The sequence below is a fragment of the Novosphingobium sp. BL-S-20 genome (assembly GCF_055521635.1).
The window spans coordinates 62,501-118,610 of sequence record NZ_CM145493.1 but is presented as its reverse complement, the minus strand read 5'-3'; the positions used below and the strand labels follow the sequence as shown (position 1 = coordinate 118,610).

The window sequence follows — 56,110 nt, the reverse complement described above, 5'->3', positions numbered from 1 at the left end:
CCGGGGGTCGGGCAAGTCGATGGCGATCATCGTGCCGTGCGGTTCGCCGATCGGTTCGGTGGAGGAACTGGCGGGCAAGACCGTGATCGTGTCGAGCGCAAGGGGCAGCATCTCGCATTACCTGCTGCTGGAGGCCCTGCGCGAGAAGGGCATGCCGCCGTCCGCGGTAAAGATCGGCTATATGCTGCCCAACGACGCCGCCGCCGCCTTCGCGACCGGGCAGATCGCGGCGTGGGCCATCTTCGGCACCTATCAGGCGCGCGCCGAGGCGGACGGCGCCCGCATCCTGCGCGACGGCACCGGAATAGGTCCCGGCTATTCGGCGATCACCGTCTCCGAAAGCGCGCTCGCCGACCCAGGCAAGCGCGCGGCCATCGCGGACTTCCTCGCCCGCACCCGCGCCGCCAATGCCTGGTGCATCGCCAATCCGGAGGCCTATGCCAAGCTCTATGCCCGGCAGACCGGCATGGACATCGCGATCGCGCGGGTGATCGCCGCGCGCGAGAAACCCGGTCTTTCGCGGCCCGACGAGACCTTCATAGCGGCCCTGCAAGCGGCCTCCGATCGCTTCCACGCAACCTATAACGTGCTGCCCAGGCGTGTGGACGTGGCCAGCCTTGTCGTGCCGGATCTGCTCAGCGCCTGAGCGGCGCGAGCTATTGGTAAGCCGTACCGGTCAGCCTGCCCGCAGCGCGGAGAAGAGCGGCCTCGGCGACGAGAACGTCGGCTCTCGCCAGGGCGACGGCAAGCTGCGCGGCGCGGAAGCTCTGGTCGGCGACGAGAATGTCGACCGTCGAGCGCAGGCCGAAGCCATATTCGGCTCTGACGCCCTTGAGTGCGAGATCGGCGGCGGCAAGTCCCTCGATATTGGCACGCAGGCGGCTGCGGGCGGCATTCAGCATGGCCCATGCGGTGTCGGCACCGCGCAAGGCATTACGCTCGGCGGCATCGGCCAGGAACCGTTCGGCGCGGTTGTTCGCTTCCGCCTGCCGGACGCGCGAGGAGACGAGGCCGCCGGTCAGCAAGGGCACGCGCAGGGTCATCCCGACCGATCCGGCGCCTGCAAAATCGTGCAGGTTTCCGCCTGAAAGCCTTTCGCCGCGCCCATAGGCGCCGCCGAGGTCGAGCGAAGGCGCACCCTCGGCCCGCGCCCGGTCGATCCTTGCACCCGAGGCTTCGACGGCAAGGCGCTGCTGGAGCAGCTGTGGATTGGCCGTTTCCGCTGCCTGGCGCGCCTCGTCCCGGCTTGCCGGAAGCGCGGCAGGCGGTGGGACTTCGGCCGTGAGCGTACCGGCATCACGACCTACCGCTGCCCGGTAAGTCGCCGCCGCCGTGGCGAGCGCGCCTTCGGCATCGGCAAGGTTGGCGACGACGGTGGAGCGCTGTGCTTCGAGCTGCGCCACGTCGGTCCGGGTCGCCTGCCCGAGATCGTAGCGTGCGCGGGTTTCGGCCACTTGCGTATCGAGCCGCTCGATGCCGACCCGCGCCACTTCCACCGCCTGCTGGTTGTAGAGCAGTGCGGCGTAAGCGGAGACGACGCCTTGCAGGATCGCCGCTTCGGTGTCGCGCAGCCCCTCCTCTCCGGCAGCGACATCGCCATTGGCGGCGCGCACGGCCGAGGAGACCCGCCCGCCGGTCCAGATCGGCAGGGCGACATTCGCGGTCAGCGATGCTGCCTTGCCGTAGCCCTGACGGTCGTAACCGCCATCGCCGCCGACCGAGAGCGTGGGCCGCGCCAGCGCGCGCTCCTGTTCGGGCGTTTCGGCGAGGGCTTCCTGCCGCGCGCGGGCGGCGGCGAGCTGGGGGTTGCTCTCGTAAGCCGCCGCGATCGCCTCGCCGAGGGTTTCGGCGGAGGCCGGAGAGGCCAGCAGCAGGGTGGTCAACGCCCATGCCGCTCGCTTATTCAGCACCCGCCTATTCATGACGGAGCGCCCAGGCCGGAGCCGCACGGCTGGCGCGCAGCGATTGTCCGAGCACCGTCAGCACCGCAATCACCGTCGCCAGCAGGCTGCCGCCGATGAAGAAGAGCGGCGAAAGCGCAACGCGGTCGTCGAACCCGGCCAGCCATGTCCGCATCGCTACGAAGGCAAGCGGCCAGGCGAGCAGGTTGGCCAGCAGCACCGGGCGCAGGAACTGACCGACCAGCAGCCTGGCGATATCGCGGGAGGAGGCGCCGAGAGTCTTGCGGATGCCGATTTCCTTGATCCGCATCTGGGTGTTGTAGGAGGCAAGCCCCCACAGCCCGACGCAGCCGATCAGCACGGCCAGGCCTGCGCCGATGGCGAAGAGCCGGGTCGCGCGGTCGTCCGCCTCGTAGAACTTGCCGAGTTGGGTGTCGGCGGTTTCCGCCTCGAACGGCACTTGCGGCACCGTGCGCTGCCAGATCGCGCGCACGGCATCCATCGTCGCGCGGGGATTGCCGATGAAGCGGATCGAGGCGACGGCAGTAGTCGCCTGTTCCGGTTCACGGTAATAGATGTAGTAGCTGGCGCTGGTGGGTTCACGCGGGGAGAAGAAGCGCATGTCCTCGACCACGCCGATGATCGTGCGCGGACGATTACCGCCGATGGTCTTGCCGATGGCGTCCTCAGGCGAGCGGAAGCCGAGCGTGGACAGGGCACGGCGGTTGATGACGATATTGCGCCCCTGTTCGAGCTGGCGAGACAGTGCATCGTCGTCTCGGTGATTGTCGTCGAACACGCGCCCGGCCAACAGGCGGGTGCCGTAGACCTTGAAGAAGCCGGGGCCGGTGACGATCCAGCGCAGCGAAGGTCCATCGCCGGCAACGCCGGGCAAAGGCACGTTATCGGCATTGTTCTCACCGCTGCCGCCAACGGCATTGTTGCCGATCGCCACGGTGCGGACGGAGGGCAAATCGCGGATGGCGGAAACGACCGCGCGGGTCTGGGCGCTGGAGACAAGGCTGTCGCGGGTGGAGAGCAGCACCATCAGCCCATTGCGCTGGAAGCCGAGGTCGGATTGCCGGACGTGGCGGGTCTGCGCAACCAGCACGCCGGTGCCGACCATGAAGGCGATGGCAAGGCCGAACTGGAGCACGACCAGCCCTTCGCGAATGCGGGTACCGACGCGGCCGCCGCCGGGCGAGCGGGCAGAAGAAAGTACGCTGGCGGCCGGAAAGCGGGACAGCAGCAGCGCGGGATAGAAACCTGCCAGCATGCCGACGACCAGTGTCAGTACCACCAGCGCGGGCACCACCAGCGCATAGGGGATCGTCAGCGAAAGGCCGCCAGCGGCGTTCACCAGCGGCAGGCTCAATTCGGCGAGGATGAGTCCGATAAGGGCGGCAATGCCCACCGTGAACATCGCTTCGCCCAGGAATTGACGCACCAGTGCCGGCCGGTCCGCGCCCAGGACCTTGCGCATGGCGACTTCTCGGGCACGCAAGTTGGCGCGCGCCGTCGCGAGATTGACGTAGTTCACGATCGCCACCAGTAGCGTCAGCAATCCGACGATCCCGAGCGTGATGACCGTGATCTTCGCGCTGGCGCTGGCCGAACCGGCAGGTTCCAGATGCATCCGGGTGAGCGGCAGCAGCTTGAGCTGGTGAATCTTGGAAGCATCCTTGCCCATATCTGCAAGGGCGCGCCGGTCGACGAAGGACGGCAGCTTCTGCTCGAATGCGCGCGCGGCCTCTGGCGTATCGAACCGCAGGAGCGTCTGGAGCGAGGTGCTTCCCCAATGGAACCACTGCTCCGATAGAGGTGTGGCTGGCATCGGCACTAGCAGCGAAATGTTGTAATCGCTGTTCTTGGGCAGATCGCGGAAAATTCCGGCGACCCGGTAGTTGGTGGTCTTGTCAATCGCGATGGTCAGCGTCTGGCCGATCGGATCGCTTGTCCCGAAATACTGGCGCGCCAGCGTCTCGCTGATGAGTACATTGGCGGGTTGGCGCAGCGCCGTGCCGCTACCGCGCACCATCGGCAGGTCGAAGACATTGAAGAACTGCGGGTCCACTTGCGCGACATCGGCCGGTGCGGCAACGCCGCCGCGAATGACGGTACCGCCGTTCTTGCCGCCCCTTATGCGGGTGCCGACGGTACCGGGAAAGTCCTCGCGCATCTGATCGAGCAGGCCGCCCATCGTATAGGGATAGGCCCCATTGAACGGGCTTTCCGGCAGATTCCATGCCGTCTGCACCACATAGATGCGGTCATGGCGGGGCAGCCATTTCTCGTAGCTGGTCTCGAACCGGGCATAGAGGCCGAGGACGAGGAACACGGCGATCCCCACCGCGAGTCCGCCGACATTGAGCGCGGCATAGAGCTTGTGGCGGGTGAGCGAACGGTAAAGAGAAAGCAGGGCGAAGCGGTTCATCGGTTGCCCCTCAGATCGATCGCATGGCCGAGGCGACGATGCGCCCGTCGAGCATGTCGATGCGGCGCCTGGCCATGTCGGCATGGCTGGGCGAATGGGTGACCATGACGATGGTCGCGCCTTCGTCATTGAGGGCCTGGAGGATGTTCATCACCTGCTCGCCATTGGCGGTATCGAGGTTGCCGGTCGGTTCGTCCGCGAGGATCAGCTTTGGATCGCCGACGATGGCGCGGGCGATCGCCGCCCGCTGCTGTTGGCCGCCCGAAAGTTGGTGCGGGAAATGGCGGGCGCGGTGGGCGATGCCGACTTTGTCCATCGCCGCCGAAACCCGCGCGCGGCGGTCTCCGCCATTGGCACGATAGGCGAGGCCGAGGGCGACGTTTTCCTCGATGGTCAGTTCGTCGATCAGGTTGAAGCTCTGGAACACGAAGCCAAGCGTGGAGCCACGAAACTTCGCAAGGTCCTTCTCGCCCATCGCGGCCAGGTCCTGATCGCCGAACAGATAGCGGCCGCCGGTGGGCCGGTCGACCGTACCCAACGTGTTGAGCAGGGTGGACTTGCCGCAGCCCGAAGGCCCCATGATGGCGAGGAATTCGCCGGCGGAGACCTCAAGGTCGATATCGCGCAGCGCGGTCGTCTCCACTTCGTCGGATACGTAGCGGCGCTGGATATTTTCCAGACGGATCATGAGCATGGTTCCCTGTTAGCGGAGATTGAGGATGTCGCCGGTGACCGACGATGTGTTGGAGGTGACGATACGTTCGCCCGGCTGGAGGCCGGAAAGGATTTCGACCTGTTCGGGATTGCGGCGGCCGGTCTTCACGGCGCGGCGGCGGGCATGGGCGCCATCGGCGTCGAGCACGAAGACCGAGGTGCCGCCGCCCGCTTCCAGCCAGCCACCGACCGGGGCGACCAGCGCAGGCGCGGTACTGCCGAGGGTGATGCGGATATCGAGCGTCTGTCCGCGATTGAGTCCGGCAGGGGGCGCTCCCGCGAAGTCCAGCTCCGTGCGGAAACGGCCGTCCTTCACGGCGGGCAGAACTTTCGAAACGGTCAGGCGGGCACCGTCCACGGCAGCCTTCTGGCCCACCGCAACGCGGCGCAGGTAGTATTCGTCGACATCGGCGGTGAGTTTCCACGAGCCTTCGCTGTCGACTTGCCCGGCCGGATCGCCGGGTTTGAGCGCCTGTCCGGGCTGGATCGTGAAATTGGTGAGACGGCCGCCCATCGGCGCGCGGATCGTCAGTGCATCGAGGCTGGCGCGCACGGCGGCAAGGTTGCTTTCCAGCCTGCCGCGCGTGTCGTTGAGCCGGGCGCCCTGCGTGGCGGTGATGCCCGCCTCCCGCGCGCTACCCGACTGCAACTGGGCAAGCCGTTTCTGCTGGTAGGCCGCCTCTTCGGCATAGCTGCGCACCCCAGCGTCGGAGAGATAGCCCTGATCGTAAAGCTGCTGGCGGATCGCCAATTCGCGGCGCGCCTTGATGAGATCGTAATTGGCCTGCGCGACTTGTCCGGCGCGGTCGATGCTGTTGCGCTCGATGCCGAGGTTCTCGCCCGCCACGCTGCCGAGCTGGCTGGCGATCTGCGCCTCGCGGGTGAGCACGTCGAGCCGCAGTTCGGGATTGGCGAGCGTGGCCAGCGGCTGGCCCTCGGAGACCATCACACCGTCCTGCACAAGCAGTTTCTCGACCTGCCCGCCCGAGAGCACGCCGACCAGCGTGGTGACTTTCGGCGCGACCGTCGCGCGCACCGGCAGATAATCGGCGAAAGGCGCGCGGCTGACCGTGCCGGTTTCGATCTGGGCGGCGGCGATATCGGTCGATCCGCTGGCGGGTAGCAGGCGCCAGAGCAGGACGGCAGCCACCGCGCCCCCGGCAATCGCCAGAACCGCAGGCCGGCGCCATAGCGGCGCGCGGCGGCGTTCGACTTTGCGATCCATCTCCGCGCCGGGGGAAACGGTTGCATGTACGGGCTGTTCGGTCATCATGGGGACAGTGTCACTCATCTCCGCCGGAAAGCCTAAACGTCGATGAATGCTGGAGTTTTTGAAGATACCGGTTCCGGTGACCGTCCGGCGGTGGACACAGTGTCCGCAAATGGACAGTTGGGTAGCCTGTCAAGCGATGGTGCGATCCTGCTGGTCGATGACAACCCCGCCGTTGCCGGGGCCATGGAAATCGCTTTCCGCATGGCGGGACGACGGCTCGATACTGCCAGTGGACCGGAAGAGGCGCTCTCGCGTCTGGCCCGTCGGCGCTTCGATGCGATCCTGCTCGACATGAATTTCTCCCCCGGCCAGTCGAGCGGAGAGGAAGGCCTGGCCTTGCTCTCGCGCATTATCGCGGACGATCCGGCAGCCTGTGTCATCGTTATCACCGCGCACAGTGGCATCCGGATCGCGGTTGCGGCCATGCAGGCCGGGGCGCGGGACTTTGCGATGAAGCCGTGGCGGAACAGTGAACTCTTGGCCAAAGTGGAGGCCGCCATTGCGCGCGAGGCGCCAGTTGGCCCGGTTCCGGCTTCCGCCGCGGTCGATGCGGAACCTGTCCGCCTGCTGGGTGAAAGCACGGCGATGCAAGCCCTGCGCGAGCTTGTCCGCCGCGTTGCGCCGACGCCTGCCGGAGTGACGGTGACCGGGGTCTCCGGCAGCGGACGTATGCTGACGGCGATGGCGGTTCACGCCGCTTCGGGGCAAGGTGAGGGTGAGCCGCCGAGGATCGATCTGCGCGATGAGAGCGCATGGGCGCGTTTGCAGGACAGCACCGGCACCGTGATTCTGCGTCACCCTGACAAGCTGAGCGAAGTGGCGCAGGCGCGTTTGCTGGATCGCCTGTCGCCTGCAGTCCGCTGTATTGCGATTGCCGACGATCTTGCCGCCTTGACGCCGGCCTTGCGACGGCGGATCGCGACCGTCGAAATCGCGGTGCCGCCGCTGGCCCGGCGGGAGGGCGATGGTATCCTGCTCGCCCGGCACTTTGCACGCATGGCGGCGGAGCGCTTCGCTCGTCCGACGCCCCGGCTGACGGCCGCTGCCGAAGAGGCGATTCGTGTGACCGTGTGGGGTGATGAAGTGCGCGGTCTTGCTCTGGCGATCGAGCGCGCCGTGCTGCTGGCGGAAGACGGCACGATCGATGCGGCGGCGCTGGCATTGCCGGTGCCGCAGGTCGCCGCGGGAACGGTGGATGCCAGCTTCGACCTTACCGATGCCGAGAAGGCGATGATCGAGGCCGCCTTGCGCGAACATCGCCATAACGTGACGCATGCCGCCACCGCTCTGGGTCTCAGCCGGGGCGCGCTCTATCGCCGCATGGCGCGCTATGGGCTTTAGGTTAGGGGCGGTGCTGACCGGGATCGCGCTCGCGCTCAGTGGGGTGGTCGCGAGCGAGGCCTGGCATCGCGGCATGTGGGGCACGCTGACCGGGGCCGGGCTGGTGGCGGTCTGGATCGTGCTGCTTCACACGTGGCGTTCCGGCCTCGATAACGCTCCCGCTGCCAGGGTGGCTCCGGTACTGGCGGGGCAAATCGGTTCGCATCGTCTGCTGCTCGATGCCGCGCCGACGCCGATGCTCGCTCTCGAGGATGGCGCGGCGCGGGCGCTGAACCGGGCAGCGCGGCGGCTCTTCGCGACCGATGACAAAGTGCTGCCCCTGCCGCCCGCGCTGGCTGAGGGAGATGTCAGCCATTTCCGCCACGAAGGGCGTAGCTGGCGGATCGATCGGGTTCAGCTGGCGACCGAAAATCGCACCGTGGTCACCCTGATCGACATCGAGCAGGAAGAACGTGCGGCGGAGGCGCGGGCGACGGCCGAAATGATCCAGATTCTCGGGCACGAATTGCTGAACGGGCTGGCGCCGATCGTCTCGCTGGCGGACAGCGGCATGGCCGCAATCGACAGTCCTGCCCCCGATATGGCGTTGCTGCGCGAAATACTCGGCACATTGACCCGGCAAGGGGAAGGGCTTCAGCGTTTCGTGGAGGCCTACCGCACTTTGGCCCGCTTGCCGGCTCCCCAACTTCGCTCGATATCTGTCGCCCAGCTTGTTGAGGACCTTACACGCCTTTTTGCGGGCCGTTGGCCGCAAGTCGCGATTTCGGTCGACCTTGGCGAGGCATCTTCCTGGCCGATGGACCGTGACCAGATCAGTCAGGCACTATGGGCATTGCTTCAAAACGCGGCGGAAGCGGCAACCGCAGATCGCGGCGCGGACGCCCGGATCGAGATAGCAGCCTGTCATCGCGATCGGGGATTGGCCTTTGAAATCCGCGATAACGGCAAAGGGATGGCGCCTGAGAGCGAAGCACTTGTGTTCCGGGCGTTTCACACGACAAAGCCCGAAGGTACCGGAATAGGCCTCAGCCTTGCTCGCCAGATCGCCCATTCCCACGGCGGGACGCTTTCCACGTATCGTACCGATCAGACAATATTTCGCCTGTTTCTGCCGGAACGAAATTGACGTTGATCCTCGTGCCTTGAGTAGCGCCCCCCTGCGACCGAGAACTCCACGCAAACATTGGCGCAGTGCGATGTTTCGAGGTGCCCAGTTATAGGCGCTCAGGTACGAGCAGCGTCCCGTTCTTCCAAACCCCTTGGTAAATTGAAACGACCCAAAGGGCGGATGGCTATCGAACCAGTCCGGGTAGTTCTTGAGCGAAAAATCCTTCTTGCCACAGCGGCTGAAATCCATCTGTGCAAGTTCAAAAAGCACCTTTTGCGAATATCATTGCCGGAATTGTTTTAGCTATCAGGTATGTATCCAAAAGCATGTTCTTCTTCTTGACGTATAAAACATCCATCGCCACGCGCTTTTTGTAGGACGTGTTGCTGCGGCCGCTGATTTGCCAAACGCCGGTCATGCCGGGGCGGACGTGGCAATAATATTCGAAATTCGTTCCGTACCTGCTGATCTCATTTTCTACTATAGGGCGGGGTCCCACAAGTGACATATCGCCGCGCAGAACGTTAAGTAGCTGCGGTATTTCATCTATACTCAACTTTCGAATCACGGATCCGATCCTGGTGACGCGGGGGTCGTGCCGTAATTTCTGCGTGTGCTGCCATTCTGTTTTTGCGGCAGGAAATTTTTGGAAGTGTTCTTCCAGAATTGCATCCCCGTTTACTTTCATGGTTCGAAATTTCACACAGGAGAAAGGTCGCCCACGACGGCCCACACGCTTGTGGAGATAGAATATAGGCCCTCGATCGGAAGCTGCCATGAGGATGAAGATGATCGCGATGAATGGCATGAGGGCGATTATGATGGAGAGTGATCCTATGATATCGAACACTCTTTCGAGCATGATAAAGTTTTTTGAAAAAGTTCTCCAGGGGTGTCCGGCATATTCGTGGCTTATATTCTTGATATCCTGCATGTTAATTCTCCCAGCAAAAGTTGGAGGAATTATTTCTTAATCAATTTAATTTATATCATTGCAACCATCTCGGTCACAACAGAATCCTCCACCATTTTGGACCGCTCCACCGTTGCATTCCTGGTGCCCAGCCGAAGCGAGCCGATTGGCCACCGGGCCGCCGGCTTTACGGGAACTTCCGCCCTGCTCCCCCTTTGCGCCACTTGACGGATTTTTGGAGCGGTGCGAAGGGCCGCGCCAGCAGCGACCCAAGGCAAAACATGAAATTCCTGCACCGAGTGGATGCCCTAGAAAATAGAATCATGCGTGTCGAAACGGATCTGGTTCGCTTGCGAAAGGCCAGCTTCCTGGATGGGCGAGAGCCGTTTTGGACCGAGCAATTGATTGAGGACGGTACATCGTTCCGCGCATCGAATGCGAACGTGCGGGCTTGCAAGGTCGGCTGGATTTTTCACGTCGGCTTTTGCGGCTCAACCTTACTGACGCGTTTGCTGGACAGTTCGCACGACACGCTTTCGCTGCGAGAGCCGCAATGCCTGGTCGATCTTTCCGATCAGCAGGCCCAGGCGCGTGGTGCGGGCAAGATTGGTGACATCGAGCGTTGGTTGCGTGCAAGTGCCGGGCATTTTTCCGGATTATCCGCCGAACATGGCAAGATCATCGTGAAGCCGTCCAATTGGGCCAATCCGCTTTTGCCCATGCTCGAAGCGCAGGGCGCGATCAGAGATGTCATCTTCGTCACGATGGAGCGGAAAGCCTGGCTTCGTGCTTGTTTGAGGGGCGGGCGCGATCGCCTGGAATATGTAGCGCGTTGCGCCGATCACGCGGCAAGGGCGACGGGTTTGGATACGGCTATCGTACATTCGGCGATCAGCGGGACTTCCGATCCGATCGCTCAGGCCGTCCGTCTTGCGGCATTATTGCACAAAGTGCAAAATCTCTGTTTCGACCATGCCGATCCGACGTTTTCGCGCAGGGTGGATTACCAAGAGATCATTTCATCTCCCCTCGAAGTGGCGAACAGGGCTCGGGAACTGTTGGGTCTCGATCCGAATCCGGCGCTGGAAATTCAGCTCGATCGGCATGCGAAAGATCCGGACCGTCGTTTTGATCGTGCTATCCGGGAAGATGAGGATAGGGCTGTCGAAACCGAACATGCAGGGCGTATAAAATCGGCGGCAGATTGGATTGAGGACCAGCCGATCGAAATCTAGATTCTCCCGGAAGAGGCCGAGTAATGCGGATCTGGGGCATTCGATGCTCCCTATCCGCTGGGATAGGGAGCATCGATGGAAAGCCGGCCGGCGAAGGGTCAGTGGCGGGTGAATTCCTCCAGATCGGCATTGAGCCTGTCGCGGTGGGTTACAGGGAAGCCGTGGGCGGCGCCTTCGTAGACTTTTAGCGTGGCGTTCGGCAGAATCTCGGCTGCGCGTTTGGCGGTCGTCTCCAGCGGCACGATGTAGTCGCCGCTGCCATGGACGATCAGGACGGGTAGCGAGATCGCCTGCATTTCCTCACGGAAATCGGTGCCCCAGAACTGCTCGATAGAGGCATATTGGGCATGGAGAGCACCCGACATGCCCTGCTGCCAGAAGGCCATGCGCCAGCCTTCGTTCTTGACTGCGCCTTCCTGATCCATGCCGAAGAAGGCGTCGGGGAAGTCGAGGAACAATTGCGAGCGGTTGTCCATAACCGCCTTGCGCACACCGTCGGCCACTTCGATCGGCACGCCGTCGACATTACCTGCGGTAGCGCCCATCAGCGGGGTGATGGCGCCGAGCAGGACGAGCTTGGACACGCGCCCGGTGCCGTGGCGGGTGATGTAACGCACGACCTCGCCGCCGCCCATGGAATGGCCGACGAGGATCGCATCTTCCAGTTCGAGGGCGTCGATGACCGCGGCCAGGTCGTCGGCGAAGGTGTCCATGTCGTAGCCGGTCGCGGGCTGGTCCGAGCGCCCATGACCGCGCCGGTCATGGGCGATGACGCGGAAGCCCGCGTTTGCCAGGAATTGCATCTGCCCGTCCCAGGCATCGGCATTGAGCGGCCAGCCATGCGAGAAGACGATGGGGCGGCCCTTGCCGAAGTCGCGGTAGTAGATTTGGGTGCCATCCTTGGCGGCGACGAAATTGGTCATATGAGGCCTCCATTCAAGATGCATTTATGCGACCGAGAGGCGGTGGCCCTCGCTGCGGATTTCAGGGTTTCGGGTGAAGTCAGCGGTTGAGCGTGTAGTTTGCCGGTACCCAAGCGTAGGCGTTGCGGCCCTTGGCGGCGATGTGGCCGATGCCGGGGAACGAGATGTGCGCACCCGCGACCCACCAGCCGTTCTTCACCGCTTCGGCGAGGAGCCTGTCGCGGCTGGCGATGGCGCCGGGAACCTTCCAGTCGTACTTGATGGCGATATGCGGATCGTCGAACTGCACGCCGGCGACGTGAACGGTGTCGCCCCAGAACAGCATCGCGTCCTTGCCGTCATGGAGCAGGTACGTCGTGTGGCCCGGGGTATGTCCGGGGGCGGCGATAGGGCGCAGGCCGGGGATCAGGTCCGCTTCGCCCTCGCCGAAAGGAACCACGCGCCCGGCGGCGATGTAAGGGCGCAGCACGCCCTGTACCGCAGGGAAGAAGGGTTTCAGCAGGGCGCCGACTTCGGCCTGATGGCTATCGTCGGTCCAGAAGTCATAATCGCGTTTCGATATGTGGACGGTGGCATTGGGGAAGACCATCCGGCCATCCTTGACCAGTCCGCCGACGTGATCCTCATGCAGATGGGTGATGAAGATATCGTCGATCTGTTCCGGCGAATATCCGGATGCACGCAGTGCTGCAGAGAGCCCACCGGCTTCCTTGCCGTAGAGGTCACCCGCGCCGGTATCGATCAGGATCAGGCGATTGCCGGTATTGACGAGGAAAGCGTTGATCATGCCCTCGACGGGAGAGGCAAGATAGCGCTGCGCCAGCAGCTTGTCGGTTTCGCCCGGTTTCGCTCCGACTGCCAGTTGGTCGACCGGGAAGGGGTGTGTCCCGTCGAGTATCGCGGTCACTTCGAACCGGCCCACGTGCATCCGGTAGAAGCCGGGCGCCTGCCGCTGCGATGCCATCGGCGCCGCGGCTTGGGATGTCGCCGGAACCAGCATCACGGCTATCGAAGGCAGCAGCGCCGCCATGAGTGCGGATTTGAGGGTCATTGCTCGCCTCCCGAAACCGATGTTTCCCAGCCCACGATCCGCTGTTCCTGCACGCCAAGGCCATCGATGCCGAGCTTCACGACATCTCCCGCCTTGAGGAACTGCGGCGGCTTGAGGCCGAGGCCGACGCCAGCGGGAGTGCCGGTTGCAATCACGTCGCCCGGTTCCAGTTCGAAGAAGCGCGAGAGATAGCTGATGACTTGCCGCACACCGAACACGAGGTTGCGCGTGGTGCCATCCTGATGGCGAACGCCGTTGACTTCCAGCCAGATGCCGAGATCGCCCGCATCGCCGAGTTCATCCGTTGTCACCAGCCATGGGCCGAGCGGAGCGAAGCCGGGAAAGCTCTTGCCCTTGGTCCACTGGCCGCCGCGTTCCATCTGGTACGAACGCTCGGAAACGTCGTGGAACAGGGCGTAGCCGGCGACGTGGTCGAGGGCGTCGTCTTCCTCGATATAGAGCCCGCCTTTGCCGATCACGATGGCCAGTTCGACTTCCCAGTCGCCCTTTTCGGCGCCCTTGGGCAGGCGGACCGGATCACCCGGACCGCTGGTGCGGCAGCCCTTCATGAAGACGGTCGGCTCGGTGGGAACCGGCAGGCCGACTTCGGCGGCATGGTCGGTGTAGTTGAGGCCGATGCAGATGATCTTGCCGGTCTGCGCGACGGGCGGGCCGTAGCGGACGGGGGCTTCGACAAGCGGAAGATCGTCGATGTCGAGGGCCTTCAGGCGTTCGACATCGCCATCCGACAAGGTGGCGGGGCCGATGTCGGAGACATGCGCGGAGAGGTCGCGAAGCCTTCCTTCGCTGTCGAGGATGGCGGGGCGTTCCTGGCCGGGTTGGCCGATGCGGGCTAGTTTCACGGGGATTTCCCTTCGGTGATGAAGCGGTTGTCAATCAGGCCCAGTTGGCCTTCTTCGAGGTATGACCGATGCCGGGGTTGAGGCTGTTGGTGGGATCGAGGTCCCGGTAATGCCGCTCAAGCGCAGGCTTGGCCGGGTAGAGGTGGCCGACGTTGTGCTCGGCCGGATATTCGGCGCCGCGCGCGTCCAGCAGCGCCAGCATGGCATGTTCGAACGCCAGGGGATCGCGGCCTTTCTTCAGCAGGTAGTCGCGGTGGAAGACATGGCAGAAGAAGTGCCCGCAATAGCTGACGCCGACGATCTGGTCGGCAAGGTCGGCGGGCAGCTTTTCGTCCCAGTCCGCGTCGTTGCGGCGGTGCGCCACATCGAGTGCCACGAAATCCTCGATCGTGTCGCGATGCAGGGCGCGATAGCGGATCGAGGCTCCGGCGACGGCGAAGCGGTGCAGGAAGGCGCGTTCGCCTTCGTCGGCCGTGCATTCGAAGAAATCGCCGCGCGCGGTAGGGAAGAAGCCTGACAGGAACGCCCGTGCCTCGTCGATGCCGGTGCCGCCCATCTTGAGGATGAGGTGATGCTCAAAGCGCGTATCGTAGTCCCGCATCCGGGCGGGGAGATGCTGCGGGAAAAGGCCCGCGGCGAATTGCATGACCCGGTCGGACAAGTCGCGCGGTGCCCATGGCAGGCGCGAGACCATGCTGTCGAAACGGCCTTTCAACGCAAACATCTTCGGCAGGTGTTTCGCACCGAGATGACGCACAGCGAGGAACGTGTCCTTCCCGTAGCGCGCGGTCAGGCGGAAGGCGGAGCGGTGGATATACTCGCCCTGGATCGGCAGGGACTGGAACCGGCTCAGGATATGCCTGCGGATCGCGGTCAGTTCGGCCGGATCGTTGGTGCCCACATAGAAGTCGGCGATACGCTCCTCGCGCTCGAAAGTGTCGAGCCGGACGGCGAAGACCACGACGTGGCCGCCGCTTCCCGAAGCCTCGAAATGATGGCGGGGATCGTTGTTGAAGCGCGCAGGCGTATCGGCGTCGATCTCGCGAACATGGTCCTGATAGTGCGGATCGGAGCCAAGCGCGGCAGGATCGTCGATCACGTCGCTTTCCGAAAATGCCCCGGCATCGAGGCGGGAAAGCACGGTTTCGGGATCGCCACCCAGCGTGACGCCAAGGTGGTTGACGAGCTGGACGGTGCCGTCGCTTTCGATCCGGGCATAGAGCGCCATCTGCGTATAGGCCGGTCCGCGGTGGATCAGGGCACCGCCCGAATTGTTGCAGATACCGCCGATGATCGAGGCGCCGATGCAGGACGAACCGATCCGCGAATGCGGCTCGCGGCCCACTTCGGCGACTTTGTCCTCCAGCTCGAACAGGCGCGATCCTGGCAGGCAGATCACCTGCCTGCCGCCGCGCACGAGGTGGATGCCGTCGAGCCGGGTGGTGCTGACGATCACCACATCGCGGTCATAGTCGTAGCCATCGGGCGTGGAGCCGCCGGTCAGGCCAGTGTTGGCCGCCTGCATGATGACGATGACGCCCGCGCGCGCGCAGGCATTCACCACCTGCCAGAGTTCGAGCAGACTGCCGGGGCGAACCACCGCGAGCGCCTTGCCCGAACCGAAGCGGAAGCCCGTGCGATAGCGCCGCGTCCGGCTTTCCCCGACCAGCAGGCCGCGTTTGCCGACGATGGTGCCGAGTTCGGAGAGAAGCGCGCTCATGATCAGCCTTTCCAGCCTTCGAGGAAGTCCAGCAGCAGGGCGTTGACGGCTTCGGGCCGCTCTTCATGCGGCAGGTGCCCGCAGCGCTCGATGGCAACGGCGCGCAGATCTTCGGCCATTTCCGCCCACACCTTGGGCATGTCGAACATCTTGCCGACCGCGCCGAAATCCGCGCCCCACAGCGCCAGCGTAGGGCAGGCGATCTTGATATGGGCGTCCTCGCGGTCCTGCGCGACATCTTCGGCATTGGCGCGGTAGTCGGCCATCGCACCGCGCACGGCGCCGGGGGCGCGATAGGCGCGAACGTAAGTGTCGAAAGCCTCGCCGGAGATTGTGGCGGGATCGTAGGCCCAGTCCGAGAAGAACCAGCGCAGCCATTGCTCCTCCTTGCCCGCGATCAGCGTTTCCGGAAGGTCGGGCACGAGGTGGAACAGGAAGAACCAGTAGGCCTTGGCGATCTCGGCATTGATTTCGCGGGCGACGATGCGGGTGGGAACGTTGTCCATCACCACCAGCCGGTCGACCCGTTCGGGGTAGTCCTTGGCGAAGCGGGTGGCGACACGCGCGCCGCGATCGTGGCCGACCAGCGCGATCCTGCCGATGCCCAGTTCATCGAGCAGGGCGGCGAGGTCTTTCGCCATGGTGCGCTTGTCATAGCCGCTCGCGGGCTTGTCGGTCTCGCCGTAGCCGCGCAGATCGGGCGCGATCAGACGGTAGCGTTCGCCGAGCACGGGGATCTGGTGGCGCCAGGCGTAATTGGTTTCGGGAAAGCCGTGGAGCAGCACGACGGGCGCGCCTTGTCCGGCATCGATATAGTTCTGGCGGATGCCGTTCGCGCGCAGGGTATGGTTGACGATCGGGATCATCATCGAATTCCTTGTTCAGGCATAGAGTAAGGAAAAGCCGGAGGCTCAGCGCCGATGCAGGACCGCGCGCAGCTGGACGAGCGTGGCGACCATGGCGAGCGAGATGCCGAGGATCGCGACCGCGCTCCAGCCACCTGAGTTCCACGCGGCGGTCGCCGCGGCGGCTCCGGCGGCACCGCCCAGGAACATCGATCCCATGAAGATCGTGTTGAGGCGGGCGCGGGCCTCGGGGCGCAGCGCGTAGACGATGTGCTGGTTGGAAACGAGCACGCTCTGGACCGCGAAGTCGAGCAGGATACAGCCGATCACCAGTCCTGCGATCGATCCCCAGAGACCGAAGATCGCCCAGGAAACGACCGTCAGCACGGTGCCGCCAAGGATCGCCATGTGCGGGCCGCGGCGGTCGGCAATGCGGCCGGCGATCGGCGCGGCAAGGATGCCGACGGCGCCGACCACGCCGAACAGACCGGCGATTTCCGAACCGAGCCCGAAGCGCGGCTCCTGCAGATGCAGAGCGAGGATCGTCCAGAAGGCGGTGAAGGCGCCGAACAGCAGGGCCTGTGTATAGGCGGCGATGCGCAGCTCGCGGAATTCGCGCCAGAGGTGGACGAGCGAGACCAGCAGGCCGGCATAAGTGCTGCGTCCTTCGGGAAGGCTGCGCGGCAGGGCTGCGGCCATCAGTCCGCCTGCGCCCAGGGCCAGCGGCACGCCCAGCCAGAACATCGCCCGCCAGCCCTCATGCGCGGCCACGAAACCGGACAGGGTTCGGCTGAGCAGGATACCGCAGAGCACGCCTGACATGACGGTGCCGACTACCGCGCCGCGCCGCTCGGGCGGGGCAAGGTGCGCGGCGAAGGGCACGATCTGCTGCGCAACCGTCGAGGCCACGCCGAGCAGCAACGAGGCGATCAGCAACATCGCTGCCGATGGCGCCAGCGCGGCGCCGACGAGGGCGAGCGCCAGCACGGCGAATTGCGCGACGATCAGGCGGCGGCGCTCGACCAGATCGCCCAGCGGCACCAGCGCAAACAGGCCGATAGCGTATCCGAACTGGGTTGCAGTGGGCACCAGTCCGGTCAGGCCGCCGGGAAAGTCGCGCTCGATGACGCCGAGCATCGGCTGGTTGTAATAGATGTTCGCCACCGCCAGTCCGGACGAGACGGCCATTGCGAACGTGAGGGCCGTGCCGATCTGCGTTGTAGCGGGCGCCTCGGACGGGAATGCGGATACCTTGCTCATGGTCTTGCCTCTGCGACAATGCCCTGATGCCGGCTCCGAAATGCGATCCGGGTGAGGGGCGTGATTGCACAGCAAGTATGAGTGTGTATCAGGTTTAGGTGTAGATATACGATCGGTTACGTCGGCCTAACGGAAAGCGTGGTAATGAATTTCGATGATCTCGAGGTCTTCGTCGAGGCGGTTCGGGTCGGCAGTCTGGCCGGGGCCGCACGGCGGCTCGGGATGAGCCCGATGGCGGCGTCGCGCAGCCTTGGCAATCTGGAGACCGAACTCGGTGCACGCCTGATCCACCGGACGACACGTTCGCTCTCGCCGACCGGCGATGGCGAGATTTTCCTGCCGCATGCACGGGCCTTGCTGGAAGGCCGCGCGAATGCCCTGACCGACTTGCGACCGGATGGAAGAGACCTGACGGGCCACCTGCGGATCACCGCGTCGGCGGCTTTCGGGCGCAAGATCGTCGCGCCGATGCTGCCGTCCTTCATGTCGGCGCATCCGGCGCTGCAAGTCGATCTGCTGACGACCGACGACCAGGTGGACATCGTGGCGCAGGGTATCGACGTCGCCATCCGCATTGCCCCGCTCCGCGACAACCGGCTCGTGGCGAAGCGGTTGGCCGACAATCCCAGGGTCCTGTGCGCGTCGTCGGCCTATCTGGATGCCCGCGGCAGGCCGCAGAGGCTGGCCGACCTCGCCGGGCATGAGTGCCTGCTCGCGACGGGCGGTTCGCACTGGGCGTTCGTTCGTGACGGGAAGGTGGTGAGGCAGAAAGTTTCGGGCCGGTTTTCGGCGAGTTCGATCGAGGCGGTCTATGAGGCCTGCCGGGGCGGCCTCGGCATTGCCAACCTTTCGGGGTGGTACGTCGACCCCGCTTGCGACAGGGGCGAGATCGAACGGATCGTGCTGGAAGATGCCGAACCCGAACCATTGGCGATCTGGGCCGTCTATCCCAGCTCCCACATGGTGCCGCCCAAAGTCCGCCTGTTCGTCGGCGCGCTTGCCGCAGTGCTCAGGGTGCCCGGCGATCCGACTGCAGCGTGATCCCGGTGCCGGTCAGGAGGTGCCGGGGCGGTTCATATGGAATTCGCTGTCGGCACTGATCCCGAAGTAGCTGGAAGGGCCGCCACCCCTGAGGATCGGTTCCGCTGCCACGGTATCGTAGATGCCGTCCGGAATCAGGGACCGGGCGATGTGGACGCCGATGACTTCGCCCAGCACCAGCCAGGCGCCCGCGGCCTCGCCGTCCCTGCCCTGAAGCGGGACGATCTGCGTGAGCGCGCATTCGAACGCCACCGGGCTTTCCGCGACGCGGGCGGGCCTGACGAGGCGGCTTGGCGCGGCTTGCAATCCGGCGAATTCGAACTCGTTCGTTTCCGGCGGCAGCGAGGCGCTGGTCAGGTTCATGCGCACCGCCAGCGGGCGCGTCGCGAGGTTCCAGACGAACTGCCGCGTCGCCTCGATATTGGCCACGGTGTCCTTCCAACTGGTTGAAGAGAACCCGATGATCGGCGGGCGGTAGTTGAAGGCGTTGAAGAAACTATAGGGCGCCAGGTTCGGTGTCCCATCGGCGGAGACCGAGGAAATCCAGCCGATGGGGCGCGGACCGACGATGGCGTTGAACGGATCGTGCGCAAGGCCGTGCCCGCCCTGCGGTTCGTAGAAGTGCCAATCCATGGAATTCAACTTACTGGTCCTGCTGCAGAATCTTGCCGGTCTGCGATCGGCCTGATGCGCTTTGCCGGATCAGAAGCGATAGCGCAATTCGGCCGTGCCGCCGGGCGGCAATGTCACGGACCAGGTGGCCAGACCGTCCACGCGCTCCAGCGTTCGGCCCTCCACCTTGATCTCCTGACCGGCGGAACCGATCGGCATGTCGATCGAGGCGGCAAAGGGATTGGCGTTGGTAACGCTCAGCGCCGCTTCCTTTTGCGACAATTGGCGCTGCGACACGAGCACTTGGGTGCTGGTTCCCGCCGAGAGACGGAACATCTCGCCCTCGGCGCGGTCGGTGAGGGTGCCGAGACCCAGCAATTGCCTGCTGCCTTCCGACCCGGCGGCATAGAGCGCGGTGCTGCCGGAGGGTAGCGCGAGACCCAGCCCGGCCTCGCTCTTGTTGCGCAGGACGAGCACGACGGCGCTGGGGGCATTATCGAGCGTCTGTCCGGGATAGACCGCGCGCCGGTAGCGCCGCTCGAAGGGCACTGCGGTTTTCGCGAGCAGTGCGACCTGCTTCTGGCCACGGGGGGTTACCGTCACACGTTCGGGCACGCGATAGAGCTTCAGATCGCCGAGGTTTTCCGGCGGTGGGGGAGGGGGCGGTGGTGGTGGTGGTGGTGGTGGTGGGGCAGGGGCGATTGCCAAGGGTGGCGGCGCGCGCAAGACCCGGTTGCCGGTCAGCACGATCTCGGCGGCGGGAGCAAACTCCCGCACCCGCAAGTCCGAAGTCGTGGTCCCGAGCGGATAGCAGTTTAGGCGAAGCTGCGAGACCGCAGCGCGCAAGCCGGGCGTGGCGATCCGGTTGAGCCGTCCGGCCACGGCGTTGACTTCGGCATTGGCGAAGGCCTCTGGATTGCCGTTGGCCAGGGTCAGCCAGGCGAAGAGATCGAGCGAGCGACCGTCGGGCGCCTGGGTGGCGACATAGCTGGCGCGCCAGTCGAAGCCGGAGGCGATATAGCTGAGCCGCACGGTGACGGTGCGCGCCGCCGGGCTTTCGGTAACGACGCTGAGCACTGGCTTGCTCGACAGCCCGGCGGGTACGCTGCCGAAGCGGAGTTTCTCGGGCAGGCCGGAGCAGCGAAGGGTCTCGAACCCGCTTTTCGTCTGGAGCACGACGCCCGAGGATGGCCCGGCGACGATGCTGGCCTCCTCGCTGACTGTGCGGCCGGTGGCCTTGTCGGTTCGCGTCACCGTGACCTGCCGCCCCAGCGTGCCGTCTACCAGCGAGGCGGGCGAGAGCAGTCGGGCGTCGCGGTTCTTCTCGATCGTGCCGCCGGGCAGGCCCTCGATCACGGCGCTGACGGGGATGATCCCTTCCGCCACGCCTTCGAAGCGCAGCACGGCGCGGCCGCGCGGCAGGTGGATCTTGCGGACCTCCGTCACCATCGCGAAGCCGCCGAGATAGCGCAAGTTCAGCGGTCCCCGGCCATAAGGCGCACGGTAGACGGTGAGCGCCACTTTGTCCGGCGACGGCGACGTGACGACGCGCTCTTCTCCGGCAGCACCCAAGGGCCCGGGGAGCGGCGCGGCCAGCAAAGCCGTTAGGCAGAGCCGCCGCAGCATCAGTAGCGCGTGTCGAAAGTGGCGGTGACGACCGCCTCTCCATTGGCCGGGACCGGCACCTGCCAGACCGCCGAACCGGCATCGCGCCGCTCACTCTTGCGGTTTTCCTCGGTCACGCGGGTATCGCTCCAGTCGAGGCCTCCCTGCACCAGTTCGACGGTGACGGCGCGGCTGCGGGCATTGGTCAGGCGGTAGCGCATCTGGGTGCGCCAGCGCTGGTCGCCGAGCTTGGTGCGGGCGACCACGGTGGGCTGCACTTTCACATCGAAGGCATCGCCGGTCGGCAGAGCGATCCCCGAACCTTGCGGGGTGTGCTCGATCCGGTTCTCGCCGGTGAACTGCGGCTGGCCGCGCGCGTCGCGGATATAGACGCGCACGGTGCCTGCCGGAAGCGCGTCGCCCAGCCCGGCGGCGCCGGAATTGGCGAAGCGCAGCACGCTCTGGGCGCTGCGGCTGTCGCCGGAACTGCCGAGCCAGCCGTTCTCGAAACGATAGCCGGTGCTGGCCGAGACGCCCTTGGCATCGAGGAAGCTGACCTGCTTGGTCTGCTTGTCGGCGATCGTCGTGCGTTCGGCGAGGGGGTAGAGGTAGAAGTCCCCAAGCTGTTCGCGGCCTGCGGTCTCGGTGCCCGGCGTCATGCGCGTGCCTCGGCGCGGGCTGGGCATGTAGGAATTTCCGTCGTCGGCGCTGCCCACGTCCCCGGCGACAAGCAGGGTGCGGGCATTGGTGAAAGTCGTGCCGCTGGTATTGGTCAGGGTGATCCAGCCCTGAACGTCCAGCTTGTCGCTCTTGTCGTCGAACAGGGCGACATAGTCCGCGCTCCAGCCGAGGCCGCTGCTGAGGTAGGAGAGCGTCGCCGGGCGCGTGCCCGCGCGGGTGCTGGCCAGCGTGACCGAAAGGGTCGGACGGGCGCGCAGCGATTCCGGCACTTTGTCGAATACTGCGCGGACGGGGAGGCCGTCGTCGCGCAGCACTTCGATGCGGCCGCCGATATCCAGCACGACGCCGCCGTTCACCGCCAGCACCTTTGCCCGCTCACGGGTTTCGGCGCCGGTAGCCGGATTGGTGCGGATAAGGGTGATCGTCTCTCCCACTGCCTTTTCCATCAGGCTGGAGGGGCTGAGCAGGTCGAAATCGAAATTCTGCTCGACGATGGCGGCATCGGGAACGGTGAGCGAGACCGTCTCGGGCCGGATACGGGCGCTGACGTCGGGGAAGCTCTGGCGCACGCGGCCATTGGCCAGATCGAGTTGCCGGACATCCTGCACGAGGGCGACGTCGCCGTTGTAGATCGTGACGGAGAGATCGCCCTGCGCGCTCGGCGCCGTGGGGGAGATCGGGGCTTCCTGCGCACTCGCGGCAATCGGCATCACGCCAAAGGGAACTGCAAGAGCCAGACAGCCCACGAGAATCTTCCGCATCGCATTCCCCTCTGCCAGAGTCCTGCCTTCATGCCCGTCGCGGCGCGGTCGATCAACGTACACTTGCTGTAAGTTTTTACGAAAACGGACCTTTTGGCGCCTCGATCTTTCGTCCTAGCCATAGTCGCAGGTGAGATCGCGGGCAGGGGCGTACCATAAGAGGCCGATAACAGCAGGCCGGTCTTCGAAAACCGGCGGCGGAGAGGCAGGACATGGGCGAGCCGCAAGCGGCGACAGATTTCGATATCGTGGCCGAACTGCGCGATCTGGCGGCGCGGCGCGACATCGCCGAGGCCGCACATCGCTACATGCGCGGGCTGGACCGGCTCGATCCTGCGCTCCAGCGCCGGGCTTTCCATGCCGATGCCGTGGTGGACTGTGGGCTGATGAAGGGCACGGCGGACGAATTCGTCGCCTTCTGCCAGGATTTCCTCGGCACGATGCCGGCGACGCATCACTTGCTCGGCCAGCACCGCATCGAAATTACCGGAGATACCGCGCGCGGCGAGGCCTATTTCCAGGCCTGGCACGGCGTGGCCAATGAGGCGGGCGGGGTGCGGGACCTGTTCATCGCCGGACGCTATCTCGACGAATATGCCTGCCGGGACGGCGAATGGCGCATCACCTCGCGCCTGCTCGTGACCGACTGGGTCAAGGACGATCCCGGCTCGCTCGATTTCTTTGCCGCCAATCCCGGCGTCGTGCGCGGCGGTCGACTTGGTGCGGACCCCAGCCAGATAGGAGCACGTTCATGAACCTCCAGAGCAAGGTTTCCCGCTACTCGCAGGAATTCGATCCGCCGGTGCGCGGCGATCCGATCACGGCGGATCGCTACATCTCCAAGGAGTGGATGGCGGGCGAGATGAAGAACCTCTGGCCCAAGGTCTGGCACCTCGGCGGGGTGCTGGCCGATCTGGAGGAGCCGGGCGACGTGATCCGGCACAATTTCGCCAAGGAATCGGTCATCATGGTGCGGCAGGAGGACGATTCCATCCGCGCCTTCTACAATTCCTGTCCGCACCGCGGAAACCGGCTGATCCTGGCCGACGTGACCAGCGTGCCGCGCATCACCTGCGGCTATCACAACTGGACTTACGATCTGGACGGTACTCTCATCAAGGTGCAGGACCCGGACGACTTTGAGGGCGGCAACCCCTGCGGCAAAGTCCACCTGTCGGAACTGCGCTGCGAGACCTGGGGGCCGTTCGTGTTCTGGTGCATGGACGACGACGTCGCCCCGCTGCACGAATGGCTCTCGCCCTTCCCGGAGCGTCTGGCCGGTTACGGCATCGACAACTGGGTGCGGGTGCTCAACCTCTCGGCCGACTGCGAATTCAACTGGAAGATCATCCGCGACAATTTCAACGAGAGCTACCACCTGCCGACGATCCATCCGGAACTGGCGACTTTCATCAACGACGGTCTGCCGGACACCCTGTTCGAGATGTACCCCTCGGGCCATAACTCGATGTGGATGAAAGGCCATCAGGCCACCACCCGCGTCGATTATCACACGACCGAAGTGCCTGCGCCGCTCGACCAGATCGCGCGGGCCTGGGGCATCGATCCGGCTGATTATGCGGGCCATACCGGGGACCTTCGCGCCGCGGTGATCGAGGCGAAGCGGCGGCTGGGGCCGGAGCGGGGCTTCGCCAACTACGCGGAGATGAGCGACCAGCAACTGGTGGACTACTTCCACTGCACGCTGTTCCCGAACCTCACCTTGACGATGAGTCCGGAGCAGTTGCAGGTCCTGCGCACCGAACCGCACCCCACCGATCCCGAGAAATGCGTGTTCCAGCACTGGTGCCTCTATCCGCCGATCGCGGGGATGCGCGAGGTGGAAACGCCGCTCGGCACCGTGCCACTGCGTCACGATGCGATTGCGCGCCACTCGGTCTATGGAGACGGTGTTTCGGTGGGCTTCGTGGCGGATCAGGACCTCTCGATCGGCACCAGCCAGCAGCAGGGACTCAATTCGCGCGGGTTCAAGGGCTGTATCCTGCCGGGTCAGGAAAAGCGGGTGCAGCGGTTCCATGAGCTGCTCAACGACAAGGTGCTGGGGTGAATTCCTGCCCCGTCGAGGATCGGCTGGCGATCGAGGACCTGCTGGTGGCTTATGCCCATGGGCTGGACGGTCTCCACGATGTCGACGGGTTGCTGGCGCTTTTCGTGGAGGATGCGGTCTTCGACCTTTCCGGCATCGGGTTTGCGAAGCTGGAGGGCCATGCTGCGATCCGCCGCTTCTTCGAGGATACGTTCGCGGCGATGGCGGCTCAGGCGCATTATCTGAGCAACTTCGCGGTCACCGCCTATGCGGGCGACCGCGCCTCGGTTCGTGCTTATGTAACCGGGATGGCCCGGTACAAGGCGGGAGGCGGGGTGACGGTTCACGGGCGCTATTATTTCGATGTCGTGCGGACGGCGGCGGGCTGGAAAGCGGCGCGTTTCACGATGGACTTGCTCCTTCCGCCGGAAGGGTGAGAGCGCATTTTTCTGCCACTCCACCTCGTCGCCCCCGCGAAGGCGGGGGCCCCGCTTGCCTTCGCGGGGATGACGAGGATTTTTAGGGGAGGGTGGGGGTTACAGCGTCACCCCGAAGATTTCCCGCCGCGCCTGACCCTGCTCGTCATAGACCGGCTCGATCCCGGCGACGGAATAGACCTGCACCGCGAAGCCCGTCAGTTCGTAGCGGCCAAGATGATCGCGCATCGCCCCGTAGGAGGAATGCGCGAAGTGGCTGAGCAGCGCCCGTTCGCTGTCCCATTCCTCGTAGACATGGATCACGCCGGGATCGAGCGGATCGACCGCCCAGTTGTAGGCGGTGCAGCCCTCTTCCTCCCGGCTGGAGGCGATGTGCGCCGCGCCGCCCTGGATGATTTCCGAGCAAAGGGCATCGTCTCCGGCAAAGCGGAGGGTTCCCGCCACGATGATGCGCATGAGTAAGGTCCTTTCAGATGATCGGCCGGATCAGCGGTGTCTCGTGGATTTCGAGGATTTCGAAGACATTGCCGAAGAAATCCCGGCAATAGGTGCCCGCATAGCCGTGCTTCATGCCGTCCGCGTCGGTGGTGATTGTCGCCAGTTCGGGCGGGGCGTGGACGGGCAGGCCTGCCGCCACGATCCGCTCGTGAACGGCGGCGAGGTCCTGCACTTGCAGGGCGATATGCGTGTAGCCGTATTCGTTGACGCCCCGGCGCGGGTCCTGCGGCTGCTTCTGCTTCGGCGCGGTATATTCGAAGCACTCGATCTGCACATTGCCCAGACAGCAGAAGAACTGTTCCGCCGCGCTGCCTTCCAGTCCGACGATCGCGTCGATGAAGGGATTGTCCGCCCAGCGGAGCGGCTCCACTTCCTCCACCGCGCCCAGGATATCGAGGTAGAAGTGCCGCGCCTTGGCCAGATCGGGTACCGAAACGCCGATGTGGTGGACGCCGATCACGCCGGGGAGGGGGCCGCTCATGCCGCTACCGTGCTTTCCGCGCCGACATTGCGCTGCGCCGCGTGCCGGCCGGCGAGGTAGCCGAAGACCATGCCCGGCCCGAGCGTGCCGCCGCCGCCGCCGTAGGTCATGCCCATCATCGATCCCATGGCATTGCCTGCCGCATAGAGGCCCTCGATCGGCTTCAGGTCCACGTCCAGCACGCGGCCGAGCGTGTCGGTTTTCGGCCCGCCCTTGGTGCCCAGCGCACCGGACTTGACCTCTGCCGCGTAGTAGGGCCCACCCTCGATCTTGCCGAGCGTGGCTTCCTTGCGGCCCTTGGCGTCGGGATCGCCCCAATAGAGGTCGTAATAGCTGTCGCCCCGGCCGAAATCCGTGTCCCTGCCCGCCTCGACCATCTCGTTCCAGCGTTCGACCGTGGCTTCGAGCGCGCCTTCCGGAATGCCTAGCTTGTCCGTGAGTTCGGCCAGGGTATCGCCGCGCGCGATCCAGTCGGCAGGTTCGCGCTTATGCTCGCCGTCTCCCACGCCGATCAACTGCGTGTCGAGGAAGCCCCACTTGTCGTAGAACGACTGGTTGAACAGGCACCAGGCCGGAAGATTGGCCCAGGAGCAGGAATTCAGGTCCTGCACATGGAACGCCGCGCCGAAGGCGTTGTAGTTCGCTGCCTCGTTGGTGAAGCGCTTGCCCGTGCGGTTGACCATGATCGTGCCGGGCAGGGTGCGCTCCCCGGTGAACAGCATCCGGCCCATTTCGTTGAGCGGGGCCTCCACCACCGGCATCCACCACGCTTCCCGCATGGAGGAGAGCATGGCACCGGCCTTCATCGCCATGCGCAGCCCGTCGCCGGTATTGGTGCGGATCGAGACGGGGGAGGTCAGCGGACCGCGCAGGAAGGCGGCCTTGAACGCTTCGTTATGTTCGAAGCCGCCGGTCGCCAGCAGGACGTTGGGCGCGTCGATCAGGGTGCCGTTGTCCAGTTCCACGCCTTTGGTGACGCCCCGTTCGATCCGCAGTTCCTTGCCGCCGGAGCCCAGCAGGAATTCCACGCCCCGGTCCAGACAACCGCGCAGCAGGCGGCCGACAAGGGCGTGGCCCAGCCCGCGCTCGTCATTGTCGGCCCGGCGCTTGGCCTCGGCAGGGTCCAGCGGATCGGGTACCGCCTGCGCCAGCGAGGTTTCGCCCACGGTGAAATAGACGTGCGGCCAGTAATAGGGAGAGACCTCCACCCGGTCCCGCCATTCGCCAAGGTCGCCATAGGGATAGACGGCGCATTCCAGCGTGCGCCCCCCGCGCGATGCGGCGCCGGGCTGTTCGGGGTGGTAGTCCGGAAAATCGGGTACCACCATGAACTTCACCGGCGTGCGGTCCTCAAGGAAGGCCACCATCTCGACCCCGCCGTCGATATAGGCCTCTGCCATCTGCGGCTCGATCAGCCCGTTGGACATGGAGGCGAGGTAGGTCAGCGCCTTTTCGCGGCTGTCCTCTTTGCCGAAGGCCTGCTGGTGCGGGTTGCAGGGTATCCAGATCTGCCCGCCGGACCAGGCCGAAGTGCCGCCCAGCTTCTGCCCCTTTTCGACCACGAGAACTTTCGCGCCATGTTCGGCTGCCGTCAGCGCAGCCGTCAGCCCCGCCGCGCCCGAACCGAGCACGACGAGATCGTATGCCTTGTTGCTCATTGTCTCTCTCCCGATGGCCTCTTCAGGGCCTCATGAAATCAGACCTGACTAAAGCCTCCGTCCATCACGAGTTCGTCGCAGGTCATGAAGCTGGATGCCTCGCTGGCAAGGAAGACCACGCCGCCCGCCATTTCTTCCGGTCGGCCGAGGCGGCCGATGGGGTGCGTGGTGTTCATCGCCGCCAGCGAAGCCTCGCGCGAAGGCGAGGCGCCGAGTTCGACGTAGCGGTCCATGATGGATGCCAGCATTGGCGTTTCGATTCCGCCGGGGTGCACCGAATTGACGCGGATGTTGTACTTCAGCGCCGCGAATTCGGCGCCCAGGCACTTGGACAGCATCTTGATCGCCGCCTTGCTGACGCAATAGGCCGCGTTGAACGCCGCACCGCGCAGGCCGCCGACGCTGGAGAAGTTGATCACCGAAGCGCCCCCCTTGCGTGCCTTGCCGCCTTCCTTGAGCAGGTCGAGCAGGACCTGCGTGCCGATGATGGCGGAATCGACGTTGATCGCGTTTATGCGGTGGAATTCGGAAAGCGGCGTATCCTCGAACTTGGTGACGATCGAGAAGCCGGCATTGTTCACCAGCACGTCCAGCCTTCCGTAGTTTTCCCGCACCAGCGCCTCCACCGCGCACCAGTCTGCCTCGCTGGTGACGTCGTGCTTCAGATAGCGGTCGGCGCCTTCGATCGCGGCACTGTCCTTGAGGTCGGTGGCGATGACGGTGGCGCCGGCGGCCTTCATGGCCTTCACGATCTCGCGCCCGATGCCGCCTGCGGCTCCGGTAACGACGGCAATGGTGTCGGGAAGGGCGCCGGGTGAGGTGGGGGTCATGCTTTGTGTTCCTCTATGTCGTCGGTTGCGCCCTGCGCGCAGGGGGCTTCGACAAGCTCAGCCTGAGCGGGAATGAGGGCAAGTCTGCGGGATTAGGGTATGGAACATCCCACCGAATGGGGCTGGGCGCATTAAACAAACCCCGCTCACCCTGAGCTTGTCGAAGGGTCACGCCGGACCTGTGGCCCTCAGCAAACAGGGTGCCAAGCATCATCACTGCGCAGTCCAGCCGCCGTCGACTATCAGTTCCGCGCCGGTCATGTAGGAACTGTCGCTGGATGCGAGGAAGAACACCGCGCTGGCCAGTTCGGACGGTTCGGCCAGCCGTCCCATCGGCGTCTTGCCGGACATCAGATCCACCAGGTCCTGCGGCTTTTCCGCGACGCCCTTGTCCACCCAGCGCTGGAAGCCTTCCTTCAGCAGCGGGGTCATCACGAAGCCGGGATGCAGCGAATTGGCGCGGATCGGCATCTGCTTTCCGGCGAATTCCAGCGCGATGGACTTGGTGAACAGCCGCACCGCGCCCTTGCTGGCGTTGTAGCCGGAAACCTCGCTCATGCCGACGAGGCCCATGATCGAACTGACGTTGATGATCGAGGCGCCGCCCGGCATCTCCGCGCCGCTTGCGGCCATCAGCGGCACGAACGTGCGCACGCCCAGGAACACGCCGTCGACATTGATGCTCATGATCCGCCGCCAGCCTTCCAGAGAGGTTTCGGCGACCGGGCCGGTCAGGTCTATGCCCGCGTTGTTGACCAGGATGTGCAGCTTGCCGTGCCGCTGGGTCACGGCATCCAGCACCGCCGTCCAGTCATCCTCGCTGGTGACGTTGGCCTGCACATAGCTGGCCGCCTGACCCAGTCGGCCGAGCGTATCGCCGACAAGCGCGCTGTCCTGCGCCTCCAGATCGGTCAGCACCACTTCCGCGCCTTCGGCCAGAAAGCGCTCCACGCAGGCCAGCCCGATGCCGCGCAGCCCGCCCGAAACCAGCGCCACGCGGCCGTTCAGCCGCTGCGAACCCAGATCGCTCATACGCCCATCATCCCTGCCGTGGTTGCCCCGTCGATCACGTATTCGCTGCCGGAGACGAACTGCGATTCGTCCGATGCGAACCACGCCACCAGTCCGGCGATCTCATCCACTTGCGCCATGCGGCCCAGCGGCGACATGCCTTCGTAGGCGGCGCGGGTGGCCGCCGGATCGCCGGAAGTTTCGATCAGGTTGCGGATCATCGCGGTCTCCACCACGCCGGGCAGGATCGCGTTCACGCGAATGCGGTACTTGCGGTTGCCCGCGTGGACCGCCGCCGATTTCACCAGCGCGACGACCGCCGCCTTGGACACCGAATAGGCCACGAAATTGCCCATCGCCCGGTGCGCGTTCATGGAGGAGTTGACCAGGATTGATCCCGCCGCCCCGTCCGGGTTTTTGGCCATCAGCCGCATCGCGTGCTGCACGGTCAGCATCGCCCCGGTCTGGTTGACGCCGATGACGTTTTCCCAGCCATCCAGCGTGATATCTTCCACGCTGCCGTCGCCGTGCTCGGTCCCGGCATTGGCGAAGGCGAAGTCCAGCCGGCCGTAGTCGGCGGCGATCCGGGTGGAAAGCGCGTCCCACGCGGCGCCGTCACGCACGTTGTGGCTGACGAATTCGGCCCCGGTCGCGGCGCAGACTTCGTCCGCGGCGCTGCGGTTGGATCCGGTGAATATAACACGCGCGCCTTCCGCGCAGAGCCGCCGCACCGCACCTGCACCGATGCCGGACGTGCCTCCGGTGACCAGCGCCACCTTGCCTTCAAGCCGCTTCACGGCATTCTCCCGTCTTATTCGTTGTTTTCGAACATGGCCGATCTACGCCGGGGGGCAACCTATGATTAGAGCAAGGTGACTTCACCTTCCCATCGGTCCAGACATGCCCCAAACAGGGAAAAATGAAACAGGTTGGGAGACCTTGGACCGATGGCCGAACGTGACCCCGAATTGGGCTCTACGCTGGGAGAAGACCGCAGCGAGGGTATCAGCTGGGCCGAACTCATGGCGCAGGATTCGCGGGCGGCCCCCGCGATCCTGACGCAGGAGAGCTACACTTATCGCGGGTCAGACCCGATCCCCGCCACCCGCTACACCAGCGCCGAATTCGCCAAGCTGGAGCGGGAACGGATGTGGCCCTACGTCTGGCAGTTCGTCGCGCGCGAGGAAGACCTGCCGGAGCCCGGCGACTTCATCGTCTATGAAAACGCCGGCCGGTCCTACCTCGTCAGCCGGCAGGACGATGGATCGATACGCGCCATGCACAACGTCTGCCTCCATCGCGGCCGCAAGCTGCGCACGGAGGAAGGCCATGCCGAGAAGTTCGTCTGCCCGTTCCACGGCTTCGCCTGGAAGAAGGACGGCAGCTTCGATTCCATGCCGTGCCAGTGGGATTTCCCGCATCTGGCCGAACAGAACCTTGATCTGCCAGAGGCCGAAGTAGGGCGCTGGGCGGGTTATGTCTTCATCCGCGAGGAAAAGGGCGGCCCCAGCCTGGAGGAATTCCTGGCCCCGCTGCCCGAGCATTTCAAGCGCTGGCGGCATGAGGAATGCGCGAGTGTCATGCGCGTGGCAAAGGAAGTGCCGGCCAACTGGAAAGTGGTGATGGAGGCCTTCATGGAGGCCTGGCACACCATCGTCACTCACCCGCAACTGCTGCCGTTCACCGGCGATTCCAACGCCGCGTACTGGACCTGGGGCGATAATGTGAACGTCAACCTCGTCCCCTTCGGCGTGATGAGCCCGCACATCGAGCAGGGACAGGGCGAACAGTGGATCGTCGACGAGTTCATCAAGTACAACGGCCGTTCCGGCGACAATTACGAGGGTGAGGCTTCGGCCAATCCCATGGCGATCCGGGTGCCCGAAGGCGTCACCGCCCGCGCCGCGCTGGGTGCGGCGATGCGCGCCGCCTATACCGAGAGCACTGGCTACGACCATGCCGAGGCGACCGACGCCGAGCTGCTGGACGCGCTGGTCTACAACGTCTTCCCCAACTTCGCGCCCTGGGGCGGGTACATGCCCAACATCGTCTACAACTGGCTGCCGGGTAAGACGCCGGACACTTGCGTGATGGAAGTGCGCATTCTGGCGCGCATTCCCAAGGGCCAGCCGATCCCGCGCGGCGCCGCGCTGAAGATGCTGCGGCTGGACCAGAAATGGACCGAGGCACCGGAACTGGGCATTCTGGGCGATGTGTTCGAACAGGACATGGACAACCTGCCCTTCGTTCAGGAGGGGCTCCACGCCTCCAAGACGGGCAAGGTGAACCTCGGCAACTACCAGGAAATCCGCATCCGCCAGTTCCAGGATACGCTGATGAAGTACATCGACGGCGAACTGGGCCCGACCACGCCGGAAGGGATGGCCTGACCGCATGAGCGAAACCGCTGAAAGCCGTCCGCCGCGCATCGACTGCGTGCTGATCTGCGGCGGGGTCTGGCACGACATGGACTTTGCCCGGCTGGAACTGCTGAAGCTGCTGGCCGAGGATCCTTCGGTGCGCACCCGCGTGTTCGAGGATTACGAGAACCACGACGCCATCCGCTCCGCCTCCGTGCTGATCACTTATACCTGCGACGTCACGCCATCGCTGGCGGCGCAGGAGGTGCTGCGCGACTGGCTCGCGGCAGGTGGGCGCTGGTACGCGCTTCACGGCACCAATTCTGTGCTGCGCCTGCTGGAGAATGGGCTCTGGGATGCGCCGCGCTGGGCGCCGCTGTTCATGGATCTGCTGGGCAGCCAGTTCGTCAGCCACCCGCCGATCGCGCCCTATACGGTGACGGTGGCCGATCCCGGCCATCCGCTGGTGGAGGGGATCGAACCGTTCGAAACGACGGACGAACTCTACCACATGGAGTGCCACGGCGAGTTGCAGGTGCTGCTGGAAACCGAATGTAGCGAGGAAGGGACAGGCTTCGTGGAGGCGGCTGACGCCATCGGCACGCATCCGGTGATGTACATCAAGCAACACGGCAAAGGTGCAGTGCTCTACAACACGCTCGGCCATTGCCGGGGGCATTACGACCTTCAACCGATGCTGGACTGGTGGCCGACGGTGGACCGTTGTGCCTGGGACTTGCCGGTGTTTTATGAACTGCTGCGCCGAGGGATCGGCTGGATCAAACAGCGGGAGGGGTGAGGGTGTAGAAAGGAAGCGGGTCCCCGCCTTCGCGGGGGCGAAAGATGTTTTGGCGGGGCGGATTCCAACATCGAGGCAATTGCGCGGTTGGATACAGCACACCCGATCAAAAACCGCTTCGTCGCCCCCGCGAAGGCGGGGGGCCGCTTGTTCTTCTTCAATTCAACAACCGCGCATAGCGATCCAGCGCCGCCTCCGGCCCCTCCGGCCAGCGGGAAAGCACCAGCAACCGCTTGTGGCCGGCACCGATGGCCAGTTCGTCGGTCACGCCCATGCCGCCGTGGAACTGCACCATCTCATGCGCCAGCACGATCGAAGCCTCGCTGATCCAGGCCCTTGCGCCGCTCACCGCTTCGGCAAAACGGTCGCCGCCCCAGGAGACCAGCGCCAGGTTCAGCAGCGCTCGGCTCTGCTCGATGGCAGCATATTGCGCCACCATGCGGTGCTGGATCGCCTGGAACGAGCCTAGCGCCGCGCCGAACTGGTCGCGCGTGCGCAAATAGTCCAGCGTGTCGTGGAACAGGCGCTCCATGATGCCCAGCGCTTCGGCGCAGCGGGCCAGTGCGGCGACCTGTTGCGCCTCCTCGATCGCGGCAAGGCCGCCATCCAGCCGGTAACTTTCGGGTACGGAGACGCCCTGCAGAATCAGTGAGGCGGCAATCGACCCGTCCGCCAGCGGCCACTCGCGTCGGCACAGGCCGGGGGTATCGGCGGGGACGAGGAACAGCGCCGCGCCCTCCGCATCGGCAGGCGCGCCGGACAGGCGGGCGGAGACGAGATAGCCGTCCGCCCCACCACCCGCGATGCAGTAGGGCTTCACCCCGTCCAGCCGATAGCCGCCGTTATCGGGCACGGCAGAGGTTTCCACCCAGGTCAGCCCGTCCCGCGCTTTCGCTTCGGCATGGGCGAGGGCGAGGCGTTTTCCGCCGGTGAGCAGCGCCTCCAGCCATTCGCCCTGCAGTGCCTCGGGCGCGGTCAGCGCGAAAAGGCGCCCCGCCAGCACCGATGCCTCGGCCAGCGGCTCCACCACCATGCCCCGGCCCAGCGCCTCGAACACGGTGGCGATGCCGGTGGCGTCGAGGCTGAGGCCGCCCAGTTCCTCCGGGAACGGCGCGGCGATCAGGCCCAGTTCGCCCAGCAAGGCCCAGTTCTTGCCCGAAAACCCGCTCGATTCCGCCAGAAACGCGCGGCGTGTGGTGTGATCGTAAGTGTTGGTGACGAAGCGCTCGGTCAGCGCCTTGAGCATTTCCTCGTCTTCGCTGAGATCGAAATTCACAGGCCTCTCCCGTCTGTCACACGGGTGTAGCACCTGCCGTGGGACCATCTCCGCTGGGCAAAAGGCTAGGATGGGCGCACCGTTTTTCGGCTTTCGGGCAATTGTGCACCCCGGCGGGACACGTTACGCTCCCTGGCAAGAGAGGAAAAACATGTCGCTGTTGTCACAGGAAAACATAGACGCCGTGCGCGTCTCGTCGCCGGCCGGTATCCGCGCGGCGGCGGAGGCGCTGCACAGGATCGCCATGGACCTCGGCTACCGGGCCGCGCCCGCGCACGACATTGCCGACAAGCGCACCCCCGTCGACGGCGAGGGCAAGGTGCTGGCGATCGAAGTGTTCGGCTGGGACGATGACGAGCGGGTCTGGTGGCGCAATTCACGCATCGCGCTCGATTCCCCGCTGACTACCGCCTGCCGCTTCGAAGGCCAGCCGTTCTGGGCCAATGCGCAAGGGTTCCGCACGCGCGAGCCGAATGCCTACCTGCAATCCATCGACATCGCCAATTTCGAACAGCGTGCCATGACCCGTGCCTGCATTGCGGTGCCGGTGCACCTGCCGTTCGGGCAGATCGGCGCGGTGAGCTTCAACCCGCTGGACAAGGACCGGACTGACCTTTCCGACGATTTCCTGCGCCTGTCGGATGCGCTCGGCCTCTATGCCCGCACGTTCGTCGCCACTTATGTGCAGGTGATGGGTTCCACCCAGGCCCTGCCGCCGGAATCACGCCTATCCAAGCGCGAAGTGGAGTGCCTGCGCTGGGCGGCGATCGGCAAGACCGATCTGGAGATCAGCATGATCATGTCCCGCAGCCGCGCCACCGTGCGGTTCCACATCCACAATGCGGCGACCAAGCTGAACGCGGTGAACCGCAGCCAGACCGTCTTCAAGGCGGCCCAGCTGGGTTACATCTCGCTTCACAATTAGTGTCTGCTCGGAGACGGCGTGGATGGCAGTTTTCGGGATTTTCGTTTGGAGTGGACGTTCCGTACAAACCAACAAAGCTGACGTTGACTTCGAAAGGTGCGGCTAGCTAGCTAAAGCGTTGGCAGGCGGTCTAAACTCGAAGCGCAAGAAACGAACCATCAAAGGAACGGTCAATATCGATGATCTCGTTCTCCATTGGGCTCTCACGAGCGAACCCCAATGGAGTAACAGCGGAGACGGCTACAAGGGCCTTTGCCTTTCGGTAAAAGTCGCAAGCGAAGCGCGGCGCGAACTCATTATTGAATACCCATATCCAAAAGGGCGAGATGGACGGCTGTTGCCAGTACCGCAACGCCCACCTGTGTCAGCAAAGCTCGTGGAAGCTGATATACGGCAGGCTTTGGCGGAGGGTTGGGACCCTGCTTCGCGAGGAAAAGCATATACCTACTATGTACCCGAAGTCCGGTAACCCCGACAAAGCTGTCTCTCACCGCATTGATACACAGGTCGAAAGCCGACGGTCGTTCGCTGTCCAGATTTGGCCATGCCGCCAGAGAATTGCTTAAAACGTAATCCGGTCCTCCAGCATCAGCTTCGCGCCGCGCAGGCCTAGCGCCATGGCGGGGGCATTGGTGTTGCCGGTCACATGGCCCGGCATCACCGAACAGTCCGCCACCCGCACGCCGGTCACGCCATTTACCCGCAGGCGCGGATCAACCACCGCTGTAGGATCGCTGCCCATGCGGCAGGAGCGGATGGCGTGGAGGCCGCAACTGGACAGGCGGCGGAAGGCGGCGAGGATGGCCGCATCGCTGTCGATTTCCGCGCCGGGCACCAGTTCCGCGCCCACCATCTGCCCTAGCGGCGCCTCCGCCATGAAAGCGCGCATCTTGCGCACCAGCGCGACGGCGGAGTAGCGGTCGTGCTCGGTCGTCAGGAAATTGTGGCGAATGTTGGCTGGATCGCTGCTTTTCGGACCCGTCGCCCGCACCGCGCTTTCGCTGGTGAGGCGCAGCAACTGGCCGTAGATGGTGACGCCGGGGCGCGGATCGATCTTGTCGAGTGGGACCGGGTCCTTGTCGTCGCCGACCTTGAAAGTGTAGCCGCCCAGATAGAACTGCGCGTCCGTTCGCCCGTCGGGATGGGCGACATTGCAGAAGGCGCCGACCTCGAAAGGCCCGGTTGCCAGTACGCCGTCATGCCGCAGCAGATAGCGCAGCATGGCCATGGCCGCGCCCACGCCGAAGAAGCTGCGGTTGGTGCCGCGCCCGTGCTCCAGTCGATAGGGGATAGAGATCGACAAGTGCTCGATCATCCGCTCCCCCACGTCGGGCGAATGGACGAGCGGGGCGATCCCCGCTGCCTTCAGCCTTTCGGCATCGCCGATTCCGGAGCGCTGGAGCAGTAGCGGGCTTTCCATCGCGCCCGCGCTCACCACGATCTCCCCGCAACATGCGAAGTGTTGCGGTGCGCCGTTCACCACCGCATCGATCCCCGTGGCGCGGGTGCCGTCGAACACGATCCGCTCCGCTAGGGCGCCCGTCACCACCGTCAGGTTCGGCCGCCCGCGCGCCGCCGCCAAATAAGTCCGTGCCGAGGATTCGCGGCGGCCATTTCGGATGTTGTGGCTGTAATAGCCGACGCGTGGGCCGGCCGCCGCGTTGAGGTCGTCCACGCGGCGCAGCCCTAGCGCTTCGCCGGATTCGATCATCCGCTCTGCCAGTGGGTAAGTGTAGCAGGCGGGATCGACATGGACGAGGCCGCCGCTGCTGCGCATCGGTGAGGCGCCCGCCGCGTGGTCTTCCAGTTCGAGGAAGGCGGCGGTCATGCTCGCGCCGTTCCAGCCGGTGGCGCCCGCGTCGCTTTCCCAGGCGTCGTAGTCCGCCGGTTCACCCCGGCTCCAGATCATGCCGTTGATCGAGGATGAGCCGCCAAGGCCCTTGCCCCGGATCCAGACTTCGCCGCCCGCCTCGTTGGCGCCTTCCTCGCGCGGCTGGCTGACCGGATAGGCCCACATGTGTTCGGGCTTCTTCACCAGCTTGGCCACGCCCTTGGGCAAAGTGACCCAGAAGCTGTCGTTGGCGCCGCCTGCCTCCAGCAGCAGCACTTGCGCGCGGCCGTCTGCGCTCAGCCGTTCCGCCATGACGCAGCCGGCCGAACCGGCGCCGACGATGATGTAGTCCCAGCTCTTTGCCATGGCTTCGTTCTCCCGCCCCACTGCGTCGCACGAACTGGCACATTGGCTACCCTAGCGTTTTGGTGAGTCACAAAGCCGGGGCGGGCACGCTTAAACCATTCACATCAACGGACTCGAAAGCCGAGAGATGGGGAGAACGATGCGCGCCATTGCCGAAGGCCTGTTCACGGAAGAGACGCCGCCCCGGTTGTTGGGCGGCCGCGAACTGCAAACGGGGCGCGTAGTCTTTCCTTGCCCGGCCGGCGACGCCTGCGACCCCGTGCCGCTGGCGCGCGAGGGCCGCCTCTGGTCCTACACCGTGCAGCGCTATCGCCCCAAGACGCCGCCCTATGCCGGGCCAGAGGCCTTTGCGCCTTGGATCGTCGCCTATGTCGAATTGCCGGGCGAAGTGATCGTGGAGGCGCGGCTGGTGGATGTGGCGTTCGATGCGGTGGAGATCGGCATGCCGGTGCGCCTCGTTCCTTTGGCGCTCGATCCCGAGGCGGCCGAGCCGCTGGCCATTCCGGCCTTCGCGCCGATCGAGGGAGGCCGCGCATGAGCGACGTCTGCATCGTCGGCATCGGCATCCATCCTTTCGGGCGCACCGATGGCCTGTCCGGCGTCGATCAGGGCGTCTTCGCGGTGCGGCAGGCGCTGGCCGATGCGGGCGTGGACTGGCCGCAAATCCAGTTCGCCTATGGCAGTTCGGACGCGGCCGGAAATCCCGATACCATGGTGGACCGGCTGGGGCTGACCGGGGTGCAGTTCATCAATGTGCGCAACGGCTGCGCGGCGGGCGGATCGGCGCTGTTTTCCGCGCAGATGGCGATCAAGTCGGGCGAGTTCGAGCTTGGCCTTGCAGTCGGGTTCGACAAGCATCCGCGCGGTGCCTTCAATGCCCTGCCCAGCGAATACAACCTGCCGGACTGGTATGGGGAGGCGGGCTACATGGTCACCACCCAGTTCTTCGCGGCGAAGATCATGCGCTACATGCACATGTTCGGTATCTCCCACCAGACGCTGGCCCGCGTGGCGGAAAAGGCCTTTCGCAACGGTGCCCACGCGCCGCACGCCTGGCGGCGCCAGCCGGTGCCGATCGAGGAGATCCTGGCCGCGCCGCTCGTATCGGATCCCTACACCAAATACATGTTCTGCTCCCCGGCCGAGGGCGGTGTCGCGCTCGTGCTGGCCAGCGAGAAGAAGGCGCGCGAACTGGGTAAGCCGCTGGTGCGCCTGAAGGCCGCGACCATGCGCACCCGCCCGCCGCACAGTTTCGAGGTTTTCGCGCCCAGCGTGGATGTCGTGGCGGACGACAGCGCGCCGCGCGGCACCGCCACGCGCATCGCCTCGGCCGATGCGTTCCGTCTGGCCGGGATTGGTCCGGGCGACATCGACGTGGCGCAGATTCAGGATACCGAAGCGGGAGCGGAGATCATGCACATGGCGGAGAACCGTTTCTGCGCCGATGGCGATCAGGAACGCTGGCTGGCCGAAGGGTGGACCGAGATCGGCGGCACCCTGCCGGTCAATACCGATGGCGGCTGCCTTGCCTGCGGAGAGCCGATCGGCGCTTCGGGGCTGCGGCAGGTCTACGAAAACGTGGTGCAACTGCGCGGGGACGGCGGCGGCCGTCAGGTGCCCGGCCATAGGCGGGGCGGCCCCAAGACGGCCTACAGCCACGTCTACGGCGCGCCGGGCGTCTCCGCGGTGACGATTCTGGAACGATAGAACGGATGGACATCGAACTCTCCCCCGCCGACGAAGCCTTCCGCGAGGATGTGCGCGCCTTTCTGCGCGATCATCTGCCCGATGCGGTGAAGGCCGGCGCCGCCGCCACGCCTTCGGTTTTCGTCGAGCCGGACATCGGGCAGGCCTGGAACGCGGTGCTCGCCGCCAAGGGCTGGCTCGGCTATCAATGGCCGGTCGAACATGGCGGCACCGGCTGGACGCCGCTTCAGCGCTACCTGTTCGAGAAGGAATGCGCCGCAGCCGGTGCACCGAACCTGACCGTGCTGGGCCTGAAGCTGCTGGCCCCGGTGCTCTGGACTTTCGGGAGCGCGACGCAGAAGGCCCGCTATCTGCCGCGCATCCTTTCTGGCGAGGATTACTGGTGCCAGGGTTTTTCGGAGCCGGGCGCGGGGTCCGACCTTGCCAGCCTGAAGACCCGCGCGGTGCGAGAGGGCGATCACTACGTGGTGAACGGATCGAAGATCTGGACTACCCATGCCCACCACGCCAACGGCATGTTCACGCTGGTGCGCACCGATCCGGAGGTGAAGAAGCAGGCGGGCATCTCGTTCCTGCTGATCGACCTTGCCAGCCCCGGCGTTTCGGTGCGGCCGATCCTGACGACGGCGGGCGACCATGAGGTCAACCAGGTGTTCCTCGAAGACGTGCGCGTGCCCGCAGAGAACCTGGTGGGCGAGGAAGGGCAGGGCTGGACCATCGCCAAGTTCCTCCTCGAAAACGAGCGCGGCGGATCGTGCCATGCGCCGAAACTCGGCTACGACCTCGCCCAGATCGAGGCGGCGGCGAAAGTGGAAAGCGACGGGAACGGCGGCTGTCTGGCAGGCAGCGCGGACTGGCGCCGCCGCATGGCAAAGGCCCGGCTCGGCGTGGAAGCGCTGGAGATGATCGAGCTGAAGATCATCTCCGAAATCGCCAAGGGCCGGAAACCGGGGCCGCAGACCTCGCTCACCAAGCTGCTGGCATCGAACCTGCGGCAGGAGATCGATCTGCTCGCGGTGGACCTGTTCGGCATCGCCGGGCTCCAGCTGGAAACCTCACGCCCGCTCTATGGCGACAATGCGCCGGAGCCGGTTCACTCACGCGCCGCGCAAGTCGCCGCCGCCCGCTATCTCAACAGCCGGGCCTGGACGATTTTCGGGGGGACAAACGAGGTGCAGAGCACCATCATCGCCAAATCCGTACTTGGTCTCTGAAGAGGAACCGTGACAGCATGCGGACGACAACGGGAGAGGAAACCGGGATGCAACTGAACCGCGAGGCGCTGACGCGCGCCTATCGGCAGATGAAGCTGATCCGCGAATTCGAGGAACGCCTTCACGAGGAGATCCAGACCGGGGAAATCGCCGGTTTCACGCACCTCTACTGCGGGCAGGAAGCCGTGGCGGTGGGCGTGTGCGAACATCTGTCGGAGCGGGACAAGATCGTCTCCACCCATCGCGGCCATGGCCACTGCCTGGCCAAGGGTTGCGACGTTACCGGCATGATGAAGGAGATCTGGGGCAGCCAGGAAGGCCTGTGCAACGGCAAGGGCGGCTCCATGCACATCGCCGATATCGACAAGGGCATGCTGGGCGCCAACGGCATCGTCGGCGCGGGCGCGCCGATCGCGGTGGGCGCGGCGCTTTCGAACAAGATCGACGGGCCGGACGAGAACGGCAAGCTGGCCGTCTCCATCGCCTTTTCGGGCGACGGTGCGTGCAATCAGGGCACCACGTTCGAGGCGATGAACCTGGCCGTCGTCACCAAGGCCCCGGCGATCTTCGTCTTCGAAAACAACCACTATTCGGAACATACCGGCGATGCCTATGCCGTGGGCACCGCGCAGGACATCGCCAGCCGTGCCGAGGCTTTCGGCATGAAAGTCTGGCGGGCAGACGGGACGGACTTCTTCTCGGTCTACGACACTTTCGGCGAAGTGCTGGAATTCGTCCGCACCCCCGGCAACGGCCCGGCAGCGGTGGAATTCGATACCGAGCGCTTCTTCGGCCACTTTGAAGGCGATCCCCAGCGCTATCGCGGGGAGGGGGAACTGGACCGGCTGCGCGCCACGCGCGACTGCCTGCGCAAGTTCCGCGAGAAGGTGACCGGGGCGAAACTGCTGACCGATGCCGATCTGGACGCGGTGGATAGCGATGCCCTCGGCACCATCGAGCAGGCCGTCACGGCCTCTCGCGCGGCTGCGCGTCCGAGCCCTGAGAACGTCCTCGAAAACGTTTACATCAGCTACTGACTGGCGGAGCGAAGCACATGGCAAAGATGATGTATCGCGACGCCATTCGCGGCACGATATTCCAGGAAATGCAGCGCGATCCGCGCGTCGTCGTGCTGGGCGAGGACGTGGTAGGCGGCATGGGCACGGCCGGCGGGCCGGAGGCGATCGGCGGCATCTGGTCCACCTCCACCGGGTTCTACGAAGCCTTCGGGCCGGACCGGGTGATCGATACGCCGATCAGCGAAAGCGCGATCATGGGCGCGGCGGGCGGTCTCGCTCTGGCCGGCAAGCGGCCGGTGGCGGAGATCATGTTTGCAGACTTCATCGGCGTCTGCATGGACCAGCTGTGGAACCAGATCGCCAAGTTCCGCTACATGTTCGGCGGCAAGTCGGTCTGCCCGGCGGTGATCCGCATGCCCTGCGGCGCCGGCTACAACGCCGCCGCGCAGCACAGCCAGATGATCAGCCAGTTCGTCACCTCCATGCCCGGCCTGAAGGTCGTCATGCCCGCCACCCCCGCCGATGCCTGCGGACTGCTGCGGCAGGCGATCCGCGACGACGATCCGGTGGTCTTCCTGGAGCACAAGTTCCTCTATGCGATGACGGGCGAGGTGCCGGACGATCCGGACTTCGTCATCCCCTTCGGCCATGCGCGGTTGGCGCGCGCCGGGGAGGATGTGACGATCGTCGCCTCCGGCATGATGGTCGGCTATGCGGAGACCGCCGCCGACGATCTGGCGCAGGACGGCGTGGGCTGCGACGTGATCGACTTGCGCACCACCTCTCCGCTCGATGAGGAAGCGATCCTCGATTCCGTGGAAGCGACCGGGCGGCTGGTGATCGTGGACGAGGCGCCGCCCCGCTGTAGCCTTGCCACCGACATTGCCGCGCTTGTCGCCAACAAGGCCTTCGCCAGCCTGAAGGCCCCGATCGAGATGGTCACCGCGCCGCATACGCCGGTGCCCTTCGCCCGCGAGTTGGAGGGCGCCTACCTGCCCAGCCCCGCGAAAGTCGCCGCTGCCGTCCGCAAGACGCTGGCATACCGTTGAGGAGGGCGCCGTCATGAGCAGGATCCGCGCTTTCACGATGCCCAAGTGGGGCATTGAGATGACGGAAGGGACCGTGGCCGAATGGATGGTCAAGGAAGGCGACAGCTTCACGCGCGGCCAGACGCTGTGCCTGATCGAAACCGCCAAGATCACCAACGAGGTGGAGGCCGAATACGACGCCACCGTGCGCCGCATCATGGTCACGGGCGGCACCGATGCCGAGCCGGTGGGCGCGCTGTTGGCGGTGTTCGACGAGGGTGCGCACTCGGATGACGAGATCGACGCCTTCATCGCCGGTTTCACCCCCGCCGAGGGCGGCGTGGCGCAGGGCGCGTCGAAGGCGAAGGTGGTGGAGCCGGTCGGCGCCATCGCTGGCACGCCCGAACGCGTGCGCGTGCCGATCGAGACCAATCGCCCGATCAGCCCGGAGGCGCTGCGGCTCGCCGAAGAGGAAAGCGTCGATATCGCTGCGATCGAGGGATCGGGGCGGGGTGGTCGCATCACCCATCAGGATGTGGTCAAGGCCATGCGCGGACCGGCCAGCCCGGTGCTGAAGGGCGTTTTGGCGCTGCCGGAGGACGACGCCAAAGTCTTCGCCTCCCCGCTCGCCCGCCGCATCGCCGCGCTGCATGGTCTCGCCTTGACTGGCGTGACCGGAACCGGCCCGCGTGGCCGCATTTCCAAGGCTGACGTGCTTGCGCTGGTTCCGGCGCCGGCCAATTCCGATGGCTTGGCGCCGCCCGCCTTCGTCGCCGGCGCCAACCAGCCGGAGATCGTTCCCTTCGACCGCATCCGCAAGATCGTGGCCCAGCGGCTGACGCAGGCGAAGCAGGAAATCCCGCACTTCTACTTGCGCCTCTCCGCCCGCGCCGACGCGCTGCTGGACTTGCGGGGGAGCGCCAATCTTGTGCTGGGCTGCAAGGCTTCGGTGAATGACTGGATGGTCAAGGCCTGCGCCATGGCGCTCGTCCGCCATCCGGAGGTCAACGTGCAGGTTCACGGCACCGACATCTACCGCTTCCCCCATGCCGACATCGCGATTGCGGTGGCCGGTCCCAAGGGCCTCGTCACCCCGGTGGTGCGGCAGGCGGACCGGATGCGGATCGACCAGCTTGCGGCCGAAACCCGCCGCCTGATCGACAAGGCGCAGGGAAAAGGTCTCGGCATGGAGGACATGGAGGGCGGCACGTTCTCCGTCTCCAACCTCGGCATGGTCGGAGTCGAGAACTTCGATGCGATCATCAACCCGCCGCAGGGCGCGATCCTGGCCGTCGGCGCGGCGCAGCGCCAGCCGGTAGAGACCGCGTCTGGCGGCGTGGCGTTCGAAACGCGGATCGCGCTCACTCTCTCGGTGGATCACCGCGCCATCGACGGGGCTGCCGGCGCGCAGTTTCTGCAGACGCTGAAGACTCTCATCGAGGAGCCGCAGGGCCTCTTCGCCTGAATAAGGACAGATCATGACAAGTCCGGCCAAACCGGGACCGCTCAAAGCACTGGGAGACGTGATCCAGCTGGCCTACTTCCCCAGCGATTTCGATGCCGCGCTGAAGTATTGGATCGAAACCGTGGGCGTCGGCCCGTTCTTCGTGCTGAATGACGTGCGACTGGGCGAGATGAAGTACAAGGGGCAGCCCACCGATGCCACCTTCTCGATGGCGATCGGTTACTGGGGCGATATCCAGATCGAGCTGATCCGCACCGAGAGTGATGCCCCGTCGCTCTACACCGGCGAATATGCGGTGCGCGACCGGCTGCACCACGTCTGCGTCTTCGTGAAGGACATTGCCGAGGCACGCCGCGCCTGCGCCGAAGTGGGCGCCGAAGTGATCGTGGAGGGCAAAGTGGGCGACGATGGCGAGGTTATCTACGTCGATCCCGGTCAGGGTCCCGGCTTCGTGATCGAATACTTGCAGCCCATGGCCGGATCGGAGGGCCTGTTCGAGATGATGAAGCAGGCCGCGCGCGACTGGGACGGCAGCGATCCGGTGCGGGTACTGCAATGACCTGCCGGACTGATATCGCCTGATCGTCACTGTGATCGTCGGGGGCGATCTCGAAAAACGGAACTTCGCACTCGCACTTCTTGCGGTCACTGACCACATGAAGGGGCAGAGACACGCGAGGAATTCGAAAAATGTCCAGCAAGGGCGGGCCTGTCCGCGAGATTTCGGCCAAGTGGGACGATGTCCTGATGGTCTGTCGGAAGTGCGGCAAGAAAGTCGGCGGCGGTTTCGGCAAGGACGGGGAGCAGCGTCTGGAGAAGGCGCTGAAGTCGCAGCTCAAGGGGAAGGGGCGCTACAAGGTGGTAGCAGTGCCCTGTCTTGGTATCTGCCCGAAGAATGCCGTCTGCCTCGTGCAGGCGAGCGCGCCGGGCACCGTCCATCTGGTGAAGCCCGATACTCCGGTGGAAGAAGTTGTCGAAGCATTGGCTCCGCCGCCCCGCGCCCCGGTAAAGTCAGGCGCGTGGCCTAATCTGCAACGGCGGGCAGGCTCAGCACGACGAGAAGTCCGGGGCCGTCCTGACGGTCCTCCAGCCGGATCGTGCCGCCCGCCAGAGTCATGGCCTTGACCGCGATGGACAGGCCCAAACCACTACCGGCTCCACTACCGGCTCCACTACCGGCGCCATTCGCCGTGCCGCGTTCGAAGCGGCGCAGCAGGCGCTCCCGGTCGGATGCATCGACACCGCAGCCCCGGTCGCCCACGGTGATGGTCAGGCGGTCGGAACTGCGGACAACGGCGATATCCACCTGTCCGCCGTTTCTCGCATGGACGGTGGCGTTGCCGATTACTGCCGAGAGCGCGATCTGTAGCGATGAAGGATCGCAGCGCCAGCGCACGATGTGATCGGGCGTGACGGAAAACTCCATCGCATCGGGCGGCAGGCGCAGCAGCGTTTCCGCCACGACATCCGCCACCAGCGCGTGAACGTCCACCGAGCGCGTCGATACCGAAGTCGCGTTCAGGCGGGCGAGGGTGAGCATGCCGTCGATCAGGTCCCCCGCGCGGTCGACCACGGCGAGCAGGCGGCCTGCCTCTTCCTGTTGCGGCGCGGGCGAAGTCTTGCGCAGCAATTGCGCCTGCGCGCGGATCGCTGCCAGCGGCGTGCGGAGTTCGTGCGCGACATCGTCGGTGAAGGCCTGTTCCAGTTCGTAGGCCTGGTCGAGCCGGACGAAGAGCTTGTTTAGCGCGACGATCAGCGGGCCGAGATCGCGCGACCAGTCGCCGCGGGCCAGCGGGGTCAGGTCGGCCAGCGAGCGGGCGTTCAGCGTCGTCGCCAGCCGCTCGACTTCGGAGAGACTCTTGCGCAGGGTCCACCAGAGCACGACCATGCTGGCGGCGATCAGCAGGATCAGCGGCAGCGCCAGCTTGCGCAGGACCGGAACCATCGAGAATTCGCGCATGGCATCGCGCTCGGCGACGACGACGAGCAGCCGGGGGTCGCGGCCGGGCAGCCCGTAGCTGCGCCAGCGGTCGCCCACCGCCTTGAAATCGTGGAGGCCCGGCTGGCGCGGGACGAGGCTGACGGGCGCCCCCCAGCCGGACTGGGCGACCGGCTTGCCGTCCCAGAACACCGCGAACATGCACCAGTCGTAGGAGGCGTGGAAGGCCTTGCGCTCCTGACTGGAGAGCAGGGGGTCGTCGCCCTCGTCGAGGGTCTGGTCCTTGCCGCGGGCAACGAGCACGCCTGCGGTAAGGTCGTCCTGCATCATCATGTATAGCAGGCGCGAGGCGTTCACGAGCTGGGCGTCGGAGGCGCGCCCGATCTCCCGATTGGCGACGACGTAGAGGATCGCGCCCATGCCGAGGCCGGTCAGCGCCAGCAGAATCAGCACCCGGCGATAGAGCCGGATCGAGAGCGAGGAGCGCCTCACGTCTCTGGTCCGCCGACCATGTAGCCAAGGCCTCGCGCGGTGCGGATGAAGTCCCGCCCGAACTTGCGGCGCAGCGCGGATATGGCGACTTCCACGGTGTTCGATTCCACCCAGTGGTCCTGGTCGTAGAGTTCGCCTTCGAGGTCCGCCTTGGAGACGAAGCGCCGGGCGCGCCGCATCAGCAGGGCGAGCACGCGGAATTCCTTGGCGGTCAGCGCCACCGGCTCGCCGCCGAGGGTGGCGACATGGCCCGAAACGTCCAGCGTCACGTCGCCCACGCTCATGCTGTCGGCCGGGCGTCCGTCTTTGCGGCGCAATTGCGAGCGGATGCGCGCGGCCAGTTCCTCCAGGTCCACCGGCTTGACTACATAGTCGTCCGCACCGGCATCGAGCCCGGCGACGCGCTGGCGGGTGCGGTCGAAGGCGGTGACGATGATGACCGGCGTGGCATTGCCGTCGGCACGAAGCTGGCGCAGCACGTCGAGGCCGCCCATGCGCGGCATGCCGAGATCGAGCAGGATCACGTCGTAGTCGCCCACGCTGGCCGCTTCGAGCACGTCGTCCCCCCGCGCGAAGAGATCGACGACATAGCCGTCCAGTTCCAGCGCGCGCTTCATCGCGGACCCGAGGGCGGCATCGTCTTCCGCAACCAGCAGACGGGGCAAGACAGGCTCCCAAGGCAGAGTGAACGGCGCGGGAAAGGCGCCTCAGAGCTTCCTCGCTATGCCAGCTTTCAAGGGGCGTCAAACGCGCGGAACATCTTTTTCGCCCCATCAGCTTCACATCAGCTTCGGGGTCTAGGGCCTGCGGATCGACCTGAATCCAGGCGAGTCAATTTGCAGGAATCCTCCGTTTCTTGCCGTGCCATGCGGCGGGCGGAGCCATCACGGCCAACAGAACATGACGATACACCAAAGTCCGCGCGATCTCGCTTCCGGGATCGTTTCGCAACCTTCCGGCGCTTCTTTTTCCGCGCCTCGCAATCAGGCCGGCATCCGCAGCCGCACTGCACTGGCGCCCTGCGTGGCGCTGATCGGCTGCGACGGCTCCGGCAAGTCCACGCTGGCCAGCGATCTTGTCTCGCTGCTCGACCGCCGCTCACCGACCCGCTCGATGTACCTCGGCCTCGGCACCGGCGATCTCGGCCGCCGGATCGGCGAAATCCCGCTGGTCGGACGGCTGGCGGAGCGCTTCCTCACCGGCAAGGCGAAGAAGGCGCATGACGGCAAGAGCGCCGGTCAGGAAAAGCGCCTCCCCGGTCTGGCGACGGCGCTGGCGATGTTCGGTTTCTCGCTCGCCCGCAGGCGGCGCTTCCGCCAGGTGCTCGATTTCCGCCGCCAGGGCGTGCAGGTCATCACCGATCGCTATCCGCAGGCCGAAGTGCCCGGCAGCTTCGACGGCCCCGGCCTGTCGTGGCTGCGCAAGGGTTCCGCGCTCGTCGAGCGGCTCGCGTCCCGCGAACGTGCGCTTTACGCCGAAATGGCGGCCTATCGCCCGACCCTGGTGATCCGCCTCAACGTCGATGTCGATACCGCGCTGGCGCGCAAGTCCGACCACCAGCGAGACATGCTGGAGAAGAAGCTGGCGGTCGTGCCGACCTTGCGCTTCGGCGGCGCGCAGATCGTCGATGTCGATGCCACCCGTCCCTATCGCGAAGTGCTCGAAAGCGTGCTCGCGGTGCTGCGCCGCCACGGCCTTGAGGCCTGAGCGGCCGTTCGATCGAAATTTCAGGTTTTCAGATGTTCCGTCATTCTCTTCCCCCCCTTATCGCCGTCGTCGGCTGCGACGGCTCCGGCAAGTCGACCGTCACCGAGGCGCTGCGTCTCTGGATGAACGAGCGCCAGCCCACGCAGATCTGCCATCTCGGCAAGCAGTCCGGCAATATCGGCCGCCGCATCGCGCGCCTGCCGCTGCTGGGCGGCAAGCTCGACAAGTCGATCCATGCCAAGGCGCAGAAAGCCCAGACGGATAAGGGACCGGGCTTAGGCGCGGCCTTGGTGATCTACCTCTTCTCGATGCGCCGCGTGCGCCGCTTCGCCCGCATGATGAAGCTCCGCGAGGCGGGTAACGCGATCATCGGTGACCGCTTCCCGCAGCTCGGCGTGCCGGGGCCGATGGACGGTCTGGGCCTCGCGAATGCGCGGCAGGACGGGATCGTCGGTTGGCTGGCGCGCGCGGAGCGCCGTCGCTACGCGGCGATGGTGGCGAACAAGCCCGATCTGGTGCTGCGGCTCAATGTCTCGCTGGACGTGGCCATGGCCCGCAAGCCCGACCACCGCGCGTCTTCGCTCGCCCGCAAGGTGGCCGACGTGCCGCGCCTGACTTTCGAAGGCGCGCCTATCGTCGAGATCGATGCCGAACTGCCGCTTGTCGAAGTGCTGGTGCAGGCCAAGGCCGCGATCGACTTGCGCCTGTCGCAGATCGAGGCCTCGGGCGGGGCCGCCGGACGGAAGGCGGCGTGATGAAAGCCGTCTCCATGAAGCACTGGTTCTCCGACGGGGTGTTCCGCACGATCGTGCGCAATGCCTCCTATCTCGGATCGAGCAAGCTGGTCGGCGCGCTGCTGGGCCTCATCGCACTGGCCTGCGCCGGGCGCGGGCTGACCCCGGCGCTGTTCGGCACGCTCGTCATCATCCATTCCTATGCCAATGGCGTCGGCGCGCTGGTCAAGTTCCAGACCTGGCAGTTCATCGTTCGCTACGGCACCCCGGCGCTGGGCCGCGGTGACGTTGCCGAGTTCCGCGACGTCACCGGTTTCGCCTTCGGTCTCGACCTTGCCAGCGGCCTGATCGGTCTTGCAGGCGGCCTCGTCCTGCTGCCGTTCCTGGCGGAACGGTTCGGCATCCCCGCCGAGGACGTGAATCTGGCCATGCTCTACTGCACGCTGATCCCGACGATGACGGCGGCGACCCCGACCGGCATCCTGCGCGTGCTCGACCGTTTCGACCAGATCGCCGTGCAGCAGATGGTCACGCCCGCGCTGCGCGCGCTTGGCGGCGTGATCTCCTATTTCGGCGGCTTCGGTTTCGCCGGTTTCGTGATGACCTGGTATCTCGCCGACCTGCTGGGCGACTTGTGCCTGTGGTTCATGTCGACGCAGGAACTGCGCCGCCGGGATATCCATGGGGCTTTGCGTCCGGGCCTGCTCGGTCCCGGACGGCGGCTTGCGGGCGCCTGGGACTTCGTCTGGACCACCAATTTCGCCCACTCGATCTGGGCCGCCTGGGGGCCGGTGAGCAACCTGATCGTCGGCGCCCTGCTCGGGCCGACGAGCGCGGGCCTGTTCAAGATCGCCGCGACTTTCTTCGATTCCGCCAGCAAGCCCGCCGACCTGATGTCGCGCAGCTTCTATCCGGAGATCATGCGCCTCGATCCCACGAGCCGCCATCCCTGGCAACTGGCGATCCGCAGCGCGCTGATCTCGGGCGGCATCGGCTTCGTGATCCTGCTGGCGGTGATCCTCGGCGGCGAGCCGGTGATCGGCCTCGTCTTCGGCAAGCGCTATGTCGAGGCCTACGACCTGCTCCAGCTCATGACCGCCTCGCTGATCGTGACGATGGCCAGCTTCCCGCTCGAATCGCTGCTCTACATGGCGGGTCGCCAGCGTTCGGCACTCGTGGCCGAGGGCACGGCGGCGGCGGGCTATGCCGTGCTGCTCTTTGTGCTGATCCACTTGTTCGGCATTACCGGCGCGGGCCTGGCCTATGTTGCAGGGGTCTGCCTGAAGGCGCTCTTCATGTTCATGCCGACGCTCTGGGCCTACCGGGCGCGGGGCACCCTCTCGCATATCATGGCTGAGGAGGCCCCGGCATGACTTATTCGCAGGAAGTGCTCGGCGCCCTGTTTGAGGCAATCGAGATGGACGATGTCGTCGATCCGGTGGTCAGCCTGCCCGATCCGATCCCGGTGGACTGCACGCGCGATGAGATGCAACGCTGCCTCGACCTCTGCCGCCAGTTCTGGAGGGAACGAGCGAGCCGGGCGGAAATGCGCGAACTGGTCGGCACGCTGCTCCTGACCGGAGACCTGCCGCAGGATGCCCGCAGGCGCTATAAGCACATCCGCGCCGCCTACAAGCACTTGCGCTTCGCTCTCGTGCTCTACGGGGCGAGCCACAAGGCGCCGCTGCTGTACCGCTCGACCGTGGCGGTCATGGGGCACTTGCAGGATGCCTTCCGCAACCGTCGGCGCGCGGCCGTGCTCGGCTATGCGCTCACGCTGCGCGTCCTGCTGTCCTGGCCGGTGTGGACGGCAGTATGGCGGGAGGTGAGCGGCGTGACGCTGGACGATGCGGCGGGCTTCCTTGCCTATCGCAAGGCGGAGTTTCGCCGCCTGCGGGGCTGGCTCTCCACGGGCTCGCTGACCGGGCATCGCTTTCACATGATCCGCAAGGTCGTAAGTCGGCAGGTCTCGTTCTACGATACCCTGCGCACGCTCGAACCCGACGAGCAGGGCTATCGCATGTCGCGCTTCCTCAGCGCCATCAACGGGCTGATGGGTAGCATGCACGACGATCTGGTCGAGCAGGCGGGCAAGGGCCACCGCGACTATCATCGCGACGATTTCCCGATGCCGGAGGATATCCTCTCGCGGTTGAAGGCGCTGACGGCGGCCTATCCCGCCTGAGATCGAGCGCCTCGTCGCGGGGCCTTCGACAGGCTCAGGCTGAGCGAAATGGCGACGGAGGTGATCGAACATCTCCGTTCATCCTGAGCTTGTCGAAGGATGGGGCCGCGCGTGCAAACACTTGCCATCAGGCGCGGATTGCCCAACAATCCCGGCATGATGACGCTGCCCACTCTCGGCGAGGCTTTCTACATCGCCGAGTGGGGCATTCGCCTGACGATGCTGGCGGTCGTGCCCTTGCGGCGCTCGCCCGCGGCGGCGGCGAGCTGGCTGCTGCTGATCTTCTTCTTGCCGGTGCCGGGGCTGCTGTTGTTCGCCGCGATCGGTAGCCCACGCTTTCCGGCCTGGCGGGTCGAGCGCTTCGAGAGCCTGCGCGGCTTCTTCGAAGATGTCGCGGGCCGCATCGCGGCCGAGGCTCCGGCAGTGCCGGACAATGCGGGCGAAGTCGTCGAACTGGCGGGGCGCCTCGGCCACTTTCCCGCCGCCTCCGGCAATGCGATCGAACTGATCGACGACTACGACACGGTGATCGCGCGCCTGATTGCCGATATCGATGCGGCGCGGGAACACGTCCGCCTGCTCTCCTACATCTTCGCCGACGATGCCACGGCGCAGCGGGTGATCGCCGCGCTCGGCCGGGCGGTGACGCGCGGGGTGCCCTGTCACGTGCTGGTCGATCCGGTCGGTTCCTACCGTTGGCTCAAGGGCACCTTGCAGGCGCTGCGCGGGCAGGGGGTGCGGGTGCGGCGGATGCTGCCGTTCCGACTGATCCGGGGACGCACCCGCCGCGACATGCGCAACCACCGCAAGCTGTTCCTGATCGACGGACAGGTCGGCTATGCCGGTTCGCTCAACATCGTCGCCAAGGATTTCCGGCCCGGCGTGACCAACCGCGAACTGGTGGCGCGGGTCACGGGGCCGGTCGTCGCGGCGATGTCGGCGATCTTCGTTTCCGACTGGTTCCTGGAGACAGAGGAAATGCTCGAACCGGCAGTCGCCCTGCCGCCGCCGGGCGGAAGTTCGACCTTGCAGGTGCTGCCGAGCGGCGCGAACTACCCGCTGGAGGGCTTCCTCACCCTGCTGACCTGGCAGGTCGCCCGCGCCGAGCGCGAGGTGGTGCTGGTCACGCCCTACTTCATTCCCGACGAGGGACTGTTGGGCGCGCTGATCACCGCCGTCCTGCGCGGGGTGGAAGTCCATGTCATCGTATCGGAAGTGGTCGACCAGCTGCTGGTGAACCTCGCCCAGGCCTCCTATTACGACGAACTCCTGGCGCACGGTGTGCGCATCCACCGCTATCGCGGCTATCTGCTCCACGCCAAGGCGGTGCGGATCGACGACACTCTCGGCATCGTTGGTTCCAGCAATGTCGATGTGCGTTCGTTCCAGCTCAACGAGGAAGTCAGCCTTCTGCTGCTCGACCGCCCGGCGATCGACGAGCTGGCGCGAATCCAGCAGGGCTATATCGCCGGAAGCGACGAACTCCTGCTGGCGGAATGGCGCGCCCGCTCGCGCACGAGGCGCCTTGCTGAGAACGGGGCGCGGCTGGTCAGCCCTTTGCTCTAAGCCGTAGGTAGCCTGTAAGCGGCGCATTGGAGGTAGGGCGACCATCCATTTGATCCCGGCCATCGTGGCATCGGGATAGCCGTGCAAGAAACTGTCACATTCCCGGTTTCCGGCCTCTCTTCGTCATGTACCCTCGGCTGACTTGGCGAGGAGTCGAACTCATGAAGCTTCCAGAGGAACAACTGGCCGAACTTGGCCACAACGACCGACGATCTTTCCTGGCGGCCTGCGGGAAGTATTCGCTTCTCGTTCCCCCTGTGATGACGATGCTTCTGTCCACCTCGCTCAGTTCGCCTGCGATTGCGAAGTCGGGTGGCGGCGGCGGTGGCGGTGGGGGAGGCAGCTCCTCGGGCGGCTCGGGTTCGGTGGGTACGCCGGGCGGCGGGTCCGGTAGCGGCGTTGCCACCGGCGATGGCGGCGGCTCCGTTTCGGGACCGAAGGACAGCGGCGTCCCCAGCGGCGGCGACAGCCGTGCCGGTTCGGTCAGCGCCGAGGCCAGCCTTCCCAAGGGTGACGGCGGCGGAAGTCCGAAGGGCGGCGACAGGCGCGATCGGCGTTGAACGTCCGGCCCTGAACGTTCGGATCATCCGCGGACGGACGGGGCCAAGTCGAACCGGGGGAGGGAGCCGCGATGCACGGCGGCTTTGTATCTGGAACGGGAGCATGCGGAACGGATTTGCCGGATAGGGGAGCGACCGAGGATTCCTCCACGGACGAAGGACCGGTTGCGGATGCGCCGATCCTGCACCTCGCCTCCGGCGTCCTGCCGCTGGTCATCGATGACCGCCCGGTCCTTTTCGTCGAGGCCACCCAGCGCCTGAATGCGCTGAACGGCTCGGCCGGAATGCTCGTCGCGCTCCTCGCCGACGGCATCGGTCTGGCCGATCTGCGCCGGGAGCTGGGTGGCACTCTCGGTCTTTCGGCAGCCGAGGTCGATGCGCTGCTGGTGGACTGGAGTGTGCAGCGCGTCATTTCCGCGTCATCCGAGGCTTCCCTGTCTCCCGGCCTGTCTCCCGAACGGAGCAGCGCCGTCCTGCGGGCGGGCGCACTGGATATCGCCATCGTCTTTCCCGAAGGTGCGTGGGGCCGTGAGCTTGCTGCGCCTTATGCGCATCTGCCGCAGCAGCCCGCCGCCGATCTCCGGGTGATCGCGGAGGCACTCGGCGGGGAGAACGACCTGGCCGGCATTTTCGACGGCCGCGCCGGTACGCTGGTCGCGCGCGAGGGCGCGGCGCCCGTGCTGCGCGGGATGATGGTCGATCTGGCGCTGGAGCAGGACGACTACATCGCCCTCCATGCCGCCTCGTTGACGTCCCCCGACGGCGAGACGATCCTGCTCATCGGTGCGCCGGGTGCGGGAAAATCCACGCTGGCGACACTGGCGGCGGTCTCGTCCGGACCGCTGAGCCTTGCGGGAGACGATATCGTCCTGTTCGATCCCGTCACCGGGCTGGCCATGGGCCTGCCGCTGCCGCTGACGATCAAGCGCGGAAGCTGGGACCGCCTCGCCGGAGTCGTTCCCGGCCTTGCGGACATTCCCCCGATCCTGCGGGCTGACGGACAGTGGCTGCGCTATGCCCCGTTGCCATCGCCCGCCGCGTCCGGCTGGCGGCGGGTTGCGGCCATCGTCGACTTGCGCCGAGAGGAAGATGCCGGGACACAACTCATCGCTCAGTCCCCGGTCGATTGCCTCGGTCGCCTGCTGGAGGAAGGCTTCGTGCGCGGCGGGCGGTGCACGGCGGCCCAGATGCGCGCTCTGGCGCGCATGGTCGACGGCGCCCGCACCTGCACGCTCCATTATGCCGAAGCCGGGCAGGCGCTGCCCGTCGTCGAGGCTCTTCTTGCCTAGCGTGGCCGGGGCGCTCTCGGACTTGTGCCAGTGCCTGAAAGGCCATGTCCCCGCCACGATAGACTGGGAGGCGGTGCTCGGTCTTGCCAACCGGACGCTTGTGACCCCGGCTCTGGCGGCGGCGCTGGCGTCCGATGCGGAAATTCCTCCCGAGGTCGCCAGCCTGCTCGACGTCATTGCCGAGCGCACCGCGACCCGCAACCGGCTGATGCATGTCCAGCTTGTCGAGGCTCTTGCCGCCTGCAACGCCGCCGGGATCGAGCCGATCCTGCTCAAAGGCGCCGCTCTACTGGCTCGTCGAGGGCGGAATTGCGCCGATCGTCTGCTCACCGATCTCGACCTGATGGTTCGCGAAGAGGAGGGCGCGCGAGCGATCGCGGCGCTGGAGAGCATCGGCTATCGCCGTTTCCCGTTCACGCATGAAGACGGGCAGGGCGTCAATCTCGGCCGGGAGCGCGATGCGGGCGGTCTGGACCTTCACTACCGCCTGAAACGGGTAGGCCGGGAGCGCGATGCTGCTTGGCTGGCGGCGTCCTGCCGTCCTTTCGCGATGGGCACGGCGAAGGCGGCGATGCCCTCTCCGGCGGCGCTGGCCGCGCTCTTCGTGCTGCACGACCAGTTGCAGGAGGGCGACTACTGGCGCGGCCGGATCGACCTGCGCCACCTCGTCGATCTCGCGGTGCTTGCCCGCGATGAAGGCGGCATAGACGGCGGGGAACTGGCGGCGCTGTTCCCGAAAGCCCGCGCCCGCCGCGCGCTTGCGGTGCAGCTCGATACCCTGGCGGAATGGCTCGGCGTGCGGATTGCCATCGACCGTCGCGGCTGGAGAGTGCCCTTCCAGGACTGGCGCCGGCGCCAGCAACTGCGCCGTCCCGGTACGGAAACCGCCTTCACCCTCGCCTCATGGCTGATCGATCCGCCTTTCGGGCTGTTCGAACACAGCGGCGCGGCAGCGCGGGGCCGGGAAGTCCGGCGCATGCTGCTGGAGAAGAAGGCCACGAAAGTCTGACGGCGCCGCTTTTCAGCGCAGCCCGGTAAGCCACTCCGCGATCATCGCCTGCCCCGCCGCCACTGCGCTCGGCCCCAGACTGTCGTGCGCGGCGCGCAGGGAGGCCTCGTCGCCGCCCGCCTCGATCACCGATTCCGGCCATTGCTCGATCCAGGCATCGAAACGCGGGTCGAGGCCCATTTCGGCATGGAACTGCAAGGCCAGGATATTGCTGCCGCGCCGGAAGGCCTGATGCGCGTAGAGATGGCTGGACGCCAGCAACTCGACATTCGCGGGCAGAGTGAACGTGTCGCCATGCCAGTGCAGCACCGGTACGCCCGCAATGTGCCGCAGCGGTCCTTCGAGTGCATGGTCATGGACCGAGACGCTGTGAAAACCGACTTCCTTGTGCGGTCCGGCATAGACTTCGGCGCCCATAGCCGCCGCAATCATCTGCGCGCCGAAGCACACACCCAAGGTCGGCCGCTCCGCTTCCAGTCGCCGGGCAAGGCGGCGCATCTGGCAGGTAATCCAGGGATGCTCGTCCTGCTCGTAGATGCCCATGGGGCCGCCCATCATGATAAGCAGGTCCGGCTCGCAGAGGTCGAGGGAAGAGAAGGCGGGATCGGTCACGTCGATCCGATCGACATCGTATCCGGCCGCTTCGATCGGCATGCGGTAGCCGGCGACGCCTTCATAAGGAACGTGCCGGATGATCAAGGCGGTCTTCGTCACTGCTCGCTTTCGTTCGGGTGGCACTGCCGGAGTGCCTTGCCTGCATCTTCCATGGCTCTCCTGCGCGGCGCAACCCCCGACGCGGGTCTGATAGAAAATGTATCAAACGGTTGCCCGCGCCCGATCAGGCCAGGAAATACGGGTGCAGGATTTGCAATCTTCGCCCCCAACCGCCATGGTCCCCGCGAAATTCGCCTGAGAATTATGGAAGGAGCCAAGGTTTGGAGTCAGTTTCGGTCGTACTTTTCCTTTTGCTGGCGGTCGTGGTAAGCGGTGCGGTATCGCGCATGCTTCCCTGGTCGGTGCCGACACCACTCGTGCAGATACTGCTGGGCTGCGTGATCGGTCTTTCGACTTCTTATAGCGTATCGCTGAACCCCGAACTGTTCCTGCTGCTCTTCCTGCCGCCGCTGCTGTTTCTCGACGGATGGCGCATTCCCAAGGACGAATTGTTCAAGGACGTCTCCACCGTAGTCGAACTCGCCCTGGGGCTGGTGCTGACGACGGTGATCGGTATGGGCCTGTTCATCAACTGGATGATTCCGGCGATGCCGCTGGCCGTGGCCTTCGCGCTGGCCGCCGTCGTTTCGCCGACCGACCCGATCGCGGTCTCCGCCATCGCCGCCCGCGTGCCCATTCCCAAGCGGATGATGCACATCCTCGAAGGCGAATCCCTGCTGAA

The 56,110-nt window shown here is 65.5% G+C and carries 53 protein-coding genes (2 of these 53 cut by a window edge); 28 read left to right on the top strand and 25 right to left on the bottom strand.

The genetic code is table 11. The features are described 5' to 3' along the window. Positions 1-646 carry the 3' portion of an ABC transporter substrate-binding protein gene (locus ACZ1II_RS00560; RefSeq protein ID WP_465143892.1) on the top strand. Its footprint begins 326 nt before the window's first position, so only the last 646 of its 972 coding nucleotides appear in the window; its start codon lies beyond the left edge, outside the window; it ends in the stop codon at positions 644-646. Between the two features lie 10 nt (positions 647-656). On the opposite strand, the gene ACZ1II_RS00555 is transcribed toward ACZ1II_RS00560, so the two are convergent. From ACZ1II_RS00555 to ACZ1II_RS00540, 4 genes are read right to left on the bottom strand one after another with little or no spacing between them, the layout of a single operon-like run. Next, positions 657-1,910 carry a TolC family outer membrane protein gene (locus ACZ1II_RS00555; RefSeq protein ID WP_465143891.1) on the bottom strand — a complete coding sequence of 418 codons (1,254 nt, stop codon included), beginning with the start codon at positions 1,908-1,910 and terminating at the stop codon, positions 657-659. A 4-nt stretch (positions 1,911-1,914) separates the two neighbouring features. Continuing rightward, on the bottom strand, positions 1,915-4,335 hold the full coding sequence (locus ACZ1II_RS00550; protein WP_465143890.1) for an ABC transporter permease: 2,421 nt from the start codon (positions 4,333-4,335) through the stop codon (positions 1,915-1,917). Between the two features lie 10 nt (positions 4,336-4,345). Continuing rightward, positions 4,346-5,023, bottom strand: a complete 678-nt coding sequence (locus ACZ1II_RS00545) for an ABC transporter ATP-binding protein (protein ID WP_465143889.1) — start codon at positions 5,021-5,023, stop codon at positions 4,346-4,348. Positions 5,024-5,038: 15 nt separating this feature from the next. After that, positions 5,039-6,340, bottom strand: coding sequence for an efflux RND transporter periplasmic adaptor subunit (locus ACZ1II_RS00540; RefSeq protein ID WP_465143888.1), 1,302 nt, complete (start codon positions 6,338-6,340; stop codon positions 5,039-5,041). A gap of 99 nt (positions 6,341-6,439) precedes the next feature. On the opposite strand from ACZ1II_RS00540, the gene ACZ1II_RS00535 reads away from it, so the two are divergent. Together ACZ1II_RS00535 and ACZ1II_RS00530 are read left to right on the top strand one after the other, a co-directional pair. Next, a complete protein-coding gene (locus ACZ1II_RS00535) occupies positions 6,440-7,663 on the top strand; it encodes a sigma-54-dependent transcriptional regulator (protein ID WP_465143887.1) in 1,224 nt (407 codons plus the stop codon). After that, positions 7,596-8,789 carry a sensor histidine kinase gene (locus tag ACZ1II_RS00530; RefSeq protein WP_465143886.1) on the top strand — a complete coding sequence of 398 codons (1,194 nt, stop codon included), beginning with the start codon at positions 7,596-7,598 and terminating at the stop codon, positions 8,787-8,789. Before ACZ1II_RS00535 ends, ACZ1II_RS00530 begins: the two co-directional genes overlap by 68 nt. Positions 8,790-9,030: 241 nt before the next feature. Here ACZ1II_RS00530 and ACZ1II_RS00525 read toward each other — a convergent pair whose 3' ends face one another. After that, positions 9,031-9,705, bottom strand: coding sequence for a sugar transferase (locus ACZ1II_RS00525; RefSeq protein ID WP_465143885.1), 675 nt, complete (start codon positions 9,703-9,705; stop codon positions 9,031-9,033). Between ACZ1II_RS00525 and ACZ1II_RS00520 the strand changes: the two genes are divergently transcribed. Continuing rightward, complete coding sequence (locus ACZ1II_RS00520) at positions 9,679-9,912, top strand: hypothetical protein (protein ID WP_465143884.1); 234 nt, start codon at positions 9,679-9,681, stop codon at positions 9,910-9,912. The two genes, ACZ1II_RS00525 and ACZ1II_RS00520, sit on opposite strands and share 27 nt — an antisense overlap. A 53-nt stretch (positions 9,913-9,965) precedes the next feature. Beyond that, a complete protein-coding gene (locus ACZ1II_RS00515) occupies positions 9,966-10,919 on the top strand; it encodes a hypothetical protein (protein ID WP_465143883.1) in 954 nt (317 codons plus the stop codon). Between the two features lie 98 nt (positions 10,920-11,017). Here ACZ1II_RS00515 and ACZ1II_RS00510 read toward each other — a convergent pair whose 3' ends face one another. From ACZ1II_RS00510 to ACZ1II_RS00485, 6 genes are all read right to left on the bottom strand, one after another. Beyond that, positions 11,018-11,842: an alpha/beta fold hydrolase gene (locus ACZ1II_RS00510; RefSeq protein ID WP_465143882.1), complete on the bottom strand. Its 825-nt coding sequence runs from the start codon at positions 11,840-11,842 to the stop codon at positions 11,018-11,020. Between the two features lie 79 nt (positions 11,843-11,921). Beyond that, entirely contained in the window at positions 11,922-12,893 is a 972-nt protein-coding gene (locus tag ACZ1II_RS00505; protein ID WP_465143881.1) for an MBL fold metallo-hydrolase, read from the bottom strand. Then, positions 12,890-13,756 carry a fumarylacetoacetate hydrolase family protein gene (locus tag ACZ1II_RS00500; protein ID WP_465143880.1) on the bottom strand — a complete coding sequence of 289 codons (867 nt, stop codon included), beginning with the start codon at positions 13,754-13,756 and terminating at the stop codon, positions 12,890-12,892. Before ACZ1II_RS00500 ends, ACZ1II_RS00505 begins: the two co-directional genes overlap by 4 nt. 34 nt (positions 13,757-13,790) lie before the next feature. Next, positions 13,791-15,476 (bottom strand): D-lactate dehydrogenase, encoded by a 1,686-nt coding sequence (gene dld, locus ACZ1II_RS00495; protein WP_465143879.1) that lies wholly within the window; start codon positions 15,474-15,476, stop codon positions 13,791-13,793. Positions 15,477-15,478: 2 nt separating this feature from the next. Further along, entirely contained in the window at positions 15,479-16,342 is an 864-nt protein-coding gene (locus ACZ1II_RS00490) for an alpha/beta fold hydrolase (RefSeq protein ID WP_465143878.1), read from the bottom strand. A gap of 45 nt (positions 16,343-16,387) precedes the next feature. Next, the gene (locus tag ACZ1II_RS00485; RefSeq protein WP_465143877.1) at positions 16,388-17,581 is read right to left on the bottom strand and encodes an MFS transporter; all 1,194 of its coding nucleotides are present in this window, start codon (positions 17,579-17,581) and stop codon (positions 16,388-16,390) included. A 144-nt stretch (positions 17,582-17,725) separates the two neighbouring features. On the opposite strand from ACZ1II_RS00485, the gene ACZ1II_RS00480 reads away from it, so the two are divergent. Then, entirely contained in the window at positions 17,726-18,622 is an 897-nt protein-coding gene (locus ACZ1II_RS00480) for a LysR family transcriptional regulator (RefSeq protein ID WP_465143876.1), read from the top strand. A gap of 12 nt (positions 18,623-18,634) precedes the next feature. Here ACZ1II_RS00480 and ACZ1II_RS00475 read toward each other — a convergent pair whose 3' ends face one another. The 3 genes from ACZ1II_RS00475 to ACZ1II_RS00465 all read right to left on the bottom strand — a co-directional run bounded on the left by ACZ1II_RS00475 (position 18,635) and on the right by ACZ1II_RS00465 (position 22,281). Beyond that, the gene (locus ACZ1II_RS00475) at positions 18,635-19,255 is read right to left on the bottom strand and encodes a flavin reductase family protein (protein WP_465144500.1); all 621 of its coding nucleotides are present in this window, start codon (positions 19,253-19,255) and stop codon (positions 18,635-18,637) included. A 69-nt stretch (positions 19,256-19,324) separates the two neighbouring features. Beyond that, positions 19,325-20,860 (bottom strand): DUF4139 domain-containing protein, encoded by a 1,536-nt coding sequence (locus tag ACZ1II_RS00470; RefSeq protein WP_465143875.1) that lies wholly within the window; start codon positions 20,858-20,860, stop codon positions 19,325-19,327. Next, positions 20,860-22,281 carry a DUF4139 domain-containing protein gene (locus ACZ1II_RS00465; protein ID WP_465143874.1) on the bottom strand — a complete coding sequence of 474 codons (1,422 nt, stop codon included), beginning with the start codon at positions 22,279-22,281 and terminating at the stop codon, positions 20,860-20,862. The genes ACZ1II_RS00470 and ACZ1II_RS00465 overlap by 1 nt, the downstream gene beginning before the upstream one ends. A gap of 212 nt (positions 22,282-22,493) precedes the next feature. Between ACZ1II_RS00465 and ACZ1II_RS00460 the strand changes: the two genes are divergently transcribed. From ACZ1II_RS00460 to ACZ1II_RS00450, 3 genes are read left to right on the top strand one after another with little or no spacing between them, the layout of a single operon-like run. Next, positions 22,494-23,036 carry a nuclear transport factor 2 family protein gene (locus ACZ1II_RS00460; protein WP_465143873.1) on the top strand — a complete coding sequence of 181 codons (543 nt, stop codon included), beginning with the start codon at positions 22,494-22,496 and terminating at the stop codon, positions 23,034-23,036. Then, positions 23,033-24,349, top strand: coding sequence for an aromatic ring-hydroxylating oxygenase subunit alpha (locus ACZ1II_RS00455; RefSeq protein WP_465143872.1), 1,317 nt, complete (start codon positions 23,033-23,035; stop codon positions 24,347-24,349). Before ACZ1II_RS00460 ends, ACZ1II_RS00455 begins: the two co-directional genes overlap by 4 nt. Next, a complete protein-coding gene (locus ACZ1II_RS00450; protein WP_465143871.1) occupies positions 24,346-24,765 on the top strand; it encodes a nuclear transport factor 2 family protein in 420 nt (139 codons plus the stop codon). Before ACZ1II_RS00455 ends, ACZ1II_RS00450 begins: the two co-directional genes overlap by 4 nt. 99 nt (positions 24,766-24,864) lie before the next feature. On the opposite strand, the gene ACZ1II_RS00445 is transcribed toward ACZ1II_RS00450, so the two are convergent. The 6 genes from ACZ1II_RS00445 to ACZ1II_RS00420 all read right to left on the bottom strand — a co-directional run bounded on the left by ACZ1II_RS00445 (position 24,865) and on the right by ACZ1II_RS00420 (position 30,040). Continuing rightward, complete coding sequence (locus tag ACZ1II_RS00445; protein WP_465143870.1) at positions 24,865-25,221, bottom strand: putative quinol monooxygenase; 357 nt, start codon at positions 25,219-25,221, stop codon at positions 24,865-24,867. A gap of 13 nt (positions 25,222-25,234) precedes the next feature. Then, positions 25,235-25,744 carry a VOC family protein gene (locus ACZ1II_RS00440; protein WP_465143869.1) on the bottom strand — a complete coding sequence of 170 codons (510 nt, stop codon included), beginning with the start codon at positions 25,742-25,744 and terminating at the stop codon, positions 25,235-25,237. Beyond that, positions 25,741-27,402 (bottom strand): FAD-dependent oxidoreductase, encoded by a 1,662-nt coding sequence (locus ACZ1II_RS00435; protein ID WP_465143868.1) that lies wholly within the window; start codon positions 27,400-27,402, stop codon positions 25,741-25,743. The genes ACZ1II_RS00440 and ACZ1II_RS00435 overlap by 4 nt, the downstream gene beginning before the upstream one ends. 38 nt (positions 27,403-27,440) lie before the next feature. Further along, entirely contained in the window at positions 27,441-28,232 is a 792-nt protein-coding gene (locus tag ACZ1II_RS00430; RefSeq protein WP_465143867.1) for an SDR family oxidoreductase, read from the bottom strand. Between the two features lie 213 nt (positions 28,233-28,445). Next, the gene (locus ACZ1II_RS00425) at positions 28,446-29,264 is read right to left on the bottom strand and encodes a glucose 1-dehydrogenase (RefSeq protein ID WP_465143866.1); all 819 of its coding nucleotides are present in this window, start codon (positions 29,262-29,264) and stop codon (positions 28,446-28,448) included. Further along, complete coding sequence (locus ACZ1II_RS00420; RefSeq protein WP_465143865.1) at positions 29,261-30,040, bottom strand: SDR family NAD(P)-dependent oxidoreductase; 780 nt, start codon at positions 30,038-30,040, stop codon at positions 29,261-29,263. Before ACZ1II_RS00420 ends, ACZ1II_RS00425 begins: the two co-directional genes overlap by 4 nt. Positions 30,041-30,190: 150 nt before the next feature. On the opposite strand from ACZ1II_RS00420, the gene ACZ1II_RS00415 reads away from it, so the two are divergent. Then, a complete protein-coding gene (locus tag ACZ1II_RS00415) occupies positions 30,191-31,633 on the top strand; it encodes an aromatic ring-hydroxylating oxygenase subunit alpha (protein WP_465143864.1) in 1,443 nt (480 codons plus the stop codon). Between the two features lie 4 nt (positions 31,634-31,637). Further along, positions 31,638-32,402, top strand: coding sequence for a ThuA domain-containing protein (locus ACZ1II_RS00410; RefSeq protein WP_465143863.1), 765 nt, complete (start codon positions 31,638-31,640; stop codon positions 32,400-32,402). Positions 32,403-32,559: 157 nt separating this feature from the next. Here ACZ1II_RS00410 and ACZ1II_RS00405 read toward each other — a convergent pair whose 3' ends face one another. Further along, entirely contained in the window at positions 32,560-33,678 is a 1,119-nt protein-coding gene (locus tag ACZ1II_RS00405; protein ID WP_465143862.1) for an acyl-CoA dehydrogenase family protein, read from the bottom strand. 151 nt (positions 33,679-33,829) lie between these two features. Here ACZ1II_RS00405 and ACZ1II_RS00400 point away from each other — a divergent pair, with 151 nt between their 5' ends. Beyond that, on the top strand, positions 33,830-34,603 hold the full coding sequence (locus tag ACZ1II_RS00400; protein WP_465143861.1) for a helix-turn-helix transcriptional regulator: 774 nt from the start codon (positions 33,830-33,832) through the stop codon (positions 34,601-34,603). A 562-nt stretch (positions 34,604-35,165) separates the two neighbouring features. Here ACZ1II_RS00400 and ACZ1II_RS00395 read toward each other — a convergent pair. Then, entirely contained in the window at positions 35,166-36,800 is a 1,635-nt protein-coding gene (locus tag ACZ1II_RS00395; RefSeq protein ID WP_465143860.1) for a GMC family oxidoreductase, read from the bottom strand. 127 nt (positions 36,801-36,927) lie between these two features. Between ACZ1II_RS00395 and ACZ1II_RS00390 the strand changes: the two genes are divergently transcribed. From ACZ1II_RS00390 to ACZ1II_RS00360, 7 genes are read left to right on the top strand one after another with little or no spacing between them, the layout of a single operon-like run. Then, positions 36,928-37,338, top strand: coding sequence for a Zn-ribbon domain-containing OB-fold protein (locus ACZ1II_RS00390; RefSeq protein ID WP_465143859.1), 411 nt, complete (start codon positions 36,928-36,930; stop codon positions 37,336-37,338). After that, positions 37,335-38,507, top strand: coding sequence for a thiolase family protein (locus ACZ1II_RS00385; RefSeq protein WP_465143858.1), 1,173 nt, complete (start codon positions 37,335-37,337; stop codon positions 38,505-38,507). Before ACZ1II_RS00390 ends, ACZ1II_RS00385 begins: the two co-directional genes overlap by 4 nt. A 5-nt stretch (positions 38,508-38,512) precedes the next feature. Then, complete coding sequence (locus ACZ1II_RS00380) at positions 38,513-39,721, top strand: acyl-CoA dehydrogenase family protein (RefSeq protein ID WP_465143857.1); 1,209 nt, start codon at positions 38,513-38,515, stop codon at positions 39,719-39,721. A 47-nt stretch (positions 39,722-39,768) separates the two neighbouring features. Further along, positions 39,769-40,758, top strand: coding sequence for a thiamine pyrophosphate-dependent dehydrogenase E1 component subunit alpha (locus tag ACZ1II_RS00375; protein ID WP_465144499.1), 990 nt, complete (start codon positions 39,769-39,771; stop codon positions 40,756-40,758). A gap of 17 nt (positions 40,759-40,775) precedes the next feature. Then, entirely contained in the window at positions 40,776-41,789 is a 1,014-nt protein-coding gene (locus tag ACZ1II_RS00370) for an alpha-ketoacid dehydrogenase subunit beta (RefSeq protein ID WP_465143856.1), read from the top strand. A 13-nt stretch (positions 41,790-41,802) separates the two neighbouring features. Continuing rightward, the gene (locus ACZ1II_RS00365) at positions 41,803-43,233 is read left to right on the top strand and encodes a 2-oxo acid dehydrogenase subunit E2 (RefSeq protein ID WP_465143855.1); all 1,431 of its coding nucleotides are present in this window, start codon (positions 41,803-41,805) and stop codon (positions 43,231-43,233) included. Positions 43,234-43,246: 13 nt separating this feature from the next. Further along, positions 43,247-43,792, top strand: coding sequence for a VOC family protein (locus ACZ1II_RS00360; RefSeq protein WP_465143854.1), 546 nt, complete (start codon positions 43,247-43,249; stop codon positions 43,790-43,792). 465 nt (positions 43,793-44,257) lie between these two features. Here the strand turns inward: ACZ1II_RS00360 and ACZ1II_RS00355 are convergent, their stop codons facing one another. Both ACZ1II_RS00355 and ACZ1II_RS00350 read right to left on the bottom strand, forming a co-directional pair. After that, on the bottom strand, positions 44,258-45,664 hold the full coding sequence (locus ACZ1II_RS00355) for a sensor histidine kinase (protein WP_465143853.1): 1,407 nt from the start codon (positions 45,662-45,664) through the stop codon (positions 44,258-44,260). After that, on the bottom strand, positions 45,661-46,329 hold the full coding sequence (locus tag ACZ1II_RS00350; RefSeq protein WP_465143852.1) for a response regulator transcription factor: 669 nt from the start codon (positions 46,327-46,329) through the stop codon (positions 45,661-45,663). Before ACZ1II_RS00350 ends, ACZ1II_RS00355 begins: the two co-directional genes overlap by 4 nt. A gap of 235 nt (positions 46,330-46,564) precedes the next feature. Between ACZ1II_RS00350 and ACZ1II_RS00345 the strand changes: the two genes are divergently transcribed. The 8 genes from ACZ1II_RS00345 (at position 46,565) to ACZ1II_RS00310 (ending at position 54,714) form a co-directional block, all read left to right on the top strand. Continuing rightward, positions 46,565-47,371 (top strand): nucleoside/nucleotide kinase family protein, encoded by an 807-nt coding sequence (locus ACZ1II_RS00345; protein ID WP_465143851.1) that lies wholly within the window; start codon positions 46,565-46,567, stop codon positions 47,369-47,371. Between the two features lie 32 nt (positions 47,372-47,403). Continuing rightward, on the top strand, positions 47,404-48,126 hold the full coding sequence (locus ACZ1II_RS00340) for a nucleoside/nucleotide kinase family protein (protein WP_465143850.1): 723 nt from the start codon (positions 47,404-47,406) through the stop codon (positions 48,124-48,126). Beyond that, positions 48,126-49,478 (top strand): lipopolysaccharide biosynthesis protein, encoded by a 1,353-nt coding sequence (locus ACZ1II_RS00335; protein ID WP_465143849.1) that lies wholly within the window; start codon positions 48,126-48,128, stop codon positions 49,476-49,478. Before ACZ1II_RS00340 ends, ACZ1II_RS00335 begins: the two co-directional genes overlap by 1 nt. Continuing rightward, positions 49,475-50,290: a hypothetical protein gene (locus ACZ1II_RS00330; protein WP_465143848.1), complete on the top strand. Its 816-nt coding sequence runs from the start codon at positions 49,475-49,477 to the stop codon at positions 50,288-50,290. The genes ACZ1II_RS00335 and ACZ1II_RS00330 overlap by 4 nt, the downstream gene beginning before the upstream one ends. A 156-nt stretch (positions 50,291-50,446) precedes the next feature. After that, entirely contained in the window at positions 50,447-51,856 is a 1,410-nt protein-coding gene (cls, locus tag ACZ1II_RS00325) for a cardiolipin synthase (RefSeq protein ID WP_465144498.1), read from the top strand. Positions 51,857-52,017: 161 nt separating this feature from the next. Continuing rightward, positions 52,018-52,416, top strand: coding sequence for a hypothetical protein (locus tag ACZ1II_RS00320; protein WP_465143847.1), 399 nt, complete (start codon positions 52,018-52,020; stop codon positions 52,414-52,416). A 116-nt stretch (positions 52,417-52,532) separates the two neighbouring features. After that, complete coding sequence (locus ACZ1II_RS00315) at positions 52,533-53,705, top strand: hypothetical protein (RefSeq protein ID WP_465143846.1); 1,173 nt, start codon at positions 52,533-52,535, stop codon at positions 53,703-53,705. Between the two features lies 1 nt (position 53,706). Then, positions 53,707-54,714 (top strand): nucleotidyltransferase family protein, encoded by a 1,008-nt coding sequence (locus ACZ1II_RS00310; protein WP_465143845.1) that lies wholly within the window; start codon positions 53,707-53,709, stop codon positions 54,712-54,714. A 12-nt stretch (positions 54,715-54,726) separates the two neighbouring features. On the opposite strand, the gene ACZ1II_RS00305 is transcribed toward ACZ1II_RS00310, so the two are convergent. After that, the gene (locus tag ACZ1II_RS00305; RefSeq protein WP_465143844.1) at positions 54,727-55,428 is read right to left on the bottom strand and encodes a glutamine amidotransferase; all 702 of its coding nucleotides are present in this window, start codon (positions 55,426-55,428) and stop codon (positions 54,727-54,729) included. A gap of 221 nt (positions 55,429-55,649) precedes the next feature. Here ACZ1II_RS00305 and ACZ1II_RS00300 point away from each other — a divergent pair, with 221 nt between their 5' ends. Continuing rightward, a protein-coding gene (locus ACZ1II_RS00300; RefSeq protein WP_465143843.1) for a Na+/H+ antiporter crosses the window boundary here: on the top strand, positions 55,650-56,110 show its start. The gene runs 1,189 nt beyond the window's last position; the window shows 461 of its 1,650 coding nt (coding positions 1-461); the start codon lies at positions 55,650-55,652; its stop codon lies beyond the right edge, outside the window.

What these genes read in the sequence shown, in the direction of transcription:
- ACZ1II_RS00550 (WP_465143890.1), bottom strand. Translation starts at nt 4,335, where the DNA reads ATGAACCGCTTCGCCCTGCTTTCTCTTTACCGTTCGCTCACCCGCCAC.
- ACZ1II_RS00545 (WP_465143889.1), bottom strand. Translation starts at nt 5,023, where the DNA reads ATGATCCGTCTGGAAAATATCCAGCGCCGCTACGTATCCGACGAAGTG.
- ACZ1II_RS00540 (WP_465143888.1), bottom strand. Translation starts at nt 6,340, where the DNA reads ATGAGTGACACTGTCCCCATGATGACCGAACAGCCCGTACATGCAACC.
- ACZ1II_RS00530 (WP_465143886.1), top strand. Translation starts at nt 7,596, where the DNA reads ATGCCGCCACCGCTCTGGGTCTCAGCCGGGGCGCGCTCTATCGCCGCA.
- ACZ1II_RS00525 (WP_465143885.1), bottom strand. Translation starts at nt 9,705, where the DNA reads ATGCAGGATATCAAGAATATAAGCCACGAATATGCCGGACACCCCTGG.
- ACZ1II_RS00515 (WP_465143883.1), top strand. Translation starts at nt 9,966, where the DNA reads ATGAAATTCCTGCACCGAGTGGATGCCCTAGAAAATAGAATCATGCGT.
- ACZ1II_RS00510 (WP_465143882.1), bottom strand. Translation starts at nt 11,842, where the DNA reads ATGACCAATTTCGTCGCCGCCAAGGATGGCACCCAAATCTACTACCGC.
- ACZ1II_RS00505 (WP_465143881.1), bottom strand. Translation starts at nt 12,893, where the DNA reads ATGACCCTCAAATCCGCACTCATGGCGGCGCTGCTGCCTTCGATAGCC.
- dld (WP_465143879.1), bottom strand. Translation starts at nt 15,476, where the DNA reads ATGAGCGCGCTTCTCTCCGAACTCGGCACCATCGTCGGCAAACGCGGC.
- ACZ1II_RS00490 (WP_465143878.1), bottom strand. Translation starts at nt 16,342, where the DNA reads ATGATCCCGATCGTCAACCATACCCTGCGCGCGAACGGCATCCGCCAG.
- ACZ1II_RS00485 (WP_465143877.1), bottom strand. Translation starts at nt 17,581, where the DNA reads ATGAGCAAGGTATCCGCATTCCCGTCCGAGGCGCCCGCTACAACGCAG.
- ACZ1II_RS00480 (WP_465143876.1), top strand. Translation starts at nt 17,726, where the DNA reads ATGAATTTCGATGATCTCGAGGTCTTCGTCGAGGCGGTTCGGGTCGGC.
- ACZ1II_RS00475 (WP_465144500.1), bottom strand. Translation starts at nt 19,255, where the DNA reads ATGGATTGGCACTTCTACGAACCGCAGGGCGGGCACGGCCTTGCGCAC.
- ACZ1II_RS00470 (WP_465143875.1), bottom strand. Translation starts at nt 20,860, where the DNA reads ATGCTGCGGCGGCTCTGCCTAACGGCTTTGCTGGCCGCGCCGCTCCCC.
- ACZ1II_RS00465 (WP_465143874.1), bottom strand. Translation starts at nt 22,281, where the DNA reads ATGCGGAAGATTCTCGTGGGCTGTCTGGCTCTTGCAGTTCCCTTTGGC.
- ACZ1II_RS00460 (WP_465143873.1), top strand. Translation starts at nt 22,494, where the DNA reads ATGGGCGAGCCGCAAGCGGCGACAGATTTCGATATCGTGGCCGAACTG.
- ACZ1II_RS00455 (WP_465143872.1), top strand. Translation starts at nt 23,033, where the DNA reads ATGAACCTCCAGAGCAAGGTTTCCCGCTACTCGCAGGAATTCGATCCG.
- ACZ1II_RS00445 (WP_465143870.1), bottom strand. Translation starts at nt 25,221, where the DNA reads ATGCGCATCATCGTGGCGGGAACCCTCCGCTTTGCCGGAGACGATGCC.
- ACZ1II_RS00440 (WP_465143869.1), bottom strand. Translation starts at nt 25,744, where the DNA reads ATGAGCGGCCCCCTCCCCGGCGTGATCGGCGTCCACCACATCGGCGTT.
- ACZ1II_RS00435 (WP_465143868.1), bottom strand. Translation starts at nt 27,402, where the DNA reads ATGAGCAACAAGGCATACGATCTCGTCGTGCTCGGTTCGGGCGCGGCG.
- ACZ1II_RS00430 (WP_465143867.1), bottom strand. Translation starts at nt 28,232, where the DNA reads ATGACCCCCACCTCACCCGGCGCCCTTCCCGACACCATTGCCGTCGTT.
- ACZ1II_RS00425 (WP_465143866.1), bottom strand. Translation starts at nt 29,264, where the DNA reads ATGAGCGATCTGGGTTCGCAGCGGCTGAACGGCCGCGTGGCGCTGGTT.
- ACZ1II_RS00415 (WP_465143864.1), top strand. Translation starts at nt 30,191, where the DNA reads ATGGCCGAACGTGACCCCGAATTGGGCTCTACGCTGGGAGAAGACCGC.
- ACZ1II_RS00410 (WP_465143863.1), top strand. Translation starts at nt 31,638, where the DNA reads ATGAGCGAAACCGCTGAAAGCCGTCCGCCGCGCATCGACTGCGTGCTG.
- ACZ1II_RS00400 (WP_465143861.1), top strand. Translation starts at nt 33,830, where the DNA reads ATGTCGCTGTTGTCACAGGAAAACATAGACGCCGTGCGCGTCTCGTCG.
- ACZ1II_RS00395 (WP_465143860.1), bottom strand. Translation starts at nt 36,800, where the DNA reads ATGGCAAAGAGCTGGGACTACATCATCGTCGGCGCCGGTTCGGCCGGC.
- ACZ1II_RS00390 (WP_465143859.1), top strand. Translation starts at nt 36,928, where the DNA reads ATGGGGAGAACGATGCGCGCCATTGCCGAAGGCCTGTTCACGGAAGAG.
- ACZ1II_RS00385 (WP_465143858.1), top strand. Translation starts at nt 37,335, where the DNA reads ATGAGCGACGTCTGCATCGTCGGCATCGGCATCCATCCTTTCGGGCGC.
- ACZ1II_RS00380 (WP_465143857.1), top strand. Translation starts at nt 38,513, where the DNA reads ATGGACATCGAACTCTCCCCCGCCGACGAAGCCTTCCGCGAGGATGTG.
- ACZ1II_RS00375 (WP_465144499.1), top strand. Translation starts at nt 39,769, where the DNA reads ATGCAACTGAACCGCGAGGCGCTGACGCGCGCCTATCGGCAGATGAAG.
- ACZ1II_RS00370 (WP_465143856.1), top strand. Translation starts at nt 40,776, where the DNA reads ATGGCAAAGATGATGTATCGCGACGCCATTCGCGGCACGATATTCCAG.
- ACZ1II_RS00365 (WP_465143855.1), top strand. Translation starts at nt 41,803, where the DNA reads ATGAGCAGGATCCGCGCTTTCACGATGCCCAAGTGGGGCATTGAGATG.
- ACZ1II_RS00360 (WP_465143854.1), top strand. Translation starts at nt 43,247, where the DNA reads ATGACAAGTCCGGCCAAACCGGGACCGCTCAAAGCACTGGGAGACGTG.
- ACZ1II_RS00345 (WP_465143851.1), top strand. Translation starts at nt 46,565, where the DNA reads ATGACGATACACCAAAGTCCGCGCGATCTCGCTTCCGGGATCGTTTCG.
- ACZ1II_RS00340 (WP_465143850.1), top strand. Translation starts at nt 47,404, where the DNA reads ATGTTCCGTCATTCTCTTCCCCCCCTTATCGCCGTCGTCGGCTGCGAC.
- ACZ1II_RS00335 (WP_465143849.1), top strand. Translation starts at nt 48,126, where the DNA reads ATGAAAGCCGTCTCCATGAAGCACTGGTTCTCCGACGGGGTGTTCCGC.
- ACZ1II_RS00330 (WP_465143848.1), top strand. Translation starts at nt 49,475, where the DNA reads ATGACTTATTCGCAGGAAGTGCTCGGCGCCCTGTTTGAGGCAATCGAG.
- cls (WP_465144498.1), top strand. Translation starts at nt 50,447, where the DNA reads ATGATGACGCTGCCCACTCTCGGCGAGGCTTTCTACATCGCCGAGTGG.
- ACZ1II_RS00320 (WP_465143847.1), top strand. Translation starts at nt 52,018, where the DNA reads ATGAAGCTTCCAGAGGAACAACTGGCCGAACTTGGCCACAACGACCGA.